The following is a 57,671-nucleotide window of genomic DNA, read 5'->3' as shown; positions in this document are numbered from 1 at the left end:
GATTAATCGTGCCGAACTTCTGAAAAGCTTGCAGGCCCTTTTGCCGCATATTGAGAAGGACATTCTCGCCTTCAGCGAGGCCAATGCAGAGCTCAGTGAGCATTTGCAATGCGAATATCGTGCAGCGGTTGAAGCTGAGCGTACCGCCGAGCACTTCGTATCCTGGCGAGAAGCACAAATAACCCAGGCAGCAGTGGCCTGGGTTTTGACCTGTGTGTTTGTGCGTTTTCTGGAGGACAACGGCTTACTGACTGAGCAGGTGTTAGCTGGGCCGGTACATGATGCGCAAGGGCTAAATGCCTTGCAGCAGGCTAAAGAGCGCATGGTGGCCTACTTCAACGAGAACCCTACCTTTGAAGAGCGTCACTACCTGCTGGACCTGTTCGCAGAGTTGGAAAAGTACCCGGTAATTGCCGAGCTCTTGGATCATCGCCATAACCCTCTATGGCAGATTCCGGTGTCGGCTGATGGTGCGAAGCGGCTAATTGATTTCTTCCAGAAGATCGACGCAGACAGTGGAGAGATCCTGCACGATTTTTCCGACCCGCAATGGGATACGCGTTTTCTGGGAGATCTGTACCAGGATCTTTCTGAGTCCGTGCGCAAGCGTTATGCGCTGCTGCAAACCCCGGAGTTTGTCGAGAGCTTTATTCTCGATTACACCCTGGAGCCGGCAATTCAGACCTTCGGTCTACCGGGGCTACGCCTGATCGATCCGACCTGTGGGTCGGGACACTTTCTGCTTACGACCTTTGAGCGAGTGTTCAACCAATGGTTGAAGCGCGAGCCCGGCACTAACTCCCGTGAGCTTGCGCAGCGAGCGCTGGATGTGGTGCATGGCACCGACATCAACCCTTATGCCATTGCCATCTGCCGATTCCGACTGCTGGTCGCCGCCATGAAGGCAGCCGGCAGCAGCAAAATCAAGGATGCGCCTAAATTTAGGTTCAATCTGGCTTGTGGCGATTCGCTATTGCATGGCCGACGTTTTGAGTGGCAAGGCCAGGGCATCCAAGGTGGTTTGCTGGGAGAGGAAAAGAAACACGTTTACGAGGTTGAAGATGCTGAAAGGCTTGATAGCATTCTCGGGCAGCGTTACCACGTTGTAGTGGGTAATCCCCCTTATATTACGGTTAAAGATAAGGCGCTGAACCAGGCATATCGGGACAGGTACCCAACCTGTCACCGTAAGTACTCACTTGGTGCTCCATTCACCGAGCGTTTTTTTGACCTGACCTTATGGCCTGAAGCTAATCAGCCTGCTGGTTTTATGGGGATGATCACGGCCAATAGCTTCATGAAGCGCGAGTTCGGCAAGAAGCTGATCGAAGACTACCTACCGCGCAAGGATCTGACCCATATAATCGATACCTCGGGGGCCCATATTCCCGGGCATGGGACGCCGACTGTGATTCTGTTTGCTCGTAATCAGAGCCCAAGAAGTGACGATGTACGTGCAGTGCTGGGAATCCGAGGAGAGCCTGGTACTCCAGAAAATGCTTCAGAGGGCAAGGTTTGGCTGTCCATTACTACCTTGATGCCGCAAGGGAAGGCGGAAAACAGCTACATAACCGTTGTTGACCAGAATAGGGCCGCATTTTCCTCTCATCCTTGGAGCATTGGTGGGGGAGGGGCTGCAGATCTGAAGGAGTATATTGATACCAATGCCAGCTCTCGGCTTGGAAGCCTTTGCGATGGACTTGGTTTTGGCGCGATCACGGGTGAGGATGAAGTTTATCTTTTGAATGTGGGGGAGTCGCGCACAAAAGTTGGCGGCGGGTTTGTCCGAAGGTTTGTCGAGGGCGATGCAGTCAGGGATTGGCAGATCTATCCCAAGATGAATTGCATTTTTCCTTACTCTTCCAGCATGGATGCGTGTTGTGATGCAGCAATGGAGAAGAGGCTATGGCCGACAAGGTGTGGGTTGGCCAAGCGCGTGTATTTTGGGAAAACTCAGGCTCAGCGAGGCATGGCTTGGTATGAGTATGGATACATCTCGCTAGATAAGTGCGTGTCAGATTATCTTATTTCTTTCGCATTTGTATCGACCCACAACCACTTCGTTCTCGATCGTGGCGGTAAGGTATTCAAGCAGACTGCGCCAGTCATAAAACTGCCGGCAGGTGCAACTGAAGCGGAGCACTTTGCTGTTCTCGGATTGTTGAACAGTTCTACAGCCTGCTTCTGGGGTCGACAGACCTTCTTTGGGCGTGGAGGCTTTTCTGATGGCAAGTGGCAGGAGCGAGTGGAGTGGGATGGCACCAAGCTCAAGTCCTTCCCGCTTACGGAGGATCCGCAGCAGGATGCACAGCGTTTGTCTGAGCAACTTGATCGTTTGGCACTAGAGCTCGCACAGTTTCAGCCCATAGCGGTGCTGAAGACGCTGGAGCCGGAGTTGGTCAGACAATTGGAGTCTGCACGAATAGCCGAGAGCCGGATTCTGGGGCAGATGGTGGCTGTGCAGGAGGAGCTGGATTGGCGTGTGTATCACTTGTACGGTCTTACCAACACTCCGCTGTGTTACACCGGGGAGCTTCCGGTAATTGAGTTGGGGCAGCGAGCCTTCGAGATCGAGCTGGCCCGTAGTCTGCAGGCCGGTGAGTCTGAAACCATCTGGTTTGAGCATCATGGTAGTAGACCAATTACAGAAATCCCGGCTGATTGGCCGAAGGATTATCAGGAGCTGGTGCAGCAACGTCTGGACGAGGCACAGAACAATCAGTGGATCAAGCTGATTGATAACAAGGATCACAAGCGACGCTGGAGCCGCGACAGCTGGGAAGATCGCCTGCACGCCGCCTCCCGCGAATTGCTGCTGGATCGCTGTGAACAGGTCTTCCAGTCTTGCGAGCTACAGACTTGCGCCCAGCTAGCCGACCGTCTGCGTCGTGATGCTGATGTGTTGCGGGTGGCTGAGGTGTATTGCGGTAGCAGTCAGTTCGACCTGCAGGCGCTGGTGTGCGAGCTGGTGGAGGGCGATAACGTGCCGCAGATGGCCGCCGCTCGGCTGAAAGCTGCCGCCATGTCGAAGTTCCGTGCGTGGCAGGAGACCTGGGACAAGCAGCGGCTGGAGGATACCATCGACGCCCATCATGGTGTAGCGCAGCCGCTAACGGCTGAAGACGCACAGGTCCCGGAGAAAAAGGCCGCATGGGCGCTGGCTAAGGTCCGCGCCGAGATGGAGAAGCAGGAGCAGGTGGGCGAGATCGCGATGCCGCCACAGTACAAGCCGGTGGACTTCCGCAAGCCGTCCTACTGGAGCTTGCGCGGGAAGCTTGATGTACCTAAAGAGCGTTTCTTCTCGCTGCCGGGCTGCGAAAAAGGCGGCGACAGTACGATGGTTATCGGCTGGGGTGGTTTGAACCATGTGCAACGAGCTCAGGCAATTGCTGCCTGGTATCTGGATCGTAAAGAGGGCGAGGGCTGGGAAGCTGAACGACTGATGCCATTGCTGGTGGCACTGGATGAGCTGATTCCTTGGTTGAAGCAGTGGCACAACGAGGTAGACCCTGAGTTCGGCGAGCGCATGGGCGATTATTACGAAGGATTTCTCCTTGAGGAATTGCGTAACCTGGAGATTACTCGGGCTAACTTGTCGAGCTGGCAACCGGCTGTAGTGGCTGGAAAACGTGGCGGTCGTAAGACGAAAGTGGCCGAGCAAAACTGATTCTGGGATTTGACGCATGACATTGATTAAAGAACTGATCGACATCCCAGAAAAGGTTCAACGGGGTGATTTCGTCCTTAACCTATCCAGTGGTTTGGCTGATGCGGCAATTAGCCAGACCTTGGAGCAGTATGTGGTGACGCCGCAGCTACAGCGGTCGTTCGACGATGCCTTGAGCTTTATCAAAAGCACAGTAGTGGGAAACCAGAACCGGCAGAAGGGTGCCTACCTGCACGGCAGCTTCGGTAGCGGTAAATCGCACTTTATGGCGGTGCTGCACCTGCTGCTGCAGGGTAATTCACAGGCCCGAGCCATCAACGAATTGGCACCTGCCGTAGCCAAGCACGATGAGTGGCTGCAGCAAACCAATATTCTGCTGGTGCCTTACCACATGATCGGCGCTGCCAGTATCGAGGCTGGCGTGCTGGGTGGCTATGCTCGCCATATCAAGCACCTACATCCGAATGCGCCGGTGCCTGGCTTCTACATGAGCGATCGGTTGTTCCGGGATGCGCGACAACTTCGTGGGAACATGGGCGATGAATCCTTCTTTACCACGCTGAACAAAGGTGCTGCCGCGGCCGAAGATGATGATTGGGGCGATCTGTCGACTGGCTGGGATCCAGCTAGCTTCGATGCGGTGCTCAATGATCAGGCCGGCGCGGACGATAAGTCCCGCTTGGTGGGGGACCTGATCGGCACTTTCTATAGCTCCATGGCGGATATGGCCAACAGCGAATACGGCGGCTACGTCGATTTCGATGAGGGTCTGCGCATCATGACTGAGCATGCTAAGGCGCTAGGCTATGACGCAATCATCCTGTTTCTAGATGAGTTGATTCTCTGGCTGGCCAGTCATCTGTCTGACCAGCGCTTTATCGCCAACAACATTCAGAAGGTGGTGAAGCTGGTCGAGGCCAGTGAGCAACGTGCGCTGCCCATGGCTAGTTTTATTGCCCGCCAGCGCGATTTGCGCGAGTTCGTGGGGGATCAGTACAACGGTGCGGAACAGCAAGCACTGAGCGACTCGCTCAAGTACTGGGATGGTCGTTTCCACACCATCACCCTAGAAGACCGTAACCTGCCAGTGATTGCTGAGCGTCGCTTGCTCAAGCCGATCAATGCGGCTGCCAAGGCGGATATCGACAATGCCTTTGCTGCTATGGATGCTGGTTTGCGCAGTGAGGTGCAGGAGATCCTGCTGACCAACCAGGGCGACCGCGAGATGTTCCGCTCGCTGTATCCCTTCAGTCCTGCTCTGGTGCAGGCGCTGGTTGCGCTTTCTTCCGCTCTTCAGCGCGAGCGTACTGCGCTCAAGGTCATGCTGATGCTGTTGGTCGATCAGCGCGAAACCTTAGAGTTAGGTGGATGCATTCCGGTCGGTGACCTGTACGACGTGATTGCTTCTGAGGCTGAGCCGTTCTCAGAAGTGATGCGTATGCATTTCGACAATGCTCGCCATCTGTTCGAGCGCAAGCTGGTGCCGCTACTCGAGGAAGAACACAACCTCAAGCTGGATCAGTTGCTGGAGCTGCCAGTTAATGACCCCGGCCGTCGTGCCTTTACCAACGACATGCGCTTGATTAAGACCTTGTTGCTGTCGGCGCTGGTTCCGGAGGTGGAGTGCTTCAAGCAGCTCACGGCCAATAAGCTCGCTGCGTTGAACCACGGCACCATCAAATCACCGATCCCAGGGCGTGAAGCGCAGACGGTTTTGCAGAAGTGCCGCAAATGGGCGGGGCGAGTCGGTGAGATCAAGATCAGTGATGACTCCAACCCGGTCATCGCGATTCAGCTTTCAGGCGTGGATACCGAGAGCATTCTTGAGCAGGCGAAAATCCATGACAACGATGGCGCACGTCGCAAGCTGACCAAGGATTTGCTGTTCGAAGCCTTCGATGTTCAGGATGACAATCAGCTGTTTATTGAGCATCCCTTTGCCTGGCGCGGCACTCGTCGTACCGTAGAGGTGATGTTTCAGAACATCCGCGAGATTTCCGACTTCACCACCTTTGAGGCGCGTGGCGATGATTGGAAGGTGCTGGTCGACTTTCCGTTTGACCAGGGCAACCATTCTCCCGCGAGCGATAGGGCACGCATCCAGGAGTACGAAGCCACTGGTAATGCGACACAGACCTTGTGCTGGTTGCCGTATTTCTTCAGCCAGTCGGCGCAGCGTGATTTGGGAACCTTGGTGACTCTTGAGCACGTACTGAAAAGCGAAGATCGCTTCGTTTCCTTCAGTAAGCATCTGAGCCCACTTGAGCGGGCCCAAGCGCGGACGCTTCTCGATAACCAACGCAGCCAGTTGCGTCAGCGTATTCGTGATTACCTCATGGGGGCATTCGGTGCTGCACAACCGATCCCGGGCTCGCTGGATGATTCGGTACAACTGGAAAGCCAGGTTTATTCGTTGGAGCCAGGATTTACTCCGCAGCTGCCGGTGGGCAGTAATCTGCGTGCGGCCTTCGAGCACCTACTTAATCAAGCGCTAAGCTTCCAGTATCCGGATCACCCCGAGTTTGATGGGGAGGTCAGGCTGGCTGACCTAGGTAGGGTGATGGAGCAGTTGCGTCGGGCTGTGCATGCCAGTAATGGCCGCATCGATATCGACACGCCGTTGCGCTCTATCATGCGTTCGATCGCACAACCACTGAAACTTGGCGAGATGCACGAACGGCATTTCATCTTCAAGGATGATTGGCCGAAGCACATGACTCGTGAGCTGGCCAAGGATGAATACGCTGGGGATCCAGTGACGGTGAAGCGTCTACGTTCGGCCATTGATCAGCCGACACCCAAAGGGCTGCCGGACATGGTGCAGAACCTGCTGATCATGGTGTTTGCCGAGCATGGCCAGTACGCCTTCTCGTTGCATGGTCAGGACTATGAGCCGACGCTCAAGGACATGCCGGATAACCTGTTACTGACCAAGCAGGATTTGGCCGAGCCGAACATCTGGAAGCTGGGCGTAGATAACGCCTCCGCCATCTTCGGCCTAACGCCTAACAAGCTGCGCACCGCCAACCATCAGAATGCACTGGAAAAGGATGTGCAGGATGAGGTTAAGCGCCAGCTTGGGCATTGTGAGGAACTGGTTACTGAGCTCAGAGATGCATTGAGCCGGGTTAATCAGGGGACGCAATGCAATCGTCTGCGTAATGCTGAGTATGCCGTGAGTCTATTGCAGACCTTGCAGGGTAAGCAGGGGGCAGACCTGATCGCTGCGCTGGCGGATATTCAGCCGCCCACCAACGCGATGGCTCTCGCCAAAAGTATCGTCAGCGCTGCCAGCGTGACTCAGGCTATCCAGGACAATAACTGGCAATTGCTGGAAACCGTTTGGAAGTCAGGGGCAGCTGAGGCTCTGCAGATTAAGCAGCGTGTTAGTTCTGCATTGACCGCGGATGAGCTGGTGACGGCGCTGGCTCAAGCGCTTCGTCAAGCTCAGGCAGATGCTACATCTCAGTTGACGCGCAACGTCGTTCCGCCGATCATTCAGAACGTTCCGCCTGCCGATACCAGTATCAAAGGTGCCGGTGGCAGAAAGGTGCTGGAGCAGGTTCAGCAGAGCGGTTTGACCAGCAAGCAGGCGCGCACCTTGTTCGCCGAGATTGAGAGCAAATTGCAGGACGGCTACGTGCTGGATGTGAGCTACAGCATTGTGCGCACGGATGAGGCCGAGGATTGAGGTGATGTCGATCATGCAGGCGAGCGCGACATTGCCGATGCCGGTGGTGACCCAACTGCAGGCAGTTTTTCAGCGTGACGCTGAAGCTGACTGCGTGGCACTAGTCTGGCCAAACCCTTTAGCGGCTTTAGCTGTAGAGCAAGTTGTTGAAGGGCGAAAAGTCAGGGCCATCTACTGCGTCTCTGAGTTGGCGATGCGAGAGGCCTTGGTCAAGCATCACCAGGATCGGAAGGAAACCTCAGAGCGTCTTGTGCTGCTGTCGGGCTTTGCCGAGACGGATTTGGCTATGGACGTGTTGGCCAGAATCTGGCGCAACGAGCCGCAGCGGATAAGCCCTTGGAAGACCCTGCAGCAGCTGATTCGTGTCAGGGACATTGATCCTCGTCTAACACGCAAGCAGAGCCGTTGGGTAGCTGAGGCGATGCTCAATGGTGTTGAACGCTATCAAGGGAAAATCAGTTTCGGAGAGATTCTGGATGAGGAGACAGCCTGGCGCGCTATCGCCATGGCTCATCTGAACTACCAAGAAGCCACGTTGGATCTGCAGTCGGTGTTGAGTTGGAGCACTAAGGGTGATGTCAGTGCACTGATTAAGGCTTTGCCAGGCGATATTCGAGACAACCTTGGGGATTGGTTGGCCCGCGGCCTGCCCGACACTCATGAGGTGGTATCGACGCTTCTTCTGAATGATCAGGGGAGTGATCTGCTCGCCGTCGCCTTGGCGTGCTCCGTGCTGTTTTCCTTGGACATTGAACGTCTGCAAGCGCTTGATTTAACCCAGCTGCATATCAGTCGTGGGATTTTCCGTGAGCGCTTTTTGGGTGGGAAGAAGATAGAATTCCGAGTCCTGCAGCCGCTGGGCGAGGTCGCACTTACTCTGGTCAGGCAGTGGATAGGTGCTCTCGGTTTCCCTAGCTATGCACGCTTCTTGTCGAAAGCAGAGCAGATTCTTGCGAGCTTAGATATGCAGGCTGCCGCCGAGCACTCGGCACTTTTGCCTTGTGGTTTGCACGCGCGCTTTAGTGCTTTTGCTGCAGCCCTGGATGTAGCTCTGGACGGCGGCGACTCCATGGCTGCGGAGTCGGCTTTGCAGCAGATAGAGGGGCATCGTCTGGCTGGCTTGGATCGCTACAGCGAGACTGTTGCTCGGACCAATATGGCCATGCGCCTTCTACGTTGGCTCAAGCAGGCGCCAAACGTGGACGGAACTGCAGTTAGCCTGATCGGTGATTACATCGTGCAGGGTGGTTTTTGTGATTGGGCACGAACCGAAATTTGGGCTGGAGATGCTGAGGAGTCCCTGAGTACGGTGTACCAGAAGCTCTCTCAGCACGTTGGGCGTTACAGGGAACGGCAAAACCAGGCTTTCGGGCAGCAACTGGCAAGCATCGCCCGTGGTGATCATCTGCCTGCTCGATTCATTCCTGTCGAGCGCGGCCTGGATGATCTGGTTGCACCATTGGCCGAGCAGGGGCAAGTGCTTTTGCTTGTGCTGGATGGGATGAGCGAAGCCGTCTACCGGCAGTTAAGCGCAGACCTCACCCGTAATCATTGGTTGGAGCTACAGCCCATTGGCGCGCAGGGCGATGCATGTCTGGTTGCAGCCTTGCCCACGGTGACTCAGGTCAGCCGTTGCTCGCTGCTATCGGGGGCTCTGTGTGAGGGCAATGCCAACGACGAGAAGAAGTCTTTCAGTAGCCACCCTCAGCTAAAAAAGCTGGCCTCCACCAAGTTTCCACCGCAAGTGTTCCATAAGCAGGATTTGTCCCAGTCTGGATCTGGCAGTTTGCATAGCAGCGTTCGGGGGATAATTGCGGGTACGGAGCACCGAGTTCTGGCGGTGGTGATCAATGCGATCGACGATCAGTTGTCCAGTAGCTCACAAGTTAAGGTCGACTGGTCGTTTGAAACCGTGGCCTTGCTCCGGCATGTGATGGAGGCTGCTCGTGAGGCTGGCCGTGTGGTGATCATTACCAGTGATCACGGTCACGTGCTGGATCATGATTCAGTCTACCAGCAGTCAGCCGACGAGAACGGCGAGCGCTACCACCCGGTGGCCCCTGGCATTGTTCCCTCTGAGCTGGAAGTCCAGTTGTCGGGTGAGCGTGTCGTGACGGCGAATAAGCAGGTGATCCTGCCTTGGTCAGAACGCCTGCGTTACACCCGAAGTAAGAGCCATGGTTACCACGGTGGTGGTTCGCTCCAGGAGGTTGTGATACCGCTCGGGGTCTATATCAATGCCGCCACGCGGCAAAGGGTAGAGGGTTGGCGTGAGGTGCCTCGACGACTGCCAGCCTGGTGGTATTCGACGAAGGCCATTCAGTCAGACACGCCGAGCGCGTTTGATGAGCCCACCGTATCTGTCGAAGCACCCACCAAGAAAGCAGCTGGTAAGAAGCAGGCTGTGGCTGAGCTTGTCGAGGACATGTTCGGCTTTGCATCGCCAGCGAAAGCCTTGAGCAAAAGCGCTCCGGTGGTCGCTACAAGCGATTGGGTTGCTGAGTTGCTCAGTTCGCCGATCTATGGCCAAGTTCGCGATAGGGCAGGCCGCACAGCGATCAGCGACGAACAAATGCAGGGGCTGCTGAGGCTGATGGAGAAGCATCGCTGGCAGGTGATGGAGGCGGTGCTTTGTTCCGAGTTGTTGATCCCGAAACTGCGGATTCGTGGGTTCCTTGCGGGAGCACAGAAACTGCTCAATGTGGATGGCTATCCGATCCTTTCAGTCGAGCGTGATTCCCAGACAGTGCGTTTGAACGTTGCAGATCTGAAGAAGCAGTTTGAAATTCAATAACTACAGGGTGTAGGCATGTCAATTAGCCAACAACGTCGTCAGGATATTCTGGACGCTCTGCGGCGTGGAACTGTGCCGCAGTATGGTTTAGATGCCTTAGCTGTTGGCTTGTTGCCCTTCGAGCGCGCCTTTGATGAGGAGCTGGAAAAGGTCAGTCGAGGCGGGGCGGTATTCAAGGCTATTCGTGGCGAGTACGGCAGCGGTAAAACCTTTGCGTCACGTTGGCTCCGTGAAAAAGCACATCGACTCGGCTTTGCTTGCGCCGAGGTACAAATTTCCGAGACTGAGACGCCGCTGCACCGCCTGGAGACGGTTTATCGGCGTCTGATGGAGCGTTTGACGACGCCAGATATGCCCTCTGGCGCCTTTCAGAATATTGTCGAAGCCTGGTTCTACACCCTTGAAGAGGATGTACTAGCCCAGCATGACATCCATCCGAACGACTCCGAAGCGTTGATCGATGCCACTGATTTACTGATGGAAAAGCGCTTGGGCGAAGTGGTGCGCTCAGCACCTGCATTTGCCCTAACTCTACGTGCCTACCGGAGAGCTCTCCTAGAAGGCCAGGAAGAGATCGCCAACGGGCTTTTGGCCTGGATGGCAGGTCAGCCGAACATTTCTGCTGCGGTTAAGCGCTATGCAATGATCAAGGGCGACATCGATCATTTCGGCGCGTTGAGCTTCCTGCAAGGTGTTCTAACCATACTCAAGGATTCAGGGCATCCTGGTCTGCTGCTGGTGCTCGACGAGGTTGAAACACTCCAGCGTATGCGCGGAGATGTTCGCGACAAGAGCCTGAACGCACTGCGTCAGTTGATGGATGAGGTGGACTCTGGGCGATTCCCTGGCCTTTATCTGGTTATCACAGGTACTCCAGCCTTCTACGATGGACCTATGGGTGTCCAGCGGCTGTCTCCTCTAGCTCAGCGTCTGGCGGTCGACTTCACCACTGATGCTCGGTTCGATAATCCTCGCGCCGTGCAAATTCGCCTTCGTGGCTTCAGTCAGGAGTCACTGGAGGAGGTCGGTCGCAAAGTGCGCAACCTGTATGCCGATAACAGCGCTACGGCTGACCGCATTCTTCGGCTGGCAGACGATGATTACATCGCTGAGCTGGCAAAGGCGGTGACCGGTAAGCTGGGCGGCAAGGTCGGGATTGCACCGCGGATCTTCCTGAAAAAACTGGTGGGGGAGGTCCTGGATCGTATTGATCAGTTCGAAGACTTCAATCCACGACAGCACTACGCATTGACCATTTCAGATACCGAGCTGACATCGGTCGAGCGCGCTACCAGCGCGGCAAGCTCGGTAGATGATATCGAGCTCGATCTTTGAGCTGCCTGATTGGAGCTTTGCTGCATGAGTGAGTTCGACAAGCTCCACCCCGCCTTGCAGCACCACATCGTCAACTCTCTAGGTTGGAATGGATTGCGGCCTTTGCAAGAGGCCACGATTCAGCCTGTCCTCGAAGGCGAGCACGCAATTTTGCTGGCTCCGACGGCCGGCGGAAAAACCGAAGCGGCAAGCTTCCCCGTGTTCTCACGCATGCTCAGTGAGAGCTGGGAAGGGCTCTCCGTTCTCTATATCTGCCCAATCAAGGCACTGCTCAATAACCTTGAGCAACGCTTGAGTTATTACGGGCATCTCCTGGGGCGAAGTGTTGCTCTGTGGCATGGCGATATCAGTGCCGCGCGTAAGGCCAAGATTGTGGCATCGCCACCGGACATTCTGCTGACAACACCTGAGTCGTTGGAGGTCATGCTGGTCTCCAACAAGGTTGATCATCAGCAGCTGTTTGCCAACGTGCGGACAGTGATTATTGATGAGGTTCATGCCTTTGCCGGTGATGACCGTGGCTGGCACTTGCTGTCTGTCCTGGAGCGAATCAGCGTTCTAGCAGGCCGAGAGATTCAGCGTTTAGGGCTCTCAGCAACCGTAGGGAACCCTGACACGCTCTGCGACTGGCTTGCCGGTAGCTGTAATACCCGAAGAAGCGTGATCAACCCTCCTGCAGAGAACAATGTGATTCCTGACGTCCAAGTCGATTGGGTCGGGTCGCTGAAAAACGCAGCAGTTGTGATTTCAAGATTGCACAAAGGCGAGAAGCGCCTCGTCTTCGTGGATAGCCGTTCCAAGGTTGAGGAGCTTGCAGTTGAGCTGCGTTGCCTAGGTGTTGCCACCTACATCTCGCACAGCTCTTTGAGCCTGGAAGAGCGGAGGGCTGCTGAAGAAGCGTTTTCTCAGGGTAATGACTGCGTCATCGTTTCTACTTCGACGTTGGAGTTGGGTATCGATGTGGGCGACCTTGATCGAGTCATCCAGATCGATGCCCCGTACACGGTTGCTTCTTTCCTGCAGCGCATTGGCCGAACTGGCCGACGCGCGGGCAGCTCTCGAAACTGTCTGTTTCTAGCTACCAAGGAAGATGCGTTTCTTCGTGCTTTGGCGTTGTTACAGCTATGGCGGCAAGGGTATGTCGAACCTATCGAACTGCCCGCCAGGCCAATGCACATCTATGCCCAGCAAACGATGGCGTTGGCGCTTCAGCAAAAAGGCATCATTGCTGCCGACGTCGATCAGTGGGTCGGGCGAATGCCCGGTTTTGCTGGAGTCACGCCCGATGACCGGGCTGGTGTTATCAGCTATATGCTTGGGGTCGGGATATTGCACTCTGATGAGGGCCTCATCGGGATTGGCAAGGCCGGAGAGAGGGCGTTTGGTGAGAAGAACTTCATGGAGCTCTTTTCGGTGTTCACGACGCCTCCCATGGTTAAGGTTTTTTGGGGCAAGCAGGAGCTAGGGGAAGTTCATCAACTGACCTTTGCTGTCTGTGATAATGGCCCGGCGTTGCTTACTCTTGGCGGGCGCAGCTGGCAGACGACCTATATCGACTGGCCGCGGAAAAAGGCTTTTGTCGAGCCTTCGGAGGTGCGAGGTAAGTCGCAATGGGTCAGCGATGCACAGCCGCTGAGATACGAGCTATGTCGTGCGATTGCTGATGTGTTGGTTTCAGATCTTGTTCCAGAGGGGCTTTCATGCAGAGCTCAGGCCCTGCTTGCCGACCTGCGTGACCAATATGGCTGGATGGAGTCAGGTAAAAGTACTCTGATCCTTGATGCCGATGGTAATGCGATTTGGTGGAACTTCGCAGGCAAGTTGCTGAATTCGGCAATGAAGGATCTGCTGGCTAATGAGGCAGATAAGCTCATCGCCGACAACGAGTGCTTGAGTTTTCGGCACGTCTGTTCTGGCGAGGCGCTGGCAAGTGCTATTCGAGAGATTCTTGCGGGTGATGCGCATGATTTGGCGGTGCTGCTGGATGAGGCCTTTGTACAAGAGCTGAAATTTGCTGAGTGCTTGAGCCAGAAAGAGATTGATCGTGAGCTGGGACAGCGGTACTCAGTTAATAGTGACTTCCAGCAGTTCTGTCGTAATTCACTTGCAGTTCTTAGGGTAAGGGATGACGCCTGATTGACGATGCAGCGAATAGTATTGTCCAGTACCTTGCTGGCGCGCGGGGCCACGCTACGCCCAACGCGCACCTAGTACAGCCGGGGTGATCTGCTCATGGGCGCACAGTTGCTCCACCAAAGCGTCGCTAACCTTGCCACCGCCATATTCACGCAGCATCTGCTTGCGTTGCGCCAAGGGTGGGTTGGGCACTTCAATTACCAGATCCAAGCGCCGTATGTGTGCAGCGTCGATCGCTTCGATGCTATTGCTCAGCCAGAAGCATGGCAGAGCGTTTTCTTCGAGCATGAGGTTGATCCAACCTTTTTGCGAGCGGTTACTGACAGCAGCTTCCGCTACCTGGAAGATGTCTTCGATCTCGTCGAGCACCAGCACGGCTCGTTGCTAATGCAGCACGCTGTTGGCTGCGCGCAAGGAGCACAGGCGTTGTTTGGCCGAGACGGGGTCACCGGCGCTGTTGGTGCAGGCGACTTCATAGAGTGCGCTGTCCAGCCGGCTGGCGATTAGGTGCGTCAGTTGCGTCTTGCCAGTGCCGGGAGGGCCGTACAGCAGTACGTTCACGCCGGCTCGCGCCTGGGCAAGGGATTTGCTCAGGTAGCGTTCGGCGATTACCAGTGGCTGCCTGATATGGCTGTAGTGTTCCCAGCTCAAGGTGCCGGGCGGACTGGCGCGGAATGCATAAGCAAACAGGTCCAGTGGCGTCCCTTTGCTGAAACGCAGCAAGCCTGGCAGGTCCGGATTGCTGATCGATAGCATCGAACTGAGCGCCATCGCCGCACGGTTGCTGGAGCTGATATCCAGCAGCCCGGTGCGCATCAGTGTGCTGGCATGCGCAAGGCACGACTCTACCTGTGCAAGGGGCAGGGCCAGCAATACGGACAGCACTTTCAATGCCCGGTTGAAGCCCAGCATGTCCAATCGGTCGGTAGCGTCATTAAGCGTCGGATCGCTGTGCATCAGCACGCAGAAGCCCAGCACCTGTAGCTCGGCATCGGGCAACGCCAGCAAGTCACCCAACGCTTCGAGGTTGCTTGCAGGATTGTCCGGGTATGGGGTGCTTGGGTGATCTTCCGGAAAGCTGCGGGCACATTTTCGTAGCGTCGTCAGGGCTAGGGATGGGTTGTAACGGTCATCGTCTACCCATTGGGTGAGGCCCAGCTCATGGGCCAGGTCATCGTCATTGAAGCCGTGTCGGCCGATGAAAGTGCGATGTCCACCCAGCTCTAGCAAGAGCTGGAAGCTCCACTTGATCGACAGCGCGCAAGTATCTACCGCACGGTAGCTGCCGTTTGCGAAAGGGTTTAGACGGGCGGCCATACTGATCTCCTCTTGCTGTAGAGCCGTTAGCTTGGTGTAGAGGGTAGTCAGAATGTGTCGTCTCTATCGCCGCCAGCGAAAAAGATGGCATATTGCCTGTATTTTTGATTTGGTCAGTCCAATGGTTGCAGACCACGACGTAGATTGTCGGGATCAGATGCAATGATTGCCATGCGTTGGGTCTTTCTCAAGGATGTGTGTTGATGCTTACCGTTCTATCCCTGCTCGATGACAGGTTGCGTCCGAAGGGATCCAGAGACCCCTTGGCCATCGAGTCCATCTGGAGCGCTGTGGGGCGCAAGCTAGTAGGTAACCTGACCACGGTGACCAGTCGCGCTGACCATTTCATTGTGGCTCTCCTGGCCTGCCGTTATGCCCATGAAGGTTCCAGATCCCGCTCCCTCGACGGTGTACAGGAACGTTATGCCAGGGCCGAGCAACTGGCCGCCTACCTGCGACTGGAAGCCTCTTTGGAGGCCAGTCTGTTGGGTCGCCAGCTAGCCGTTGCCAATTTCAGGCGCGACTCGATGGCGCTGGGCATGCACAAGAAAGCCCAAATCCTCAGCAATCAACTCAGCTACGGGCTATGGGGACTGTACTCCTCGGCATTGCAGGAAGCCGGCCTGATCAAGGGGAGCGACAGGCGCTTGACCAGCGCAGGGATCGCCCTGACGGATGCCTTGCTGGAGACATTTGGCCTATCGCAGTGGCAGCGTTTCGGCGAGTTGGCGACTCAGGGTACGGTAAGAAAGGAGCAGTTGTCGCAACTGGCTCGCCGCTTTGCGGCCCTGTTCAATGACCAGGGCATGCGTAAAAAACTGGTGTCGGCGCTGCTGCGGTATGCCGGCGCGCGGCCCTTGCAAGTGGCGTTGTATGAGGCGGTTCAGCACTGGTTGGCCGTTTCCGCTGAGCCATCTGCATCCGTTCGCTCATTCGCCCGGTGGGCGGTGGACGCCCATCAGGTCGATGCACAGGTGCAGGACGTCTTGAAGCAAATCCTGTTGTTGCAACCGGTATTGGTATTCGCCAACACCGTGGTCGTCTGGTTGCAAAGGCAGAACGGGCGAGCCCGCAGTGAACTGATCAACGACCTACACTCGCGGCTGGGTGAGCCATTTCTCCACCCGGGTTGGGACCGGCCCGGTTTGCCTCATGCCGGCTTCCTCCATGATTTGACCGATGCCGCCAATGACGGGGATGCGGGTCAGGTCATCGACCAGCTCATGGCTCAGAACGCGGCCGTGACGGGCGCACGAGGCGGTGCGGCCTGGCTTCATTGGGAGGGCGACAGGCTCAGGGTCAGGGTCCCTGTCGATCGCGCCAGCTTGCCTGAGGATCTGGCTGCACATTGTCATGAGGCGTGGGACTACAGCTTTTTCCTCCGCGCCTTCCTCGCCATTGCCAGGGCCGAACACGCATGAAAGCACACACCATCAGTGACGCGTTTCGCAGTTGCATCGGTGAGCGTGAAGTGAGCTTTGCCTTCTTCACGACCTACAGTTTTGAACCAGATTTTTTTGAACTCGAAGTCATTCCCTTGCTCCTGGGCGATCAAGCGCTCTCAAGTCAGGATGACATTCGCTATGTCCAGTTGCAGGCCTTGATGCAGGACAAGGCCCGGCGTTTCGCCGTGGCCCATGACGTGGATGTGTTCAATCCTGCCGCCGGAAGTCGCCTGGAAGTCGACTACTTGCCCATACGGGTCGGCAATGGCTGTCAACATTCTAAGCTGACGATCCTTGTGGTTCAGGGGGAGGATGACGATGCGCCGGTTATCGTATTGGCGGCAGGGTCATTCAATCTGACCAAGGCGGGGTGGTGGGACAACATCGAGGTTGGCCACTTTGTCGAACTTCGGGCGACCCGTGCTCCAGGCAATATCCTTGAGCCGCTGCGTCGTGCATTGCAATTCTTCCAGGCCGCCACACCGACACCGGCTCTAAACGGTATTATCGAGGTGCAGGCAGGGTGGTCGCCGAGTGCCGATGATCCTGACTGCAGCTTTTATTTCTCAGGGGCGGCACCTGAGCGCCTGGCATTTCTCGACTTCATTCATCAGCACCTGCGAGCGCCATCGGCTGCGAAAGCGTCTGGCACGCTGGAAATCATCAGCCCGTTTTTCGGCGAGACGCCCACCTGTGGCAGTACGCAAGAGCTGATGAGAGAGTTTGCGACAGTGCGCCTGTTGCTGCCCTATGACGAAGAGCGGCGTGCGTTGGTCGATCCGGCAGTGTTCAGTGCCTTCCACGTGGATCAATGGTGCGACTGGGCCGGGCATTGGCACAACAGCCACAAGGTGCACGACAAGCCGTTTCGTCGTCTTCACGCCAAGATTTTTCAAGGGCTGGGCAAACGGCCCTGGCAATTCGTCGGTTCGGTGAATTTCAGCCACAAGGCATTTCAGGTAAACGTCGAGTCAGGGTTCCTGCTCCAGGGGCGGGACCTTGTGCCGTTGCTGGCACCTTCGCCGGTCAGCCTCTCGGGGTTTGCGGCCGACCCTGGCCTGCAAACCGCCGAACCACTGGACGGGTTGACGATGCCCGTTTTGCGCCTGGCCTACGACTGGGAAAGTCAGGTGCTGGAGGTTACGGCTCAGCAGTCGATCAGCGGCGATCTGGTGCTTCTGGACAGCTCGCAACGCAGCATCGGCACCCTGGGTTTCGATCGGGCCGGGCAGATAGCGCAGCCGCTGCCGGCGTTACGTGAGCAATTGCAGCGTTCTTCACTGCTCAACGTACGCTGGCAGTCAGGCACCGATCGCGTGGAGCGTTGGCTGATGGTCTCGCAGTACAACATCTACCGTCGTCCCAGCCATTTGCCGGCCATGGACCTGCAAAGCCTGCTGCGTCTGTTCATCGAGATGCGCTTGAGCAAGAAGATCAGCCGGTTTGGCGAGTTGGCCCGGCAGCTGCTCAGCAGGCGTCGCGCCAACGACGTGGTGGATGAACAGTTGTCGGAAATGGTGGATGAGGGGGAGGGCAGGAGCTTTATCTCCGAGTTTTCACAGGTCAACAGTGCATTCTGGCAACTGGAACGCACACTGGCGCTGGCTGAGGCCGAGGGCAATCATAAAAAGCTGGCGTATTACCTCGCAGGCTGTCAGCCCGATTCCTTGCAGGCCATGCTGGACAGCGTGAAGGATGGCGGCGGCGATGAGGAAACGCTGGTTGTGCGCTATTTGACGCTGGTCAGCATGCAGAGCGTGTTGAACCGGTATCCGGAGCACAGTTGCGTGACCCTGGTCAGGGGCGTAGAGGCAGTCATCACCGAGCTGGAAAACGACGAGCTGCTGGGTAACCTCGACGAGGCCGAAGGCAGGCGTTTTCTTGACTGGTTCAGGGCTCAATTTCAGCATCCCTTGAGCGCTGCGAATTCACGCAAGAAGGATGTCTCCCATGCAGCGGATCAATAAGGCCACGGCCGAGGCCGTTATTGATTTTTCAGGCAACAACCGCGACCTCCAGGGGCTGGCCGAGCAGCAGCTGCTGGGCGCCGTCGCCTTGTACAACAAGCTTGCGGACCACCGGGTAGCCTACCTTGCCGATGAGGTCGGCATGGGCAAGACATATATAGGCCTTGGTGTGGCTGCCTTGATGCGGCATTTCAACCCTGGTCTGCGGGTGCTGTACCTGTTGCCGAAAAACAACGTTCGCGACAAATGGATCAAGGATTATCGAGCGTTCGTGCAAAGCAACTATCGGCTCGATGACCTGGCGGTCAAAGGACTGGGCGGCGGTCCGGTCACGCCCTTCAAGGACTGTCGGAACCTGTCCGAGCTGGTGCAGACCGTCGCCAGTGGCAATGAGCGGGATCTGTTCCTCTGCACCTCGATCTTCAGCTTTGCGCTGGGCAACACGGTTGCCCAGGTGCTGAACAGCTCCCGGCAGTTCGAAGAATTGATGCCGCAGTATCGGGACCTGATGGCCCCTTTGGTCAGGCAACTGAGGGCCATGAGCGGTAACAGCAAGCCTGCTGAGCTCAAACGCAAGGTCAAGGACGTCTGGATGCAGGCGCTCGGCAAGATGCTGCCGCGCTTCGACCTGGTGGTGGTGGACGAGGCGCACAATCTGCGTGCCGGCCGTGAAAGCAGCGACCGTAACCGCTTACTGGCGACCTTGCTGGGCGACAACCGGCGGATCAAGCGTCTGTTGCTGCTGTCGGCGACGCCATTCGATCGCGACCTGGGTCAGTTGCGTAACCAGCTCGCATTGTTCGGCTTCAATCGCCAGGCAGACCTGCCTCAGGGGAGCGATCCGGCCGAGCCCGACATGCATGCGGCGCTCAGTCGCTTGCTGGTCCGTCGACTCAATACCCTCACCCTCGACCAGGTGGCCCACACGCGCAACATGTATCGCCGCGAGCATCGCAGCGGGGAGGCTGCGCAGGTGAAGTTGACTGTTGCGCAAAAGCTGTTCGCCGCGCTGTTGCAGAAGAAGGTCAGCGAGCATCTGCGGGAGAACTGCTCGAATCGATTTGAGCTGGGGATGCTGGCTTCGTTCGAGAGTTATCTGCCAGGCAAAAAGAACCAGCCCGTGGAGTTCGACGGTCATGAGGCCATCAGCGAAGGCGATTCGTCACGCGATGCGGCAGACCGCAGTGTCGTCGAATACCTGGTGGACGATTACGAGAAGTCCTTCAAGCGCAGGCCGCCGCACCCCAAAATGGACAGCGTGTGCCAGCAGACACACCGGTTGGCGTTTGTCGAAGGCAAGAAACAATTGATTTTCGTCCGCCGTGTACGCAGCGTCTCGGAGCTTAAGTTCAAACTCGAAGAAGCCTACGACCACTGGATCGGTGACTACATCGGCGGCGATGATGCCGTTGCCAGGATTTTCCAGCGATACCGGGCGCGCACAGTCGAACGCAGTCACTCGCTCATTGAGAATGAGGCCGCCGACGGGTTCGAAGCGTCGGCCAGCAGCGACAATTTCTTTACCTGGTTCTATCGAGGACAGAATCCTGAGCTGGACGGCGACAAGGGGCTGGGGCCGTTGCCGTCCTACTTCCGTAGCACGCTGTTGCAAAGCCGCTTGTTCGAGGCGAACTGGGTCTCCCTGCCGGGCATGCCAGCGGTGAACTCGTTGACTATCGACTGGGGCGTGATTGGCAAGAGCGAGTCGGTTGCCAGCCCTGGCCAGCGTTATCGACTGGCGCTGTATGCTTATCTGCGGGCCGTCGCCGAGGGAGGGGACGGGGCTGCGACGGTCGCAAGGCACGTGCTGAATGTACTGTTCGAAGGGTTTCAGGCCATGTGCGACCTCGCTGAGCCTTCAGCGCTTGCCCGTGAGCTTGCGCGTTCAACGCTCTGGGACAGCCTGCGAGGCTATGACGAGCTCAGGGGCCTGGCGCCGCAATGGAGCGCCGAGACATTCACCCAACTGGCCACGTTGAACAGTGGTGAGGTCGACCGGCTACTACGCAGGCTGAGTACCCACCAGGAACTGCTGGGGGTGCTATGCCGTGTGGATCATCCTTTCATCGACCTGTATTCACTCAGGCACGCTCGCAGGGAACGGGACGGTGATGCAGATGGTTCGTTCATCGCGGCACTGGCCGGGCTGTTGACGGTTCAACAGGCAGACCACACCCCGTTCAGCAGCTACCAGATACTGCGCGACACCGCCCAGAACCTGGACCTGTTGATCAAGCTCAATTTTCCTGAGGTGTACTCCAGGCCGGTGAGCGGCCTGACCAAGTACCTGGCCAGCCAGCTCCGTTCCACATCACCCATTCGCGGTGCGACCGGTGAGAACAGCGGCAGCCGTACAGCGATTGCCGCGCTGTTCCGCATGCCGGGTTATCCCCGAGTGCTGGTATCTACCGATGTCTTTCAGGAAGGTGAAGACCTGCATACCTTCTGCGACAGCGTCGTCCACTACGGTATTTCATCCAGCCCTATCGCCCTAGAGCAAAAGGTCGGTCGTGTTGACCGGGTCGGCTCGCTGGCGCATCGACGCATGCATTCGGCCGGTGCCGGTTATGCCGAGCATTTCATTCAGGTCGGCTTTCCGCACATCCGTCAAAGCATGGAGTTCTATCAAGTGCGTCAGGCTGCCGCCAACATGAACGCCTTCATTCAAACGCTGCATGCCGTGGGCCAACAAGGTCCGTGCTTCAAGCGCGAGCTGGAGCTGCATGAAGAGGTGGTGGACCAGGCCCCCGTGCAGCCGCAGATCCTTGATTTTCTGACCAGCCATTATGAAATCACGGACAATGATATTCAGGGAGATGACTGCAGTCGGGCAATAAGCAACCAGGCCGATGCCATGAAGCGGCGCCTGGCTCATGTCAAAACCCAGTTGGGGGCCACGCTCAGGGATCTGACGGGTGATCCGCAGCTGTTCGTGAGGGAGGCTGGCGACGGGTGGCACTTGTCCACGACGGGTCTCAAGCCCCCACACGCTGGCGTGCCGTGCGTCACGGTGCGCAGCGCCGTTGGCATGGCTGAATTGCTGGTATCGGCGACCTTGCCCGGTGAGATCGAAGACCCGGGCGATATCGACAGCCCCATCGGGCGTGTGCGCTTTGTTCAGGCACTGCAGGCCGATCCGTTCAGGCGCCTGTCGCAGGTTCCGGGCACCGACAGCTCAAGGCGACTGGCGGTGCAGTACAGCGTCGACAATTACGCGGGCAGCGACGGTGTGCTGATTGGCGACGAAATTTTTGACGTCTATCAGCGTGCCTCAGGTACGCGGCCTGCGTCCAGTAAATGCCCCGAGCAAACGGTGCTGCGTGTCCACGAGATGGTGGACAGGCTGGTACATGACACGGAGCGCATGAGTGTGCGGCGTCTATCGACCTGGCGGCTTGAGTTCTGTTTCAAGCTGGAGGGGCGATACCAATTGGTCCGATGGGGGGTCAAGGGGCAGTACGTGATGTTCAGCGCCAAGGTGATCAACCGTAAATGGACCCGAAAACTGGCCACGTTCAAACGGTTCAGTCAGTCCCCCCTGGTTGAGCACACGCTGGGTCGCAACGCCCGTTTTGAACTTGTGGACTTTCATGTCGACCAGGATGAGGAGCTGAGCGTACGCGCGTGCCACCCGGTGCAACACCTCAATGAAGAAGAGCTGATGTACATCGCCCATCAGGTCGCGTCCCAGGCCGACAGGCTGAAGCACATACTGATGGGGCGGGAAGGGGACATCGGCGGCGACGACTGATCAGTGCGAGTGGCTTTCGTGCGCCGGGCGTTCGTATTGGTCCAGTGCATTGCGCAGTGTCTTGTACACCTCGGTACGAAGTTGAGCGGGAGCCAGCACCTCGATGTCTGCCGCATTGCTGAGCAGGAACAGGCGTAGCCCTTGGGTGTCGTCCAGCCGGCACGTCAATATCCATCCCTGTTGATCCTGCGTCATGACCTGACTGATAGACAATGGGTTCTCGGTGAGCCGGTTGTGGAGATTGGGGCTCAACCTGAGTTTCAGGTCGACAGGCCCGTCGCCATGGATCGTCATCAGGTCCCGCTGTGCTTCCGTTGACTGGTGATCGTAGCCCGGTGGTTCGGCGATGCTGGCCACCGTCGTGCGGACGCTGACCACGCGGTGGAGCATGAGTGCGCAGGTGGTGCCTGGCCCGTTGCTGCTGTACTTGCCACGAGGGGCTCCCGCTTCAGGCGTTTTGTTTTCTGGCCACTCCTCGCTGTCGACGTATGCCGTCAGGTAGACGTTCGAGTCCTGGTAGGAGAGCGTCAACGGCTTGAGCAGGTAGGTGCAGGTTACGTCGCCGGCTTCTCGTGGCCTGTAGACCAGCTCCAGAGACTCGTCATTCCTCATGGCATTCTGGATGGTCTCGAGGTGTTCGGTGTTGTAGTCCCCCGGATTGAGCACGGTAAACCGGGTTCCTGTCCTGATACGTCCTTCGGCCAGCAGGTTGCGTCTGGCGCCGGCAACGACCGAGTCGGCGGCGTAGTTGCGCAACGTGGCCAACTCGCCCAGCGCAGCACTAAATCCGAAGCGTTCTGCATGCTGGAAGATGGCGGTGAGCGTCATGGACTCTGCAGGCGAAAGGACCAGGTCGAGGCTCGCGCCGTTGAGCTTCCAGTAGCGGGCCCTGAGGTCTTTTCTCCCTTTCGTGACCTCCGTTATCACTTTCTGCCTGGCCAGGGTTTCAAGGTCACGGCGGGTTGTCCTGCTGCAGTACTGCGGATAGGACGCTTCCAGGGCCGCATGAATCTTCTTGGTCGTCAGTTCGCCCCCGGCACGATGAAGAATATCCCTGATGAATTTGCGGCGTTTCTCGCGATTGGGTGCGGTGTATTTGGCGGCAGCCAATGGAATTTTCCTCGCGGGCAAAATACGGACAAAATAGTGTCGTATCGGTAGATACCATTCTTCTCGCTGGCACGCAATTCTGCGCTGAGCGCCAGCCCACAGGAGTAATGATGAAAGCCAAACAAGCCCACGCCACCCTTCCTCACGTCCCTGAATTCATAGGCTGGCTCGCGACCGAACTGGACTCCCCGACCCTGGCCAAGCATGCGTACGTCGATCGCCGCACGGGCAACGAATGGTCCTGCGACAGCCTCTACGGTGCCTACCAGGCCTACGCCTGGAATCATCCTGGCAACGCCCGTCTTTCGTTCAATCCTGGCGTGGACTCGGTCAGCAACTCGAATGCACTGGAGGCTTTGCGCCGCGATCTGCTAGCCGCTGGCAGCGACGATGATCTGATGCTGCAAAGTGCACTCGATGTCATGGCCTGGGGCGGTGTCACGGCACGCAACGCCCAGTGGCTCAAGGAAAACAAGGCTGGGCTGGGGCGCATGGTGCAGGATGTGAAAGCAGCGTTGATCAAGAAGGACCCCGATGCCCCGATCCTTCGCGCCAAAACCCTGCGGTTCAACTCCGGGATGACCAAGATCTACTCGCTCGTGTGCCCTGATTTTGTGATCTACGACAGTCGCGTGGCCGCGGGCCTGGGCATGCTGGTCGTGCAGTACTGCAAAGCGAAGGGGCTTACCAAGGTGCCGGCGGGTCTGAATTTCCCTTGGGCAGCGGCAAAAGAGGGGGCTAATACGGTTACCCCGAAGAACCGTAACCCCAGCGTCGGAACGCTTCAGTTTCAGCGGCTTCGCTCGGGTTCGCACCATGCGCGCTGGAACATGAATGCCAGCTGGATTTTGAGCCAGGTTGCCTGCCATGTGCTCAACGCCGGCAACCCGTTCCGCGTTGGCGCGACGTCTGCCCAGACCTTGCGTGCCATCGAACAGGCGCTGTTCATGATCGGTTATGACCTGGGGGCTGCCACGGCTGCCGAGTGAGCGAAGCGTGCTGTTCGGTTCAGTCATATAACCAGGCTTTGAGCTCAGCAAGATTCTTCACCATGATCTGCTGGGCTTCCGGTTTCGGGTCCAGGTTCTTGGGGTCGATCTGATACCGCTGCAAAACGTACTTCACCAGGGCCTGGCGGGTCACGATCTCCAGCCGACCATCTTCCATGCCGTAGTCATGGTGAATGATCGCCTTCTGTGCCTCGCCCAGGCGTGAGTCCGGTTCAATGATCACTGACACTTCGGTATTCCAGGCCTGGTCCTTTGCGATGTCATTTCCGTTGCTCTCCAGCAGCCCGGGCTCTCCTCGCATACGGCTGAGCACGAAGTCGCGATAGGCCCCGTTCTTCTCGCAGTAAGCGCGAACATGCCAGCGCATTCCGGTGTACACCAGCGTGTGCGGCTCGATGATCCGCGTTTCCGGCTTGGGATTGGCAAGCGAGACGTACTCCATCTCAAGGCGCAGGCCTTCCCGACAGGCTTTGAGCAGCGGCCGCAAAATCTCGGGTTGAACACTGCGATCGGGCACCTGAAGCACGAGGGTATGGGCATACGCCAGCTTCAGTCCTTCGACGTGTGGCGCTCGCTCGTTGTTCTGTGAAAGCAGGTCGAGGTAGGCGCTTGCACTGCGGTCGATGAAGCACGGCTTGAACGAGCGCGTCGGCACGTACCCCTTGATCTGCTTGTCATATGTCAAGTTTCTTGACGCATGCTCGGTGATGTAGGTGTTGATGTCTTTCGAGGCTTGCTGGCGGCTGATACCGAAGCTCTGCATCAAGTGACCCGTGGTCAACCGGCCCTCCCACCAGGCCACGGTCTCGATCAAGCGATAGCGAAGTGCCAGGTCCCAGCGGACCTGCGAGATGGATTGTTTGCGTTTCATGGCGCCTCCGTGTGAGCGAATACTTTACCTGTACAAGTCCACACTATAGACCTGTCGTTAAAAGCGACATATCGTTTTTGTGGTGTTTATTGCAAATGGCCACATGAAGGGGTGGTGAGATATGGATATGTATGACTGGGTGGCAGTGGGTGCGCTGGTACTGATGGGCGGGATCTTGCTGACGCTGCTGGTGCAGTACCTGCGGTTGCAGGAGATCTGGCAGACCGTCGGAAAGTGCCGGGAGTCGATGCGCTGGGCACGGATCTGTGAAAGTGAAAACCGGGAGCTCAAGAGAAGCCTGCGCGTCCAGCAACGGCTCAATGCCCACCTCCTGCAGCGCATGCGAGCCCTGCAAGGTACTGCGCCCAGGCTGCCCAGCAAGCTGCGATGAACAGGCAAGCCGGGCGCCGGCTAGAAACGAACGCTCGTGAAGGCCCCGACTGACAGGGGTGATTGGCTAAAGTTTTGCGGCGTGGCGCCGATAGCGTGCCGAGAAACTATGACTGCTGGCAGCGGCTTGCCTGGACGGATTTCGAGGGGTGGTTGATGGAAAGCGAAATTGATATCAATGGGGACACTGAGCTTTTGCAGCTGCTCAGTGACGCGGATCCAGCTGATGTGTCCGCTTTAGTCGACTTCTTGACCGACTCGGGCAAGGGGCGGTTGTCGATGGCAAGTGAAGTGCGCGAAGCACTTGAGTCGGCGAAAAAGAAGAGCAAGTTTTCCAGAGGCGTACTGTTGCTGCTAATTCGTGAGCTTCAGCATTATGGCGGCAATAGCATCGTCAACCTTTTCCGTCGCAACGGTGTGCCCTATGCCGAGATCGTCGCCGACGTGCTTAGCCATGTGGGTGGGACGAGCAGTAAGGACGAGCCGGTGACGAGCCTGGAGCTCAAGGTGCTGGAGAAGTTGCTCTCTCAGGCCTGGGAGAAAATGTCGCCGCAAGAGCAGGCCGATTTCTCCAAGGGCTTCCAGAATGAGATAGGTGTGCTAGGCGTATCGTTCGCCGCGATTCAGGCAGCCATACGACGCGGTGGGCCTGCCGCCATACAGGCCGCGCTTCTGGCAAACAATGCGTTCGCCCGGTTGGCAATGGGCGGCGCTTTGGCTGCTGGTGCCAATATCATCGCGGGGCGGGCAGCCGGGCTGGCATTTGGTCCTGTGGGTGTGGCACTGACGGGTATTGCGGGGGCTCACACCCTGGTGAGCCAGGCCTACCGGGTAACGGTGCCTTGCGTCGTGCAGATCGCCTACATCCGGCAGAAGAGCGCGCTGGTCACTTGTTCCGCCTGTAAGGCGGGCAGTACGCGTGGCACCCGATTCTGCGGCGAATGTGGTGCGGCGTTGGCGCAATGAACAATCCAATCTGAATCTGGAGCCCGTGATGGAAAACAACCTCCCAGTACCCAGCGCCGCCAATAGCGAGCAAGCGACCTGGTTGATCGGGCGATCTGCCGAGCAGCCCCTGATGAGTGTCCAGCTAGCGACGGAGCAACTCATTCCCGCTGGCGCCAAAAAGGTCGATGCTGCCAGCTTGGGCATCGACCGATTGGGTCCATTGCTGCAAACACTGCCCAATCTGATTGTCGCCAAAGACGTTGCTCAGTCTCGTTATATGCAGGTGGTCATCGATGGCCCTCTCGCCTCGGTCGCCAATGGCGACGGCTATCGCGCTTTCTCAATCCAGGGCGGAAGGATCCGCGAGCATGCGACCTTGTTCGAACCTGAACGGCTCAAGCAATTGGTCAGCTCTGCTGCGATGTTCCAGATCGCGTCTGCTGTCGTGGCGCAAAAGCATTTGGCCGATATCAGTGCCAAGCTCAGCGAGATCCAGGCGGGGGTGGAGGGCATTGCCAGGTTTCAGGTCGAGGAGCGCAAGTCCAAGGTCAAAGGAGCGCTGAACTACCTCGGGCAAGTCACGCCTCTGGTGCTGGCCGGCGAGTCGAACCCCGCGATCAGGCAGAAGCTGGAAGATATCGAAGTGGATCTAGGCGCGATCCATGATCACTTGGAGGGCGAGCTGGTGGCGCTGGCCAAGCGAGCTGTGGAGCACAAAGCGCCGGGTCTTTTCGAAACCACGGCGGGATTGACGGCAGCCTTGAAAAAGATGCAGAGCGAATCCGATGAGCGAGCAGAGGAGTGGAAGCTGTGTATGGGAACCCGGTTGGTGGCCTGCCGGCTGTTGGGCTCATTCCCTGGAGAAGCTGCCGTGGTTAAACAGCGTCAGGCGACGCTCGACAGGGTGGCGGCTGACTTCCTGGGGGCGCATGGGCACTTGTCCACCTTCAAGGGCGCTGTCGAGGACCGAGTCAACAAACTCTCCTCTTACCTGGACTCCCAGTCCACGATCCAGGCAAACCGCTTGTCCTTGAGGGAGTGGGAGGAGGAGACGCTGCCCGTGTTCATGGCGAGCGCAAAAAGCGATATCGGGAAGATGCAGCAATTGCTGGTCGAGCAGCGATCGCCCGTTATGTTGACGATAGAGATGCGAGGTAATGAGGTGGTTGGAGCTTATCAAGCCTCTGCCACGTGACAACTAAGCGGTAGTGGCAAATGGCTATTAACCATAGTAGTCTCGCCAGCACTTTGATGTCAAAGCGCTGTACTGTCTGAAAGCTTCACGGATGAACATGCATTGGATACGTCAGCGAGGTTCTTTGGTAGTCATGTCCTGGGCCGCCGAAGGTTCCGGCTTCAAGTGCCCGATATCAGCCCTGGATACCTTCGGCCTCACCAGCGGACCGCCCTCTGGTGCCTTCTGCGTTCAGCTCATCACCTCTTCATCATCCGCGCGCGGTTTCAGTCGGTAGAACGACTGTCTCCACGCGTCCCCATGTCTCACAGGCTAACTCCATGCACGATAACTCTCCTGGCCAGAATCCGGCGCCACCACGCGTGGCCGATCCCGCTAATAACGCCCCGACCTTCACGCTCAGGCCAACACGTTTCACGTTGAACGATGATCTGGTGCTGTCGGCCAGGACACGTCTGCAACTGGACGAGTGTTTGGCGCGCCTGCGCTTTCATCGCACGATCTACCAGGACTGGGGCTTCGCTGCCGTCGACCCGATGGGCATGACCGCCATCCTCAACTTCTATGGCCCGCCCGGTACCGGAAAAACCCTGTGCGCCGAGGCCCTGGCCGGTCAGCTCGGGTTGCCGTTCATGGCGCTGGGAATTGCTGAACTGGAAAGCAAGTTCATGGGCGACACCGCGCGCAATATCCAGGCAGCGTTCGCTCAGGCGACCGAGACCGGCGCGCTGTTGTTCTTCGATGAAGCCGATACCTTGCTCGGCAAGCGCCTGTCTTCGGTCACCCAGGGGGTCGACAACGAGGTCAATGCCATGCGCTCGACACTACTGATCGAGCTCGAGCGGTATGAAGGGATTGTGGTCTTCGCCACCAATTTTGCCGGCAACTACGATGAAGCGTTTCGCAGTCGCATCGGCTATCACATCGAGTTCAGTCTGCCCGACCTGGCTGCCCGCGAGCAGCTGTGGTCGCGCTTTCTGGTCGAGCAGATTCCCCTGGGCTCGCCGCGCGATCTGCTGTTGACCGAGGCGGCCATGCAATCGGAAGGGCTGTCGGGTCGAGAGATCCGCACCTGCATGCGCCTGGCGCTGCCCAAGGCCTTGCTGACGGCTGAGCAGCAAGGCAGCCCGGCCCAGTTGCAGATGGCCCATATCCAGCTGGCCATCGACGAAGTACAGACCGCCCAGCGGCAGGTCGCCACCCACACCAACCACTCCACCAAGGATGCCAAGCGGGCCAAGGCCCTGCTGGGTATCGACTGACGACATCACGAGGACTGAACAATGGGTTTCTTTTCGGATTGCTGGAGTGCCATCAAGAGCGTCGGCTCAGCGGTGGTAGAGGTGGTGCGCACCACGTACGACACCGTACGTGAGAAGGCCAGGGATGCGCTGGACTGGATGGCGACCAAGGCCGAATCCTTCGTCGGCAAGGTCAAGGAGATATGGAGCAAGGTCAAGCCCTTCATCGCCACTGTGGTCAGGCCGGCGCTCAAGATCGCCGCCGAATGGGCGACCGTTGCATTGCCGACCTTCCCTTGGGTGGCCACGGCCATCCGGGCTTTCGACAAGGCCCTCGAGGCGTTGCTGAACTGGGAAAAAACCGCACTGGCCAAGCAGGTAAAGGCTGCCGTCGAGTGGGCCATCGCCAAAGCCAAGACCCTGCGCGATGTGCTCTTGGACGATGAAGAAATGGAGCAGGCTGCGACTCACGAAGAAGTACTACGCGAAGCCCGCGAGGAAGTGCGCGGCGAAGCTGGCCGTGCCCTCGACCTAGCAACCCTGATCACCCAGTACGCCCAGTTGAGCACCCGTATCCAGCAGGTGCTGGAAAACAACAACATCAGCGATTTCGATCACTACCTGCGCCTGCGCGCCTCGCAAAAGTTGCTCAAGGACACCGAGCAACGACTGATTCACGCTCAGGACCTGGACGCGATCAACCGTGACGATCTGTTCCTGGTCGAGATCGCTGCAGAGCTGCTCAAGGCCAAGCCTCAGGTCAGCGATGCCCAGGCGGTGCGCCTGGATGAAGTGATCGCCGCACGTTTTGGCAAAAAGCTGATTCCGTTCGTGTTCGAAGAGCTGATCATGGCTTGGGGTTGCAACCTTGAGCAGCAGGAGAAGGACTGGAAAACCCTCAGTGAGTCGGTGGCCAAACTGCAGGTTCAAGAACGCCAGCTGAAGATCAGCCAGAACCTCGGTGAACCTTCTGCCGAAGACAAGGCGGCCCTGGCCGACATCCAGTCCCGTCTGCCAGCCCTCAAGGCGCAGATGGACCAACTACGCAAGCGCAACCAGGAGATGCGCAACTATGTATATGCCGCCGAGGGGTTTCTGCAGGTGCTGGAGAAAGCGCCCGAAGACTTCGCCGACGACGCCTACCTGCTGAGCGACAGCCAGGAAGTCGGCATGATCATCATCGACTGTGCTCAACATGGCAAACGCTGGGAAGAGCTGACCGAAGACGAACAGAGCCTGATCATCGATTTCGCCAACATCTTCGAAGAAGCCAGCCGTGAACGTGCCAGCCGCCTGGTCGAGGTGGCAGCGTGAATTTTCAGGAGATCCTTACCTTTCTGCTGCCTTCGGCAGACCCGCTACAGCTGTTGTTCGCCGGGCTGATCGGGATACTTTCGCTGGTGACCGTGATTGCATTGCAGCGCGGAGCACGGGCGCAGACCTGGGAGCGAAAGTGGAACGGCGGCGGCCAGGATGACCTGGACGTGGAGCACGGCTCAGTGAACGAGATCAGTGCTGCCGTGGCTAGTCCCGGAGAAAAAATGGTCGAGTTCATGCCCGGGATCCTATTGATCCTCGGCCTGCTGGGTACCTTCCTGGGCCTGGGCATCGCCTTGAACAAGGCCTCGACGATTCTGGTCGAAGCCAATGCCGGGGGCGGTATGGACAATGCCATGACTAACCTCATGGGCATGATGGAAGGCCTGGGCACCAAGTTCAAAACCTCGACCTGGGGCATTCTTGCCTTCCTGCTGCTAAAAGCCTATGCCGCCAGCAACGGTTACGAAGAGCGGCGACTGCGCTGGTGTGTCGGGCAGATGAAGCGTGCCTTCGACAGCAGTCGCCTGCAACGCCAAGGCGAGCGCCAACAAGCGCAAACGACGCTCCTCGAGACCCTGAGCCGGCTTGATCAAAACCTTGCCGCTCAGAACGAGAGTCAACGGCAGTTGCTGGATCTGCAGGCACGCCTGGTCAAGCATCACGCCGCAACGACCCAGCAGGCGCTTGCGGACAATCGCTCCAGCATCGATACCCTGCTGCTCCCCCTGAATGCGTCGCTGCAGGAGCAGCAAGCCGGCAACCTGACGTTGCAGGGACTGCTGCAAGAGCAACAGGCAGCCAACCAGAATCTGCAGAAACTGCAAAAGGATCAGTTGGCCGCAAACCAGGTCAGGCAAACCCTGGTACAGGAAGCCCAGGCTGGTAACCAGGTCCGGCAGGACATCCTGCAGGCCCAGCAAGCTAGCGGTAAGACACTGACAAGTGCCCTCCCTGCGCTGCGCACGTTGAACAGCACCAGCGAACAGACGCTGACTGCGCTGGGCGCCATCGATGCCCGATTGCAGCAGCACGGCGAGCAGAATCAGCAACAGCTTGAAGACGGTCGAGCCACACGCCAGGCCATGGAACACTTGATCGACAGTAATAGCCGGAACCTCGCAGCCATTTCCGGTGCAGCTGAACAGATGGCCAACGCCGCGGGCACCATCGGCGCTTCGGCAGGTGACTTGCAGCAAGCCATTGCTGACTTCAAGGAGGGTGTCGCTGGTGTGCTTGGCCATCTCAAGCAAGATCTTGGCGAGACCATTGGCTTGATGGGCAGCAGCTTCACCAGCAACATGACGCAGATGTCCGCCAGTCTGTCTGAGGCCACTCTGGGCATTTCCACGGCGGTCAACAGCCTGTCGAACAATGTAGGCCAGACCATGGAGGGCATGAAGAAGTCCAACGAGGAGTCCCTGAACCTGCAGCGTAATGCCCATGCCAGCTTCCAGGGCTCCAGTGAAACCCTGCAAGTCAACGTCGAAGGCATGACCCACTTGGTGGGCGACCTCCGTGAAAAAATCCTCTCGGGCCTCAAGGCCGTTTCCGAAAGCGGGCGGCGCATGGTGGCCCTCGACAGTCGCTACGAAGGGGTCACTCAACAGGCCGAGTTGGCCGCCAGCGAAATCAAGGGACTGGTCGCGCAGCTGATGACAATGCAACACAGTAGCCCGCTGCAACCGGCCGTGGATGCACTGGCCGCGCGGGTCGACATGATTGGTCGCAATCTGCAAGAGATCGATCAGAACCTGGAAGTGCTGAGCAACGTGGTCCAGCACAACCAGCAGCGCAACACCGGCGGTGAGATTAGCCAGTCACTTCGCGAGATCATTGCCCAGCTCCATGTCCTCGACCGTGCGCAGCCGACTGCGGTGCAGATCGAAACGGCCTTGTGAGGTGGCGGGCGATGAAAGACAAACCGAATGAATGGGTGTCAATTGCCGACCTGATGGCCGGAGTCATGGCAGTGATCATGCTGCTGTTGGTGATGGCAGTGCTACAGAAGAGTTACTCGGACCTTAAGCACCAACAGGAACAGGCCCAGAGCAGTGCCAGCCAGCGGCAGAAGGTCGAGCACTTGCTCGGGGCCTTGCAGGACTCGCTCAAAGGCACAGCCGGTGCCGGCCTGGTGGCACTGGACCTGGAGGCGCAGAAGCTGACGTTGCGCGACGGTGTATTCGGTCGCGGCAGTGCCTGCATCACTGAACAGTCCCGCGAAGCCTTCCAAAGCATCGAAGCGGCGGTCACGCAGTTTTTGGCGCAGTTCCGTGGTGCTCAGGTCTACATAGAAGGCCATACCGATAACCTACCGGTGCTGCGTCCAGTAACCAACTTCGAAGCCAATTGTACGGTCTACGACGACAACTTCACTCTCTCCGCCGCTCGTGCTCGTGAAGCGCGCAAGCTGATCGTTGGTAATCTCGATCCTCCTACGGCGAGACGTGTGGTGGTGGCCGGTTATGGTGACTCACAGCCCATACCCGGTATCGCGCCGGAGGACGCCCAGCAGCGCCGCATCGAAGTCCGCTGGATCACCCCAGATGAGCCAAAGTCCGAACTCAGCTTAGTAAAATAAAGGACAAATCGGGGCGGCGGCGAAAATCTCCCGCCCAGGTCTGCTGTTAGGATAAGTGCAGCACTGAACCCAGCCAAAAAATAAAAATTAGGAGCTCAGAACTGAGCTCCCGATTTTGAACAGAGTCCAGTTAAAATCATCGAACAGGTATCGAGTGAAATCTGTAGCTACTAGCGATGCCGATCGATAGCAGTGAAAGACTTAGACCAGTCCTGCCTGCAGCAAGTTGTATCCATACTCAAGTGATTAGAATGTGTGGCTTCGTGCCTCTTGGCGTGCTTGGTGGACGTCCCGCAACCAACCTCCGGCAATACCCACCAACAGGACGATGCCTACTGCTGCGTCTTTGGTCAGAATGGCGTCTGATTCGCAAATCAAACAGCGTCTATTCATCGTTAACACTCCATAGGGACGGCCAAAGGCAGGGTGTAGTGGGGCCTTGAACAGGCAGTTCATTACTCGCTGTGACTGGGTAAGAGGCTGAACAGCCAGAGTGCGGCTAGCAGAGCCAGCAGCAAGGGTGGGAAGCGCCATATCAGGATCAACAGCAAGACTGCAGCGATGCAGCCAGCAAGAACTCCAATGAAGGCAAACGTGAATGCCAGAAGGCGTAGCGAAGCCATTTGTTTTCTCCGTAGTATTGGATGAGGTGGATCGGCTTCTGGGCCGGCAGGTAACCCAGAAGCCGACGCTAGAGAGAACCCAGTTCTGCCTGGGACACGCAGCCCTCGCTGCCGACGATTATGTGATCCAGCGTCCGGTTGCCCACTAGGTTGAGTGCTGTCTGTAGCGTTGCCGTCAGGCGGCGGTCAGCCTGACTGGGCTCAGCATCTCCAGAGGGGTGGTTGTGTACGAGGATCACGGCTGCGGCGTTGTGCTCCAGGGCGGTTTTGACCACTTCGCGGGGGCATACGCTGGCGCCATCGAGAGTCCCTCGAAACAGCTCGCGAAACGCGATGCCCCGATGCTTGCTGTCGAGTAACAGCAGGGCGAATACCTCGTGCTCATGGTGCTGGAGAAGTGTTTGCAGGTGGTTGAACACTTGCCGTGGGTCGGTCAGGGCCCGGCCTTTGGTTAGCCGGCTGACGGCTAATTGCTGGGCCATCAGCAGGATGTCATTTTCGCTAAGGCGTGGTGCCGACGTACGCCATTTGTTCGATTTGATGAGCCATGTGAGGGATTCCTTTGGGCATGAAAGCGCCGCGCACTGCACGGCTATCTGTAGTGGTACTGGAGATGTGATTGGGGTTAGTAGCGAGCGCTGATGCGATAGCCACAGCTCAGCCAGAGACTGTCAGCCAGGGTGTGGCTTGTAGGCTGTTTTAGGTCGAGTGGAAATTTCTGGCTATGGTCGGTTAGGCGAGCGAGCAGAATGCTGGCCAGCGTGCAAAGCACGATGCTGAGTGGATTTGCCAGCATACCCGCAGTCAGTAATACCGGACCTCCGAGCATCGGCGGAAGGTGGCCACGGATGGCCATACCGATAGGGGGTATGGTGCAAACGATCTTCAGGGCCGAGGCGAGTCGGAAGTTTTTGGGGAGGGGACATCTGAAACGTTGCAGTGACATGGCTTGGCGCTCCATGGGGTGGGTTCACTGCGGTGATATAGATGTTGAAAAAAGTGGAATCGGCGAGGCGGCGGCTTTGAGGGGCGAAAGTTGGTTCCCACTGCTGGAAAGTTAGTTCTCAGCCCTTCCGGAGCCTAGGTACGGCGTGTAAAGACTACCTTCGGCGTATATATTTGTGAGCTGTCAAGAGAAAAATGCGCGCAGGTGAGATGTTTTGCGCGCAGGTGCAAATGCACTGCTGACCGGTATTTGCCAAGCTAGTCCTAGGTTTGAACAGGGCTGGAGAAGTGACATGGCAAATGAAAACCGTGTGTTGAAGGTGTTGCGGATCAGACAGGTGACGGATCGGACAGGGCTCAGCCGGTCGGCAATATATGATCGATTGAACCCGCGATCACCGCGTTATGACAGTACCTTCCCAAGGCCAATGAAACTTGGCTTGTCGGCTGTTGGCTGGCTAGAAGACAGTATCAACGAATGGATTGAAAGTCGTTTCGTTGTGTAGCGAGTATTCGAGAGTTACCATAATTTCCTTGCTGCTATGAACTGCATTGTAGTGGTTCAGGTGCGCTAACTTTCAAGCATGAATACTGGGTTTTGTGTCATGCGTGCCATTCGGTATGCGGAGTGGAGAGGTTTTCCCTATTTAGTTATTTATGGAGTTTTTTATATACAAGTAAATATCTGCTTATCGATATTGGATATGTGTTTAGAGAGTGGATTTTATCAATTGTTGCAGTGGCTCTTGTGAGAGTCGCTGTCGAACGGAATGGGGTATCTATGTGACTCCAGTAGAAGAAGACAAATTAATTGTGGAGAGGCTCTTTGTTGGGGAGGGTTGTGCTCGAAATGAACATGGGGCTGGCGTGCCTGGTGTTGAATATAACGCCAGAGTTGGTCTGATTCTAAAGATTGGTCCGCTGATGCGTGAGATAATCGCCTCAGATGAAGATCTATTCTCGGTAGAGAGGGAAGCGATGTATGGGGATACTCTCAAGGCGACATCGGTAGGTCGGAATTTTGTCAGGTATATCGGTAAAGATTATTTTGAGGTGGCAGTTGATCAGGACTATCGTCTTAATCCATATTTCGAAGTATTTTGTTCATGCGTCAATAGGTACGGTCTCCGGAAGGTTATAGGTAGAATTGAAAATGTGTGGGGTAGTCTTGTAGAGGAGGCTGTAAAAATTCTCAACTCCTGTGTGGAGGATATCAGGCGTGAGATCAAGAGTAGTTCGTTCAAAGCGAGATTGAAGAGTTATCGGCGCTCTGTAGTGGAGAATTACAGGGAGCTGAACTCGTATGTGAACGATTTATTCAAATTCCATGCTCGCATGCTGGTGCTGAGAGTGGATCTGAGCTACTTGGAATCTTTTCGCGGAGCTGGTGGTGTCACTGTGATGGATGTGTGCCAGCATCGTAGTAGATTGCTGAAGGATCTGAAGGCGAATGTCTTTGGGCCTCTACTGGGATATGCGTGGAAATTTGAAAAGGGCAAGCGTAAGGGACTGCACTACCATTTACTCCTTTTTTTTGATGGAGGGAAAGTTCGGCAAGATGTCACTCTGGCTCGGATGATTGGTGAACATTGGCATTCTGTAGTTACCGACGGGCGTGGAACATATTACAACTGCAATGCATTCAAAGAAGGGTATGAGTATTGCGGGATTGGGATGGTCGGTTATGCTGATCAGCGAGCACGAGAAGGGTTGCGGCGCATTGTCATATACATGACCAAGCTCGATGAGTACTTCAAGCTGTCGGTGCCTGGAGTCAGATGTTTTGGGAAGGGCATACGTCCTAAAGCATTTGAGGTGCGTCGCGGTAGGCCGCGTAGGAGTGGTCTGCTCCTCCCATCCGTCAATGGTTATTAGGGTTTGTCAATCGTTCTTGCGAGTGTGCTTCATAAGCTAGGCGAACCATGCCCTGCGGTTCGCCTTGTTCTGCTTTCTTGGGGTTGTATTTGAGCCAACGCTTAACTGCAGATTCAAGCTTTTGAGACTCAACGAGTTTGAATCTTTGTCCGCCTAGAGTCTTTAGGCTCTGCTGGGTGATGCTATTAAGGGGTTCGATGATGGCCTTATATGCTTCCTTCTCGTTCTTCCATCCGCTGGAAGGAGGGTCGGAGAGTAGTTTGACAATTTCACTTTGCTCTGGGGCATGCTGTGAATGCCTTGTTCGAGCAGCGTTTCTTGCCTGCTTGCTGCGCACGTCTTTTATATCTACGCCTGGGTAGGTGCTCAAAGTTCCGATGGCTAATCCTATTTGATGGTTGGCTTGGGCAATAAAAGACCCGGCGGTGTTGTCATTACGCTCTGCGTAGCTAATCTTCGCCAGTTCTGTGTAAATGCAGGCATGCCGGAAATGGCTTTTATAGGGGGCTAGACTTTCACGCTGGAATATACGGTTGTCTTGCTCTTGCTCAATTGTTTCGGCATTAATCGCGCCGCTGATAATGGCCTGATGGATGCCAGTCATATGTCTTGGAAGATCAAAGCTCGATTCAAACTGGTGGAAGAGTAAAGTCAGCCTGTCTAGTGCCTTATCAATTGTGGTTTTTAAGGCGTGGCTCTCAATTTTAGGGTCAAAGCTAGGCATGCTCTTTCCTTGCTGCGGCTATGTATATTTTTCTGCTTGCTGGGTTTGGTGGGCTAAATAATAGTTGCTATTCCCTTTGTAGCGGAGGTAAGTGGGGCATTAGCAGCTCCAGGTGTGTGCCGAGCTTCTGCCAGGCCTCCGCCATTTCCTTTGTGTAACTGTGACGCTGGTAGGTACGCTTAACCTTATTTTCTTCTGTGTGATTAAGGCAGCGCTCAGCTACCTCTGGCAGTACGCCCTGTGCCGTCATGATTGTTGCGCCCGTTCGCCTCAAATCGTGAGGAGTCCATTTTCCTCCTGGCAGGAGGAGTGCCTGGGCTTTGGCGCTACGGTTGCTCATCACGCCTTGGCTCGGCTGGCGTTGCCTATCTCCAAGTTGCTTCGTCACCGTTTTCGAACAAACTGGGCCGCTGTCATCGGTGTTCGGATAACACCATTTGGAGTGACTATTCAGTATTTTGAGCTTCTCGAACTGATGGATGGCAAATGACGAGAGCGTGACATTATGGGCCTTGCCGTTTTTGCTGTTCTCCGCTGGTATTAGCCAGATGCCTTTGGTGAGATCTACGTGCTCCCAGCGCGTGTTGAGCAACTCACCAATACGGCAGCAGGTGGAGAGGGCAATCCAGATCGCTGCTTCGGTGGAGGAAAGCAGGCCGGCTTCCGAGGCAAGTTTGGCCAGGGCACGGATTTCATCATCGCTTAACACTCGGTCCCGCTCGACAACCTTGCCACCGATCTTGGCCTTGCGGATGCTGGCGGTCGGGTCGTGCTCAATCAGATCTCTATCCACTGCAAACCGGAACATCTGTCGCATTAGGCTGAAGATCAGCTTGGCCATGCGATTGACGCCGCGAGCGAGAAGGGCGTCGGTTACTTCGGTGATGTGACCCTTCTTAACATCGGCTACTGCCATCTTGCCTAGAAACGGTAGAACGTCCTTCTCAAACATCCTACGCACCTCGGCCCCGCCATCCTTTCGGTTAATTAGGTCGATCTTGGCCCAGTGTTCGAACAACTCGGTAACGCTTTTCCTTGAGGCCTGTTGAGCCTGTTCTGCTTCAATCGCAGCTTTCTCCGCTGCTAGGCGAGCCAGCTCAGCCTCCCGGGCAGCAATGCGTGTGGCTTCCTCGGCTTCAAAGTGCTCGCGGATATCCCGAATCCCGGCCTTGTGCAAGCCAGCGAGCTCCTTCGCTCGCTGGCCCGCCTCAGCAAGGGTCATGGTTCCTTCCTGGCCGTCGCGGCTATAGGTGCCGATGGGGTAGGTGATGCGTTCTCCGCTACTGTTGGAATAACGGAAGTAGAAGAGGCGCTCCCCCCTTGGAGTAATACGTGCTACCAGACTGCCATGCCCCCAGATGGCTACTTCACTGAGCCATTTGTCGCTGCTGCCCGGTTTGGCTGTCATTTGCCGGTCTGTGATTTTGGCCATCGTCTGTCTAGTTTTCCCGTTGCCAATTGGTTGCCAATTGAGACTGGATTTGACGGAATCCGATGGAGCTATTTTGGATGGAAAAAGCCGTGCAGGCCAGTAAAATCCATGTATTGAGCGCGATTCATTAGGCTGGGTAGAATCGCTTTGGATGGCTTATTACCTTTATGGGGTGCAAGGGGTAGAGTGTTCGAATCACTCCGTCCCGACCAAATAATCCCAATGACTTAGCCACCTTCGGGTGGCTTTTTCATTTGTAGGCCCAGTGACATTTCGAGTGACTTCGCCTTTTTTATCATCCAATCCTCCTTTTCAGAATCGTCAGCACTGGACCACGCGAGTCCGTTGCTGACACCTTGTATGCCGCCTCTATCAACTGCCCCAGCTCAGCGCCGGAGTAGTGACTGGTCACGCTCCCGTTCTTGTGGCCAAGCAGCGACTTCCGATCTTCCTCTGTCACGCCAGCTGCCTTCAGGCGTCTGCCGAAGGTATGCTTCAGGTCGTGAATCCTGATTGAAGCGAAACCAGGGCAAGCTGGGCGCAAGTGTTGCCTCGCTGCGCAGCCTCTCAAGCTTGTGGATCAGGCACTGCTCAGCTTCTTCCCGGTCACTAGTTCCAGGACCAGTGCGTATCCAGAGCCAATGGCCTTGAGCTCATCGTAAATGGTGGTGAACGATGATGTAGGGGCAAATTGTTTGTCGGGATTTGCAGGCATTCCTTATCTTCTAAATTGCTCCAGTCCATGGGCTTTCCGGCAACGAACCGCGGCGGTTCATTGGGAGGCGCAACGCTACGACGGCGCTGTAGTGGCGCGATACTGGCCTTTCATCCACGCTGGATGTGCGACAGGCCATACCTTCCGCTTTCAGTTGGCCCGGCGGTCTAATAGAAAAATTCCATATTTTGAATAGGCGCATACTCGATTTAGCTCAGAATTTCTGAGCGTTGAGAGGTGCGTATGTCCAGAGATAGATATGGGATCGATAGTGATAGGCTGGTGAGCATGCCGGCTGATAAAGATAACTATCAAGGTGATCAACAAGATCAACCCGATAAAAATCGTTCAGAGGATCGCGCCCGTTACGTACAGAATCCGCCCTTTCGGAGCGTGAATAGGCAAGGGCCGCCGGATTTGTCAGGTTCACCCACTGTAAAACGTTACATATATCAAAAGCATCCCTGGGAATAATCTCCGTATTGGGGCTTAAGTGATCATCTGATCCTTTGGATTAAGTCGACAGAGCCCAGCACCGCGCTGGGCTTTTTGCATTTCAAAGACCGATGGTCAGCGATACTCCTGGAGGAGGGCTGACTCCATGCTGGCCAGCTCCACAGCCGCAGCGGTAAACGCTTCACCGCAATGACAGCAAGCCGTCATGACTTGCGGCAGGTCAAGCGCAGGTCCAACTGGACGGACGCCGAATGGCTTGCGTTTGTCAGTGGCTACAGGAGTGTGTTCAAGGTTAACGTCCTGCGGGTGATTTAGATTGATCCGCCGAATTCGCTCCCAATGCAGGAAGCATCAGGAGTATCGGGCTGCATCGAAGCAGCCTGGATCCTGATCCAGGAATTTCTTCATCCTGCGCCACAGCGTGGTGGTGCTGATGCCCAGATGCTCGGCTGCGATTCTTCGGTTGCCACCAGCATTGGTCAGTGCGGCGAATAAAATGTCTCGCTCGTTCGGCAGCTTTGACACACTTTCACCAGCAGGATTGATGGCTGCCGGCGAAAGATCGTCAAGCGCCTCGTCCAGCCAGTCCGGAAGCAACATGCTGCACTTACTCATCACGCTAAGGCGTTCGACGATGTTGCCTAGCTGTCGTACATTACCTGGCCAGTGGTGATCGCAAAGCCTGGCGATAAGCTTTGGCGTGCTTTTCAGTACGTCGCTGGCGCTACCTTTGAGAATGTGGCGGGCTAGGGCAGGGATGTCCTCTCGACGCTCGCGCAGAGGAGGCAACCTGAGCCTCAGCACGCAGATCCGGTAGTAGAAGTCCTCACGGAACAGCCCTTGGGCAATCAACGCCGGCAGCGGTTTGTTGCTCGCGGTGATAATGCGGATATCCACCGGCGTGACCTTGTCGTCCCCCAAACGAATCACTTTCCGCTCCTGCAGAGTTCGAAGTAGCTTTAACTGGATGTCCGTAGAGGTTTCGCTGATTTCGTCTAGAAACAGAGTGCCGGTATGGGCGAGCTCGAACACTCCTGCCCGGCCCTCCGCCGCCGCTCCAGTGAATGCGCCCTTCACGTAGCCGAATAACTCGCTCTCCAGGACGCTGGGCGCGAAGGCTGCACAGTTGATGGCCACGAAGGGACCGCTGCGGCGTGGTGAGGCATTGTGGATACTCTGCGCGAACAACTCTTTGCCGGTGCCGGTTTCACCTTCAATCATCAGGGTGCTGTCCACCCCTGCATAGGTCGCAGCCAGGGCCTTGGCTTTCAGCAAGGCGGCGCTGTTGCCGATGATGTCGTCGAAGCTGCTTTCGGCCAGGTGGCGGCCTGCCAACGCGCGACGCATCTTCTGCTCGATCGCTTTGATATCCGTCTGGTTTTGCAGGGTGGCGACGGCGCCGATTATCTCTCCCTCAAGCACGATGGGGGCAATGCTCAGTGTCAGCGAAAGTCGGCCTATGTCGATCAACGCGCCACGCACTGGTTTGCCATGGCGGAGCGCCTGAGTGAAGTAATTGCTTAGCGGTAGTTGGGTAACGGCGTCTCCGCAGGTGACTGCACTCAAGTAGGTTCGGGCGACATTATTCATCCTGGTTACCACTCCCGAACCATCGACGCTGAAGATGCCTTCAGACACGCAATCCAGAATCGACTGGATCATCTCGTATCGGTGTTGCAGTTCCTGTCGCTGCTGTCTTCTTTCCTCCTGCACCTGCAAAAGGTGCAAGGCCTCGTCGATCGCTTCTGCTGCTGCGTCACTGTCGGTATCGGACATGACATAGTGCATGCCCCGCGATTTCACCGGTTCCTCGAGTGACAGTCCACCTATGGCTACTTCGATACCCTGCGTCTGCAGATTGTCGAGTACCGAGTCGGTGTTTTGCAAGCTGCTCAGAGGGTCGATAAAGCAGATTGAAGCATCGGGCAAGAATGGACGGGACTTTTCCAGGATTCTTGCGTAGCCCTCTGAGGTGGCCAAAAAGGCAATTTTCGATGACAGGCGTGAAGCCTTTTCATAAGCATTGATGCAATCGAAAAAGGTATGCCTGACCTCCACGACCGGCACGCGAAAGTGTTCGCGAAGCATGCTTGCGGTCTTGCCTCGACTGATCAGCACCTCAGCACCTTCCTCAATCAGCTGCCGAGCAGTCTTGATCGCATCGGTCTGGGCTGCCTCCACAACGGGCAGCGAAAGCTGGCGCGCTCGCAGGATGCTGTTCATTACCCGGGTCATGGTGGTGGACGGGGTGATGACGGCGATTCCGTTTGTAGGAATCCGCTGCTCAGCCAAGTAGACCTCCTGTTTCATGCGGTTTCCTTATATTTCATTGTTGTTCAGGAAATGAAATTAACTGCAATGAGCAGGTTATCCCTCTGTTGCCTCCTGGCAAAGGTCAGGTGATCGAGCATGCGCTAATTAATTGATCTTAAAAGATTTTATTTTATGTGAAGCCGACGTCGCCGCGCGTGGCACATGCCTTGCTCTACTTCAAGGAAATAAATCCAATAAGAGGCAATGTGTTCATGGACCTGATCTTTATCGGTTTCGGCGAAGCCGCGTTCCACCTGGCCAGCGGCCTGGGGCAGCAAGGGGGAATGCGTATAGGCGCATATGACGCCTATAGAGACGACTCAAAGGCTGGCCCGCTGATTCAACAACGTGCCGAGCAGGCGCAGGTGACGCTGTATGACACCCTGGAAGAGGCCTGCCGAGAAGCGCGCTTCATCGCATGTTTGACCAGCGCCAGCAGCGCCCTTGCACTGGCCGAGCGGATCATGCCGCTGCTCCAGAGCGGGCAGCGCTACATCGATATGAACTCGGCAGCTCCCACTGTCAAACAGGCTATCGATCGATTACCGCGGGCTGCCGGCGTTGACTTCTGCGACGTCGCGGTGATGGGTACCGTACCGGGTAACGCCCACCGTGTCCCGATGCTGCTGGCCGGGAGCGCCGCCCAGGCGTTTGAGCAGGCTTTCACGCCGCACGGTATGCGGCTGACTGTGCTGGACGCCGAGCCCGGCTCTGCTTCGGCCATCAAGATGCTCAAAAGCGTGGTGATGAAAGGCTTGCCGCAACTGTTTCTGGAATCCTTCCTGGCGGCCGAGCGTTTCGGCGTGCTTGATACCTTGGTCGAATCCTTGGCTGACTCACTGAACGGCAAAACGGTAGAGCAACTCGCCAATACCTTCACCGCTCGGACCTTGATCCATGCGAAGCGCCGCGGTGCTGAACTCGACGATGTAGTGGCGACGCTCGAAGCGGCCGGTGTCGATTCCACCATGTCCACGGCCACCCGCGGTCAACTACAGAAGCTTGCTCTGAGCGACTGGGCCAGCCTGCTAGGGCCGGGTGGCAGCGACATGAATTATCGCGACGCCATTGCCCATCTCGCCCGCCACTCTTGAGGATTGTCGATCATGAACACTGAACAGTATTTTGCTCTGCCTGAACCCATCCCGCAGGACATCCTCGAGCGCTTTCGCAAACTCAGCCCCGCCCAGCTTTGCGATGGCATGCAAAGCCTTGGTATTGCACGTAATGGCTGCATGGACAGCGATCTGATGCCGCTTGATGAAAGCAAGATCATGCTCGGCACCGCCTACACGGTGGATACCGAAGACGGTGACAATTTCCCTATCCATGTTGCCATTTACCAAGGCCGGCCAGGGTACGTGCTGGTGGTGGCTGGCAAGGGCTATCGCGGTCGTGCCTACATCGGTGATCTGATGGCTGGCGCTGCCCAGGCAGTTGGCCTCAGCGGTCTGGTGATCGATGGCTGCGTACGTGACAAAGTGCCGCTGGCTGAGCTGGACATTCCGGTCTACGCCAAGGGATTCATGCAACGTAGCCCGGCCAAGCAGGGCCCCGGCAAGATCAACGCACCAGTGCACTGTGCCGGTATAGAGGTCACTCCAGGCGACTTGGTCTTCGGCGATTACGACGGTGTCACTGTCGTTCCTCGTGGTCGCCTGCTCGAAGTCTTGCAGGCTTCGGAGAAAAAGGATGCTTATGAGGCCAAGCGGCGCGAGGTCATCGATGATTACGCCCGTCGTAGGGCTAACGGTCAGCCGCTGCCAGAGCTCGCGCCGGCCTGGGTGACTGAACTGCTGATCGGGCGCTGATGCATTCAAGGGAGTCCAAGAGGCTCTCCTGATACACCGTTTCCGCACTATAAGAATAAAATTGGGAGATGCCCGAATGCTTACCGCTCTCGGCTATTTGTTGATCGTTTCGTTCCTGATCCTCGTTATCAAACAAAAGCTTTCCCCTTTCACCGGGCTGATCGTCGTTTCGCTTATTGTCGGTGCGCTGGCGTGCATGGCCTCCGGTGTGCCGTTCGATACGCTGGTCACCTGGGTAAGGGAAGGCCTGTTTTACACCGTCAACGCAGAAGGCAAGGTGTCGCTGGGGACCGTCAACCCGACGGTGATGATCCTGTTCGCAATTCTTTACTTCAGCCTGATGATGAATGTGGGTCTGTTCGATCCGTTATGCACATACCTGATCCGCAAGGCCAATGGCGATCCATTGAAGATCATCCTGGTCACGGCCTTCACTTCTTCTGTGGTAACCCTCGATGGTGATGGCACCACTACCATCTTGATCATCACCAGCGCCTTCCTGCCGCTTTACAGACAAATGGGCTTGAAGTTGTCGAACTTGGCCATGCTCATCATTCTCCCTTGCGGACTTGGCAACTGCCTGCCCTGGGGCGGGCCGTTGGCGCGTGCTGCCGCAGTGCTCAACGTGGAGGTGAACACGCTGTTCGTGGCAATTTTGCCGATCCTTGGCGTGTCATTCATTTATGTGTTTTTCATGGCCTATCTAATGGGGCGCAAGGAGCGCGTTCGGCTAGGTTTCATACCGGGCGAGCGGGCCATCGTCACGCCGCAGCAGATTGAGGAAATGGTCACGGTGATCGAGGAGAACGACCGTGAGTTCAAGCGGCCTAAACTGTTTCTGTTCAACCTGGCCCTGACCATCGGCATGCTGGTCACCCTGCTGGCAGGCTGGGCGAGTGGGGCAATCGTATTCATGCTCGGCACCGCCATCGCTCTGGCGGTGAACTACAGCGCCACCGAGCAACGTGACCGTATCACTGCCAACGGTGGCGATGCCATCGCAGTTGCGTCGATCATCATGGCGGCAGGCTGTTTTCTCGGCATCTTCAACGGTAGTGGCATGGCTGCTGCGGTCGCGCAAAGCATCGCGGGTCTGATCCCCGAATCAATGGGCAGTCATACCGCCCTGATGTTCGCCTTCCTGGGGGCGATCGCCTGCTACGCATTGCCAGTGGACGCCTATTATTTCGGCATCCTGCCGGTAGTAGCGCCGATTGCCTACCAGTTCGGCATCACTCCTACTGAAATTGGTGTTGCCTCGTTCATGGGGCAGGCGCTGCGTTATGCCAGCCCTACGGTAGCCTGGTTGTTCCTGCTGATGAACCGGACCGAGATGACCTTCGGGCAATACCAGAAAGAGTTCTTCAAATGGTCGCTGCCGCTGTTCGGCATCTTTATCGTTACCGCGATCGTGACGGGAGAGTTGCCCGTGGGCTAATCAGCCTGCCAGCCAAGTGCTGGGTGCAGCCAGTCATCGCTGTGGTTATGCCGCGATGACTGGCCTACAACCTTTTGATCACAAAAGCGGTGATACCGAGATAGCCCTGCAGCAGTGCACCGGCAACGAGGAACGAGAGCGCTGCGACCATGCACAGCGCCAGTGCCCTCTGGGTTAATGTGGCCCAAAGCGTACATGGTCATCACCTTCTGGCGGACATGCAGGCGCCGCCTGTGCGGGGGAGGCACTTATCGCTTGGGGGATGATATCCTTCCGCTTACCAAACAAGGAGAGTGGTCATGGGCTGGCGGGAGAGGCATAAAGCGTTTCAGGAGTGGTTCACCCCGCGGCGACGTCGGCGAGCGGGCGGAACGTTGCTTGCCGTCTGGGCTGTCGGTATCTGCATTTACCCAAGCACGTATTGGGTCTACGTGATGATTCCAGGAATCATGTGGTTCATGAGCGCTTGGCCGGCTGAGCTTCATGACAAAAGTTGATGAGCAAATTCAAAAACGACACTGCATATCTTTCATCCGGTTTTGCGCTTCGCTGTTGATCAGCCTCGCAAGCGCTCAAGTCTTTGCTTTCGGGGACATGAGGCAGCTTCCCGGCTCTGAGATCGTGGCTGCTGGCGAAATTGAACAGATGTCATGTCCGCTCGGAGGCAAGGACGACTGCCGCTCTTGGCCGCGTGATCTCTACAAGGTAAGGAATGAGAACATTTGTTTCACGACAAACGTTTCATGCGGCTTTAGGTGCGAAGGCTTCCTCGCTGAGAGAGCTCAGGTGGTAACGCTGTATGTGGCTTCCTCCTATAGCCTCAATAGTGGAAGCATTAAACGAGTCAGGTGTCCCTAGCAATTCTAAATTGTGATGGGCTGCATTCTGTTCTGATGCGTGTCCCGCCATAGGGCGTAGAGGCCGCGGGTTAAACATCGTCTTGTTGAAACTCTGGAGCTACCTGGGCATGTAGTTCCGCTGCCAGCGACGTGGGATGGCTAGCGAGGACGCGGCGAGTGCAAACACCAGAAGCCCGTTGATTACAAAAGCCGTGATCCCGAGATACCCCTGCAGCAGCGCGCCGGCAACTGCTCCCAGCAGCATTCCCATCCAAGGCACAAGCTGCACCCGCCAGCCCGGCTTGCGCTCACCCATCAACCACCGGCCAAGCCCGCGGCCGAAGCGTGACAGGGCGCCGGTGACGTAAGTCAGCCCGATCGGCAAACCATTCACTTCCTCGACCACGGCATTGATCATGCCCATGGCTATGACAGTGCACACCAGCGAGAACAGCGGTATAGGGGTCGAACCCGCCAGGCAGAGCAGGGCGCCTACACAGAGCAGCAACGGCCAGGAGCGGCGGCCGACCAGGCGCGTGACGATCACGCCGATGGCATTGCCAGCGATGAACGCGCCGATCAGAGTGCTGATGGTGAGGATGGAGTTGTAGTCTCGCTCACCAATTGAAACCGCAAGGCGAGTGGTATTGCCGCTCATGAAGGATACGAAATCACCTGTTGCGGTGAACCCGACTGCGTCAGTCATGCCGGCGAGGAAGGAGAGTGCTGCGACCATGCACAGCCCAACTTTGCCACGCAGCCTAGCTATGCGTCTTCCGCGTGCTGTATAGAATGCTGAGTCAGGGAGCATCAGTGCCTCAGAGGCTTTTGGAAACAACGTATTACCGGACAATAAAACCTGTTTCAGGCCGCGTCAAATCATGTCCAAAGGCTGATTTTCCTGCTTCCCTGTAGTTCATTTCCCAAACATATTCCCAGCGCCTTTAAGCTCTTACAGGCCAACCTCAGCGCATCTAGCCTCATGCCGTCGCCGCAAATGCTGCGACCGGCTTTGACAGGCTGTACTGATGAGTGAATCACGTGCTCGCTTATGGCGGCTGTACGTGGGGCACCTCGTGTGCGCCGAGTTCCCTCATCCTCGGTCTGTCAACCCGCGTATAGCTGCCATCCACCTGTTTGCAAGCAGGCATGCTTCAGAAGAAAGTCGTAATCCCGACAAAGTACGCCCGACCCGGCACGTAAAAGCTGGTCGACTCATCCCGCGGGTCTTCATCGAGCAGGTTCTGCACGCCGGCATTGAGTGACAGCCAGTTGGTCGCCGCCCAGTTGGCGCTCAAGTCGTAGGTGGTGTACGACTTGACGAAGTCAGTGCCCAAACCGCGCTGCTTGCCCACATGCTGCGCCGACAGCTCGGTGCCGATGCGGTCGCTGATCTGCCAGTCGATGGCGCTGAACAGCGACAGTTTCGGCGCGCTGATCAGGTCGCGGCCGGTCGACAGGTTGCGGCTTTCGAGCATGTAGGTGGCGTTGGTGCGCCAGCTGGCATTTTCCCACAGGGGGACTTTGCTACTGCCTTCCCAGCCGCGGGTGCGGGCCTTGTCGGCGTTTTCCAGCATGGTCCACCAACGGCCCTGGAAGTTGCCCAGCGGGGCGTATTCGATCTTGTCCTTGAAGTCGGTGTGGAAGTAGGTGAGGCCTGCTTCCCAACCGCCGTGGTCAAAGGACACGCCGATTTCTTTGTTGGTGCTGATTTCCGGGCGCAGGTTTGGATTGCCGGCCATCCAGCATTCGCCGGTGACGTACCCCAGCGGCCGCAGCGACGTGCAGCCGCGACCGCCGGAGTTGGTTGCCGCACCGGCGCTGCCTTCTTTCAGGCTTGGCGCACGGAAACCTCGCGACACGCCGCCGCGAACTGTCCAGTCCGGGTGCGGGTGGTAGACAAGGTAGGCGCGCGGGCTGTTGTGGTTGCCATATTCGTCACTGTGGTCGAAGCGGTTGCCCAAGGTCAGCGAGAGGTTGTCGAGCAGGAACAGTTCGTCTTCGATGAACAGCGCCGAGTAGTCGCCCTCAAGGTCCGCACCGCTGACTGGCTTGCCCTGATAATCGACGGGGACGGTACCCAGCGTGTCGGTATTGGTCAGTTGCTCGCGCTTCCATTGCCCGCCAACGGTGAGGCGCTGGTTGATCAGCAGATCGAACGGGATGTTGAGGCTGCCTTCGACGATCTTTTCCTCGGAGCTGGCCTTGCCCCAGCTGATGTCGTTCTTGAATTTGTTCAGGTAGGCGTCGATCCGCGAGGTGCCAAAGCCCCAGTCCGCGTTGTGCGAGATGATGAAGCTGTCTCGGGTCAGGCGGGCAGCACCAAAGCCTTCACCAATGGTTTCGTCCCAGTCGCCGAAGGTCTTTTTCGACGACCAGGAGCGCTCCACGCCTTGGGTGGCTTCGAATGACAGCTGGTGGTTGTCGTTGACTTGCCAGTTGAGCAGGGCGTTGACGCTGTGGTCCTTGGCCCCGCCAGCGCCGTCGTTGTAGACGAAGTCGCCGAGGGTATCGACCCGCGGTTCGACTTCGTCGGCCGCCCGCCGGGTGAGGTTGGCGCCCAGGCGCAGGCCTAGCGATTCGGTGATCGGGCCGGACAGGTTGACGCTGGTCTGGTTGGTCTGGCCGCGGTCGGAGTCATCCGGGATGGTTGTGTTGGCGTGGAGCGAGCCGCTCCACTCACGGGAAACCTTGCGGGTGATGATGTTGATGACGCCGCCCATGGCGTCCGAGCCGTACAGCGACGACATCGGCCCGCGCACGATCTCGATCCGCTCGATCATGTTCGGTGAGATCCAGTTAATGTCCTGGCGGCCCAGGTCGCGGCGGTAGTTGGTGTCGGCGGAGCTGCCGATGCGTTTGCCGTCCACCAGAATCAGCGTGTACTTGTCGTCCAGGCCGCGCAGCTTGATCTTCGATTGCTCGCCCACCGGGCCAAAGCCGCCGGTCACACCGGGGATACGCCGCAGCAGGGTGTTGAGGTCGTACACCGGCTGGCGTTCGATCTCTTCGCGGGTGATGACACTGACGCTGGCCGGGGCATCGCGCACATCAGTGCCGCCGCCGCTAGCGGTGACGAACGAAGCTTGCAGTTCAGTGGCAGGCAGCGGCTCTAGCTCGAGGGTTTCTTCGGCCTGAACAGGGCTTGCGGCGATCAGCGCCAGGGTGAGCAGGGCACGGCAGAACGGTGGGCGTGGCATCGTGGAACAGTCCTTGTCGATCGGTTGGATTCAAGAGGCAGAATGCAATCGGGGTCGGACGGTATCGCAAATGAGAACCATTTAAAAGTAATTGCCCAATTTTGTTTAAACAAAACTGACAAATACTTTACTGAGCACGTTGATGCTTCTTGCTCGCCGAAGGCGTGATCGGAGCTTCATTCAGACGTAAAAAAGCCCACTCGGCGGTGGGCTTGGCGGCAGCACGGTAACGTTACAGCAGGCGCAATGAGCGCCGTGCTCGATCTCACAGTGAGGTGGCGATCACCTGGGCAAGCTGCATGTCGGACATCATCGGCTCGCTGTGTGTCGAGCGATAATAGCGTGATGCTTGTTCAAATTGCGCGCCGCAGATGGTGCTGTCAGAACCGATAAAGGTGAGGGCAACGATAGAAGAAGGCGAGATGTTGCAGTTGTGCTCAGTCAGCCTTATGGCGGGCTGGCTTCAGGCATGGGTACGCAACCACTCGTCGGCGACATCGCCCATGGTTGCTGGCGCGCCGCTCTTGATCCAGGCCATGAACGTACGGTCGAATTTGAAGGCTTCGCCGCATTCGGCAATCAGGAATTGGCGGACCTTCTGGGTGTTACGGTACTGAGCGTCCAATGGGGTGGCGCGGGTGATTGGTCCTGAGTGCCAGTTTAAACTCATGGCTGATCCAGTGATGGCGACTTGAAGCGGCAGGTTAGCACTGAAGGGCGTGGCGTTGTCCATGGATTGAGTTGGCTGGGCTGCTTAATCTGAACTGCTCGGCACGTGGACTGCCCAACGACCACACACTGAGGAAACTGCGATGACCGATCCAAAAGACGACCAGAAAGACAGCCAGGTGCCGGCTCATTCCACCGAAGAGGAAAAGGCTCGGCTCAAGGACAAAAACAAGGATGGCATTCCGCCTGGTGCCGAGTGAAAGCGCGCCTCGGCGGCCAGGCCATCAAGCATGTGGGACTGGCCGCCATTTACATAGAGCCGTTTCCTGTCAAGGCGGCGAATCTGTTCAACGTTCAGACTTCCTGGCGCGATCAGCCGGCGGTCAATCCATCTGCAGATAATTGATCGAAATCGCCACCACCTCCGCCGCGGCATGCAGTAACACCGGCACCAGCAAACCGCCGCTGGCTATACGTGCGATGGCGAGGATCAAACCGACGGCAACCAGCGTTACCAAGGTGATCAGGTTGTCGTACTGGTTGTGCAGCGCAGCAAACACCAACGTGCTGACCACGATCGCGGTGCACTGCCAGAAGCGGCCACTGTCCAGCGGAAACACGCGCATCACGTAGTGCCTGAACAGCAGCTCTTCGGCGACCGGCGGGAACAGCACCAAGGTCAGGCAGAGCAGGGCGATCTGCGCCGGGCCTAGGCCGTCGTAGAAGTGCACCATGAAGCTTTCGCGGGGTATCTGCAAAAGGTGCATCAGCAGCGCGCACAGCGTGTAGGTCCCGACCATGGCGATCAGACCGAACAGCAACGGGCGCCGCCAGTGCTGGCCGAGGATCACCTGCCTGAGGCCTTGCTTGCGGTACTGCAAACACAGCAGCACCAACAGGCCGATCGCGGCATAGCCTACCGAGTTGATCAGCTTCTGGCTGGTGAGGGGCGCGGACGGGTCGGGCAGGACAACCAGCACGCTTGCGGCGAGGTAGATGATGAGCGCCAGGGCCAGCATGCCAAGCCGCTTGAAGACGTTATAGCGTGACGGCGCAGGGGCTACCGCTGAGGGCATGGATGATGCTGAGGTTTGCACGGGGACGTTCCTTGTTTGAGCAATTCGGCGGGCATCTTGCCGTTGCCGCTATCGCCTGACAATCGACGATCGTAGATAAACAATATCTAGCTAGGGCGGCGCCAGCGTGGCTGATACTCAGGCCCCGGAAACCAGCTTGCTGACACTGGTGGTCTGCTGATTCCAGATCATCTCGTAATGGCTGGACAGCACAACGCTCGTTTCCCAACTTCCCATAGCAATGTGCCTGAATGGTGCAGGGTTGCCTTGGGATGAGTCATAAAGCACACGCCTGAGGCCGTCATGTTGAAGAAAGTGTGCTGACTGCACAGTGATCATTGTGGCAGACGCACGCTTTTTGCGAGATCAGCGGCCCCTTCGAAGCGGCCCGCATATTGCTCTAGCTGCTCCATCCACTACCCGGAGCAGCATCGATGAGCGCGCCCAGCGAATTCCCGTTATCCGAAGCCCCGCAGTCAGCCCGCAAGGGCCTGCTGCCGATCGCCATGGTTTTGTTCAGTTTCACCTTCTTCACCGGCACCATGTTCGCCGGCGGCAAGCTGGGCATGGCGTTCAATTTCGTCGACATGCTGTGGATCGCCACCATCGGCAACTCACTGCTGGCGTTGTACGCCGCAAGCCTGGCGTTCATCGCCTCGCGCAGCGGGCTGAATACGGTATTGATGGGGCGCTTTTGCTTTGGCGAGGCGGGCAGCCGGCTATCGGACTTCCTGCTGGGTTTCGCCGAGCTGGGCTGGTACGCCTGGGGCACCGCGACGGTGGCGATCGTGCTGGTGAAGATCCTGGGCCTGGCTGAGGGCTTCACTGTGCCGCTGATGGTGCTGTTCGGTCTTGGTTTCAGCATTACCGCGATCATTGGCTTCAAGGGCCTGGACCTGCTGTCGCGGGTGTCGGTGCCGTTGATGTTCGTGCTGTTGCTGGTGTCGATGTACATCGCTACCGGCGACGCCGGTGGTTTTGCTGGCCTGGCTGCGGTGGTGCCGCACGAGGCGATGACGTTTTCAGCGGCGGTGACCATGGTCTTTGGCACCTTCGCCAGCGGTGCGACTCAAGCCACCAACTGGACGCGCCTGTCGCGCAGCGGGCGGGTCGCGGTGACCGCCAGTGTGGTCAGTTTTCTGCTCGGCAATGGCTTGATGGTGGTGGCGGGAGCATGGTGCGCGATGGTCTATCAGCAGGCCGATATCGTCGAGGTGATGATCCTGCAGGGCTTGTCGTTCGCTGCAGTGATCATGCTCTGCCTGAACCTGTGGACCATCCAGGGGCCGACCATCTACAACGTCTCGGCAGCGGCCTGCCATCTCCTGCGCAGCGAACGCCGGCGCACGGCAACTCTGGTCGCGGCGGGGCTGGGCATCCTCTTGGCGATTGGCGGCATGTACGAGCTGCTGATCCCGTTTCTGGTGCTGCTGGGTTCGATCATTCCGCCGGTCGGCGGGGTGATCATGGCTGATTTCTGGTACCGCCACCGCGGCAAGTACCCGGCGCTGGCCTCGGTTCAGTTGCCACGCTACAACCTCAAGGGGCTGACTGCCTACGCCGTCGGTGCGCTGTTGGCCTACAGCTCGCCGTGGGTCGCGCCGCTGGTGGGAATTGGCGCTTCGGCGCTGTGCTATATCGTCCTGCTTGAGCTGAGCGGTCGGCGGCGGGCGCTGGCGCAGGTCGAGCCGTGAGCCTGGCATTGGAAGAAATTCTGCGCCTGCCCGGGCTTGCACAGATGACCGTGCGCGCTGGCCAACGCAACCTGCAGCGGCGGGTGCGCTGGCCCTACGTGGCCGAGAACGAGGGTATTGCCGAATGGGTGATGGGCGGTGAACTGGTGTTCGTTACGGGCATCAATCACCCGCGCGGCGAGGCCAATCTGCTGAGCCTGGTCGAGGATGGCGACGCGGTGGGCATCGCCGGTCTGGTGATCCTCACTGGTGGCAGCTTCATTCAGCAGATTCCACCGAAGGTGATCGAACGCGCCGAGCAACTGGGCCTGAGCTTGATCGAGCAGCCCTACGCGCTGAAGATGGTGGTGGTGACCCATTTGATCGGTACGGCGCTGGTGCAGATGGCACAAGCGCGCCGCTCGCGGGATGACATCATCGGGCAATTGCTGACCGGCGATTATCCAAGCCTGGCCATCGCCCGGCAACGCGCCGCGCACTTGCAGCTGGCGCTGGACGAGCCGCGGCGGCTGGTGGCGCTGCGGCTGGCAGGCGATGAGGTATTCGAACAGCATGCTCCGGAGCAAGCCGAGCGCCTTTGGCAGGCCAGCCAGCAAGCGCTGGAAGACTGCCTGCAAGCATGGTGTCGCACCCAGCCGGGCGCTGTCACGGCACAGTTGCCGGGCGATCTGTTCGTGCTATTGCTGCCTGACGTGCCGAACCTGCGCGGTGGGTTGGCGCAGTTGCATCAGCAATTGCGGGTTATTGCCGGTGACACCGGGGTATATCTGGGCATGTCCTGCCTGGCCGAGGACTGCGCGCACTATCGCCAGGCACTCAACGAAGCCCGTCAGGCGCTCGACGTCGCCCAGCACCTGCGCCCGGCCAGCGGCCTTTGCGACTTCAGCGAGCTGGGCGTGCTGCGCCTGTTGCAGGGGATCAGCGACCGCGGCCTGATCGACAGCTTCGTCAGCCAAACCCTCGGTCGCCTGATCGAAACCGGGCGCAAGCATCCCCATGCGTTGTTGCACACCCTCGATGCCCTGCTGGGCGCCAACGGCAACGCCTTGCAGGCCGCCGCGCGTTTGGGCCTGCACCGCAACACCATCAATCAACGCATCGGCAGAATCGAACAACTGAGCGGACAATCACTCGATGATCCGCTTTTTCGTATGAATGCTGCGGTCGCTATGCTCATATGGCGCATGACCGCAGCCCAGGGCAAGGAGTAGAAACATGAACATCATCAATGCACGCCTGCGTGGCAAGGACGGGCTGTTTCGCATCGAACTCGAAGGCGAGCGCATCGCTGCGATCCAGGCGCAGAGCGGGCCGCTGGCGCTGAATAACGCCAGTGATATCGACGCCGAGCACAACCTGGTGGTGCCGCCCTTTATCGAGCCGCATATTCACCTCGATGCCACCCTCACCGCTGGCGAGCCCAACTGGAACATGAGCGGTACCTTGTTCGAGGGCATCGAGCGCTGGGCCGAGCGCAAAGAGCTCAATACCCATGAAGACACCAAGACCCGCGCCAGCAAGACCATCGGCATGCTGGTCGATCACGGCATCCAGCATGTGCGTACCCATGTCGACGTCACCGATCCCAAGCTGACCGCACTCAAGGCGATGATTGAAGTCCGCGAAGAAGTGCGCCACCTGATCGACCTGCAGATTGTCGCGTTTCCGCAGGAGGGCATCGAGTCGTACGCCAATGGTCGCGCCTTGATGACCGAGGCGGTGGCGATGGGCGCGGATGTGGTGGGCGGTATCCCGCACTTCGAGAACACCCGTGATCAGGGCGTGTCGTCGATCAAGTTCCTGATGGACCTGGCCGAGCGCAACGGTTGCCTGGTCGATGTACATTGTGACGAGACCGACGACCCGCAGTCGCGCTTCCTCGAAGTGCTGGCCGAGGAAGCACGCATGCGCGGCATGGGTGCGCGGGTTACCGCCAGCCACACTACGGCAATGGGTTCGTATGACAACGCCTACTGCTCGAAGCTGTTCCGCTTGCTGAAAATGTCGGGCATAAACTTTGTTTCCTGCCCGACCGAGAGCATCCACCTGCAGGGCCGGTTCGACACCTACCCCAAACGCCGTGGCCTGACCCGCGTCGCCGAAATCGACCGCGCCGGGATGAACGTGTGCTTTGGCCAGGACTCGATCGTCGACCCGTGGTACCCACTGGGCAATGGCAACATTCTGCGCATTCTCGAGGCCGGTTTGCACATCTGCCACATGCTCGGCTACGAAGACCTGCAGCGCTCGCTCGACCTGATCACCGACAACAGCGCGCGCACCCTCAATCTTGGCGAGCGCTATGGGCTGGAGGTCGGACGGCCAGCGAATCTGCTGGTGCTGTCGGTGCCGGATGATTACGAGATGGTCCGCAGCCAGGGTTACGCACTGGTTTCAGTGCGCAATGGCAAGGTGCTGATGCGCCGCACCCCGGCCCAGGTGCAGCGCCTGGCTTGATCCTGACCATCGCCCGCGCAGGCTTATCTGCGTGGGCGATGGCTGGCGATCGGTCTAATTCGCATTTGCCCCTGAGCGCGATCAGTGGCACGCTTGGCCGGCGATTTTGCATCGCCCCTACAGCGAAATAAGGAAACGCCCAGGTGAGTTGGGAAAAAGTCGGTAAAGCCCTCGTTGGCCTGCTGGTCGCTGGTGCCTGTGCAGGCGGCCTGTATCTGGCATTCAAGCAGGACCCAGCCCTGGAAGCGCGGCTTACCTACTCCTACCTGACCTACCCAAGCCAGTTCAGCGAGCGCATCAGCACGGCCAATGACATGCTGCGCTACGAGCGCTTGCACGGGCAGATGAGCGATATCAGCCAGGGCCAGTTGAGCAATCAGCAGGTCGACAAGCTGGTGGACGCGGCCCAGGCGCCGTATCTGGCGTTGTTTGCCAAGCCGTTCGAGGCAGGCCTGGTCGACCATCGTACCGGCTTGGTGATAGAGCTGAAGAACACCCGCGAAGCCCCGCTGAAGAACATTCAGATCCGCTTGCCGGCCAAGGGCCTGGTGCAGGTGCGCGACGATGACGGCAACGACATCATCCCACAGGCGGCCACCAACCTGATCGACATCGCCACCATCGGCGGGCGCGAAGACTGCAAGGTATGGGTGTACTTCGATTCGGACTACTCGCAGATCCGACAGGGCGGCCTGAGCATTCGCCACGCTGACGGCGAGGCGCAGATTCTCGCTTACCGCGAGTTCGTCGGCCTGCCAGCCACCATTGCCAGCTACAGCCAACTGCTGCTGGCCTTGCTCGGTGCACTGGCGATCGGTGTATTGGGCCTTGGCTACGCATGCCTGAGCCGCAGCCAGCAGGCTACGGCCCAGCGCCGCGCTTAAGGCGCGACCAGCTCGAAGCGCCCCTGCGGATCTTCCAGCCCGGACATCAGGCGCAGGAACTTGATCCGCTCGCCGCTGATGCTGATATCACCCACTGTGACCTCTTTGACGAAGCCGGTCTGCTTCAAGGCGATACGATCGAGTGTGGCTTTTTTCATGCTGACCTCGACATCCGCACGGCGGTGGCGCGTGCGGTCGCGGTGGGTCAGCACGCCGTTGCGCACGGTCAGCGCATAATCTTCACCCAGGTCAGTGAAGCGCCAGTTGATGGTCAGGTCCTGCTCGGCTGCCTTTTGCGCATCGAGGCGCACGCTGAGCAGATCGAAGAACAGTGGCGCTGCCAGGGCCCGTACCATGTCATCGACGTTGCCGGGGGCTGGGCTTGCGGCAACACCGTCGCGCAGCTCCTGTGCGCCGCTCAGGTAGGCATTGCGCCAGGTAGCGTTCTCGCTCTGGTAGCCGAGTTGCTCGAACGCATCGGCCTGCAGCTGACGTGCTGCGCTGTTACCGGGCTGGGCGTAGATCAATTGCCGAGTCAGCTCGGCGACCCAGCGGTAATCACCTGAAGCAAATGCCTTGCGCGCCAGGCTCAGCACCTGGTTGGCGCCGCCCATGGCTTCGACATAGCGCCGGCCGGTGTCGCTCGGTGGCAGTGGGTCGAGGGTAGCGGGGTTGCCGTCGTAGCTTCCCATGTAGCGTTGATAGACCGCACGCACGTTGAGGCTGAGCGAGCCGTAGTAATCGCGGCTGTACCAGCGCTTGGCCAGGCGCGGGGGCAGCGTGGCGAGTTGCGCGGCAATTGCGTCCGGGGTCAGGCCCTGATTGATCAGGCGTAGCGTCTGGCCATCGATATAGGCGTACAGGTCACGCTGGTCGGCAAGGTACTCGCGCACTGCCGCGCCGCTCCAGGTTGGCCAGTGATGCTGGCCGAGGACGATCTCGGCCCGCTCACCGTAACGCACCAAGGTCTGGTCGAGGTAGCGCGACCAGCTTCTGGCATCGCGCACCGGCGCGCCACGCAGGTCGAGCAGGCTCAGTTGACTGTGGGCGACGTTCTCGCCCATGGCCAGCGCCTTGAAGCGCGGCAGCCAGAGGTTCATCTGTGCCGGCGCGTCCTGGCCTGCGGTGAGCTGGAATTCGATGTCGATGCCATCGATGCGCACGGTCTCGACCGCTTTGCTTATCTCCCGCGTGGGGGCGATCAGGCTGATCGTGGCGTTGCTGGATATGTCTTTGCCCAGGCCTGCATCGACCTGGCCGCGAGGCCCGCGGGGCAGGGCGTTGCCATACAGGTATTCGGCGCGGCGCTGCATCGCCGGGCCCGCCAGCACGTTCTCGCTGATGGCCTGCGCATAGAAACCGCGCGGTGCCAGCACCTGAACCCTGCCGGCCTTGACCTCGGCGGGGTCGACGACGCCGCGCACGCCACCATAGCTGCTCACCTGCGGGTTGCTGTAGATCACCGCCAGCACAGGCTTGCGCGGGCGATGTTTGAAGTACAGCTCCATGGCAGCGCGGGCGGTTTCTACTGAATGCAGCGGGTCGATCACGATCAGGCCGCTGTCGCCTTCGACCAGGGTCATGTTGGCGAGGTCCAGACCACGTACCTGATAGATGCCCTCGGTGACCTGGAACAGGCCAGCGATGGCGTTCAGTTGGGCTTGGCGCCACAGGCTTGGGTTGACGGTGGCAGGCGCTTCACCGTTGATGAAGGCGTAGCGCTGCAGGTCCCACACCGGTTGGCTGTCGGCATT

38 protein-coding genes and 2 pseudogenes (2 of these 40 running past the window's edge) are annotated in these 57,671 nt (G+C 57.7%); 25 read left to right on the top strand and 15 right to left on the bottom strand.

All coding sequences use genetic code 11. The annotated features are described in order from the left end of the window. The 5 genes in view from pglX to AC58X1_RS05565 are tightly spaced (at most 24 nt apart) and all read left to right on the top strand, a layout consistent with a single transcriptional unit that may run on beyond the window. On the top strand, nt 1-3,667 hold the 3' portion of the coding sequence (gene pglX, locus AC58X1_RS05585; RefSeq protein ID WP_497428489.1) for a BREX-2 system adenine-specific DNA-methyltransferase PglX. It extends 20 nt beyond the left edge of the window; the window shows 3,667 of its 3,687 coding nt (coding positions 21-3,687); its start codon lies beyond the left edge, outside the window; its stop codon occupies nt 3,665-3,667. A 16-nt stretch (nt 3,668-3,683) separates the two neighbouring features. Beyond that, complete coding sequence (locus AC58X1_RS05580; RefSeq protein ID WP_497428488.1) at nt 3,684-7,358, top strand: DUF6079 family protein; 3,675 nt, start codon at nt 3,684-3,686, stop codon at nt 7,356-7,358. A gap of 4 nt (nt 7,359-7,362) precedes the next feature. Then, the gene (gene pglZ / locus AC58X1_RS05575) at nt 7,363-10,152 is read left to right on the top strand and encodes a BREX-2 system phosphatase PglZ (protein WP_497428487.1); all 2,790 of its coding nucleotides are present in this window, start codon (nt 7,363-7,365) and stop codon (nt 10,150-10,152) included. Between the two features lie 15 nt (nt 10,153-10,167). After that, a complete protein-coding gene (gene brxD / locus AC58X1_RS05570; RefSeq protein WP_313326132.1) occupies nt 10,168-11,487 on the top strand; it encodes a BREX system ATP-binding protein BrxD in 1,320 nt (439 codons plus the stop codon). A 24-nt stretch (nt 11,488-11,511) separates the two neighbouring features. Continuing rightward, on the top strand, nt 11,512-13,623 hold the full coding sequence (locus tag AC58X1_RS05565; RefSeq protein WP_313326133.1) for a DEAD/DEAH box helicase: 2,112 nt from the start codon (nt 11,512-11,514) through the stop codon (nt 13,621-13,623). Between the two features lie 54 nt (nt 13,624-13,677). Here AC58X1_RS05565 and AC58X1_RS05560 read toward each other — a convergent pair whose 3' ends face one another. Next, nucleotides 13,678-13,992, bottom strand: a complete 315-nt coding sequence (locus AC58X1_RS05560; RefSeq protein ID WP_313326134.1) for a hypothetical protein — start codon at nt 13,990-13,992, stop codon at nt 13,678-13,680. Nucleotides 13,993-14,007: 15 nt separating this feature from the next. Beyond that, the gene (locus AC58X1_RS05555; protein WP_497428486.1) at nt 14,008-14,940 is read right to left on the bottom strand and encodes an AAA family ATPase; all 933 of its coding nucleotides are present in this window, start codon (nt 14,938-14,940) and stop codon (nt 14,008-14,010) included. Between the two features lie 203 nt (nt 14,941-15,143). Here AC58X1_RS05555 and AC58X1_RS05550 point away from each other — a divergent pair, with 203 nt between their 5' ends. Genes AC58X1_RS05550 through AC58X1_RS05540 form a run of 3 tightly spaced genes read left to right on the top strand, consistent with a single transcriptional unit; the run spans nt 15,144 to nt 22,103 of the window. Further along, nucleotides 15,144-16,361, top strand: coding sequence for a hypothetical protein (locus AC58X1_RS05550; protein WP_476219153.1), 1,218 nt, complete (start codon nt 15,144-15,146; stop codon nt 16,359-16,361). Continuing rightward, nucleotides 16,358-18,352 carry a phospholipase D-like domain-containing protein gene (locus AC58X1_RS05545; RefSeq protein ID WP_476219155.1) on the top strand — a complete coding sequence of 665 codons (1,995 nt, stop codon included), beginning with the start codon at nt 16,358-16,360 and terminating at the stop codon, nt 18,350-18,352. Before AC58X1_RS05550 ends, AC58X1_RS05545 begins: the two co-directional genes overlap by 4 nt. Next, nucleotides 18,336-22,103 carry a DEAD/DEAH box helicase gene (locus tag AC58X1_RS05540; protein ID WP_497428485.1) on the top strand — a complete coding sequence of 1,256 codons (3,768 nt, stop codon included), beginning with the start codon at nt 18,336-18,338 and terminating at the stop codon, nt 22,101-22,103. Before AC58X1_RS05545 ends, AC58X1_RS05540 begins: the two co-directional genes overlap by 17 nt. Here the strand turns inward: AC58X1_RS05540 and AC58X1_RS05535 are convergent, their stop codons facing one another. Continuing rightward, nucleotides 22,104-23,213, bottom strand: a complete 1,110-nt coding sequence (locus AC58X1_RS05535) for a helix-turn-helix transcriptional regulator (protein ID WP_497428484.1) — start codon at nt 23,211-23,213, stop codon at nt 22,104-22,106. A 110-nt stretch (nt 23,214-23,323) separates the two neighbouring features. Between AC58X1_RS05535 and AC58X1_RS05530 the strand changes: the two genes are divergently transcribed. After that, on the top strand, nt 23,324-24,202 hold the full coding sequence (locus tag AC58X1_RS05530; protein ID WP_064590736.1) for a hypothetical protein: 879 nt from the start codon (nt 23,324-23,326) through the stop codon (nt 24,200-24,202). Nucleotides 24,203-24,221: 19 nt separating this feature from the next. Here the strand turns inward: AC58X1_RS05530 and AC58X1_RS05525 are convergent, their stop codons facing one another. Further along, nucleotides 24,222-25,094, bottom strand: a complete 873-nt coding sequence (locus AC58X1_RS05525; RefSeq protein ID WP_064590733.1) for a helix-turn-helix transcriptional regulator — start codon at nt 25,092-25,094, stop codon at nt 24,222-24,224. A 121-nt stretch (nt 25,095-25,215) separates the two neighbouring features. Between AC58X1_RS05525 and AC58X1_RS05520 the strand changes: the two genes are divergently transcribed. The 7 genes from AC58X1_RS05520 to AC58X1_RS05490 all read left to right on the top strand — a co-directional run bounded on the left by AC58X1_RS05520 (nt 25,216) and on the right by AC58X1_RS05490 (nt 32,766). Next, nucleotides 25,216-25,485 carry a hypothetical protein gene (locus AC58X1_RS05520; RefSeq protein WP_064590730.1) on the top strand — a complete coding sequence of 90 codons (270 nt, stop codon included), beginning with the start codon at nt 25,216-25,218 and terminating at the stop codon, nt 25,483-25,485. Between the two features lie 155 nt (nt 25,486-25,640). Next, on the top strand, nt 25,641-26,450 hold the full coding sequence (locus AC58X1_RS05515) for a hypothetical protein (RefSeq protein ID WP_497428483.1): 810 nt from the start codon (nt 25,641-25,643) through the stop codon (nt 26,448-26,450). Between the two features lie 28 nt (nt 26,451-26,478). After that, complete coding sequence (locus AC58X1_RS05510) at nt 26,479-27,627, top strand: hypothetical protein (protein ID WP_313326142.1); 1,149 nt, start codon at nt 26,479-26,481, stop codon at nt 27,625-27,627. Between the two features lie 320 nt (nt 27,628-27,947). Then, on the top strand, nt 27,948-28,889 hold the full coding sequence (locus AC58X1_RS05505; RefSeq protein ID WP_497428482.1) for an ATP-binding protein: 942 nt from the start codon (nt 27,948-27,950) through the stop codon (nt 28,887-28,889). A 21-nt stretch (nt 28,890-28,910) separates the two neighbouring features. After that, complete coding sequence (locus tag AC58X1_RS05500; RefSeq protein WP_313326144.1) at nt 28,911-30,182, top strand: hypothetical protein; 1,272 nt, start codon at nt 28,911-28,913, stop codon at nt 30,180-30,182. Further along, the gene (locus AC58X1_RS05495) at nt 30,179-32,086 is read left to right on the top strand and encodes a coiled-coil domain-containing protein (RefSeq protein ID WP_313326145.1); all 1,908 of its coding nucleotides are present in this window, start codon (nt 30,179-30,181) and stop codon (nt 32,084-32,086) included. Before AC58X1_RS05500 ends, AC58X1_RS05495 begins: the two co-directional genes overlap by 4 nt. 11 nt (nt 32,087-32,097) lie before the next feature. Then, nucleotides 32,098-32,766, top strand: a complete 669-nt coding sequence (locus AC58X1_RS05490) for an OmpA/MotB family protein (RefSeq protein ID WP_497428481.1) — start codon at nt 32,098-32,100, stop codon at nt 32,764-32,766. A gap of 691 nt (nt 32,767-33,457) precedes the next feature. On the opposite strand, the gene AC58X1_RS05485 is transcribed toward AC58X1_RS05490, so the two are convergent. Then, entirely contained in the window at nt 33,458-33,931 is a 474-nt protein-coding gene (locus AC58X1_RS05485) for a JAB domain-containing protein (protein ID WP_497428769.1), read from the bottom strand. Between the two features lie 696 nt (nt 33,932-34,627). Here AC58X1_RS05485 and AC58X1_RS05480 point away from each other — a divergent pair. Next, nucleotides 34,628-34,840 carry a helix-turn-helix transcriptional regulator gene (locus tag AC58X1_RS05480; RefSeq protein WP_313326148.1) on the top strand — a complete coding sequence of 71 codons (213 nt, stop codon included), beginning with the start codon at nt 34,628-34,630 and terminating at the stop codon, nt 34,838-34,840. A gap of 277 nt (nt 34,841-35,117) precedes the next feature. After that, the gene (locus AC58X1_RS05475) at nt 35,118-36,209 is read left to right on the top strand and encodes a YagK/YfjJ domain-containing protein (protein WP_497428480.1); all 1,092 of its coding nucleotides are present in this window, start codon (nt 35,118-35,120) and stop codon (nt 36,207-36,209) included. On the opposite strand, the gene AC58X1_RS05470 is transcribed toward AC58X1_RS05475, so the two are convergent. The 4 genes and pseudogenes from AC58X1_RS05470 to AC58X1_RS05455 all read right to left on the bottom strand — a co-directional run bounded on the left by AC58X1_RS05470 (nt 36,196) and on the right by AC58X1_RS05455 (nt 41,846). After that, nucleotides 36,196-36,933 carry a hypothetical protein gene (locus AC58X1_RS05470; protein WP_497428479.1) on the bottom strand — a complete coding sequence of 246 codons (738 nt, stop codon included), beginning with the start codon at nt 36,931-36,933 and terminating at the stop codon, nt 36,196-36,198. The genes AC58X1_RS05475 and AC58X1_RS05470 overlap by 14 nt on opposite strands. Before the next feature lie 67 nt (nt 36,934-37,000). Next, nucleotides 37,001-38,365, bottom strand: coding sequence for a tyrosine-type recombinase/integrase (locus AC58X1_RS05465; protein WP_497428478.1), 1,365 nt, complete (start codon nt 38,363-38,365; stop codon nt 37,001-37,003). A gap of 295 nt (nt 38,366-38,660) precedes the next feature. Next, nucleotides 38,661-38,915: pseudogene (locus tag AC58X1_RS05460) on the bottom strand (tyrosine-type recombinase/integrase); the annotation flags it as partial. Between the two features lie 972 nt (nt 38,916-39,887). Then, nucleotides 39,888-41,846, bottom strand: coding sequence for a sigma 54-interacting transcriptional regulator (locus AC58X1_RS05455; RefSeq protein ID WP_497428477.1), 1,959 nt, complete (start codon nt 41,844-41,846; stop codon nt 39,888-39,890). Between the two features lie 215 nt (nt 41,847-42,061). Here AC58X1_RS05455 and AC58X1_RS05450 point away from each other — a divergent pair, with 215 nt between their 5' ends. The 3 genes from AC58X1_RS05450 (at nt 42,062) to AC58X1_RS05440 (ending at nt 45,098) form a co-directional block, all read left to right on the top strand. Beyond that, entirely contained in the window at nt 42,062-42,943 is an 882-nt protein-coding gene (locus AC58X1_RS05450) for an NAD(P)-dependent oxidoreductase (RefSeq protein ID WP_497428476.1), read from the top strand. Nucleotides 42,944-42,955: 12 nt separating this feature from the next. Then, nucleotides 42,956-43,660, top strand: coding sequence for an RraA family protein (locus AC58X1_RS05445; protein WP_101320390.1), 705 nt, complete (start codon nt 42,956-42,958; stop codon nt 43,658-43,660). 76 nt (nt 43,661-43,736) lie between these two features. Beyond that, nucleotides 43,737-45,098 carry a CitMHS family transporter gene (locus tag AC58X1_RS05440; RefSeq protein WP_497428475.1) on the top strand — a complete coding sequence of 454 codons (1,362 nt, stop codon included), beginning with the start codon at nt 43,737-43,739 and terminating at the stop codon, nt 45,096-45,098. Between the two features lie 957 nt (nt 45,099-46,055). Here AC58X1_RS05440 and AC58X1_RS05435 read toward each other — a convergent pair. The 5 genes and pseudogenes from AC58X1_RS05435 to AC58X1_RS05415 all read right to left on the bottom strand — a co-directional run bounded on the left by AC58X1_RS05435 (nt 46,056) and on the right by AC58X1_RS05415 (nt 50,882). Next, nucleotides 46,056-46,748 (bottom strand): YoaK family protein, encoded by a 693-nt coding sequence (locus AC58X1_RS05435; RefSeq protein ID WP_150571863.1) that lies wholly within the window; start codon nt 46,746-46,748, stop codon nt 46,056-46,058. Nucleotides 46,749-47,091: 343 nt separating this feature from the next. After that, entirely contained in the window at nt 47,092-49,137 is a 2,046-nt protein-coding gene (locus tag AC58X1_RS05430; protein ID WP_497428474.1) for a TonB-dependent receptor domain-containing protein, read from the bottom strand. Nucleotides 49,138-49,402: 265 nt separating this feature from the next. Beyond that, nucleotides 49,403-49,540, bottom strand: a pseudogene (locus tag AC58X1_RS05425) (DUF2388 domain-containing protein); the annotation flags it as partial. 60 nt (nt 49,541-49,600) lie between these two features. After that, nucleotides 49,601-49,807 carry a DUF6434 domain-containing protein gene (locus AC58X1_RS05420; RefSeq protein ID WP_101320380.1) on the bottom strand — a complete coding sequence of 69 codons (207 nt, stop codon included), beginning with the start codon at nt 49,805-49,807 and terminating at the stop codon, nt 49,601-49,603. A gap of 382 nt (nt 49,808-50,189) precedes the next feature. After that, nucleotides 50,190-50,882, bottom strand: coding sequence for a CPBP family intramembrane glutamic endopeptidase (locus AC58X1_RS05415; RefSeq protein WP_497428473.1), 693 nt, complete (start codon nt 50,880-50,882; stop codon nt 50,190-50,192). A 434-nt stretch (nt 50,883-51,316) separates the two neighbouring features. Here AC58X1_RS05415 and codB point away from each other — a divergent pair, with 434 nt between their 5' ends. The 4 genes from codB (at nt 51,317) to AC58X1_RS05395 (ending at nt 55,917) form a co-directional block, all read left to right on the top strand. After that, nucleotides 51,317-52,576 carry a cytosine permease gene (gene codB, locus AC58X1_RS05410; protein WP_101320374.1) on the top strand — a complete coding sequence of 420 codons (1,260 nt, stop codon included), beginning with the start codon at nt 51,317-51,319 and terminating at the stop codon, nt 52,574-52,576. After that, complete coding sequence (locus tag AC58X1_RS05405) at nt 52,573-53,787, top strand: PucR family transcriptional regulator (protein ID WP_220633865.1); 1,215 nt, start codon at nt 52,573-52,575, stop codon at nt 53,785-53,787. The genes codB and AC58X1_RS05405 overlap by 4 nt, the downstream gene beginning before the upstream one ends. A 4-nt stretch (nt 53,788-53,791) precedes the next feature. Continuing rightward, nucleotides 53,792-55,033, top strand: a complete 1,242-nt coding sequence (codA, locus tag AC58X1_RS05400) for a cytosine deaminase (RefSeq protein WP_497428472.1) — start codon at nt 53,792-53,794, stop codon at nt 55,031-55,033. A gap of 143 nt (nt 55,034-55,176) precedes the next feature. After that, nucleotides 55,177-55,917 (top strand): hypothetical protein, encoded by a 741-nt coding sequence (locus AC58X1_RS05395; protein ID WP_101320368.1) that lies wholly within the window; start codon nt 55,177-55,179, stop codon nt 55,915-55,917. Here the strand turns inward: AC58X1_RS05395 and AC58X1_RS05390 are convergent. After that, on the bottom strand, nt 55,914-57,671 hold the 3' portion of the coding sequence (locus AC58X1_RS05390) for an alkyl/aryl-sulfatase (protein ID WP_497428471.1). 195 nt of this gene lie beyond the right edge of the window; only the last 1,758 of its 1,953 coding nucleotides appear in the window; its start codon lies off the right edge, out of view — the gene reads right to left on this strand; the stop codon is at nt 55,914-55,916. The two genes, AC58X1_RS05395 and AC58X1_RS05390, sit on opposite strands and share 4 nt — an antisense overlap.

Source organism: Pseudomonas sp. PGPR N4, from assembly GCF_059693665.1.
Note: the sequence above shows the minus strand (reverse complement) of the source record. Positions and strands in the feature narration are given on the sequence as shown.

Bases quoted from the DNA above. Each gene is read 5' to 3' on its own strand.
- AC58X1_RS05580 (WP_497428488.1), top strand. From the start codon at position 3,684: ATGACATTGATTAAAGAACTGATCGACATCCCAGAAAAGGTTCAACGG.
- brxD (WP_313326132.1), top strand. From the start codon at position 10,168: ATGTCAATTAGCCAACAACGTCGTCAGGATATTCTGGACGCTCTGCGG.
- AC58X1_RS05520 (WP_064590730.1), top strand. From the start codon at position 25,216: ATGGATATGTATGACTGGGTGGCAGTGGGTGCGCTGGTACTGATGGGC.
- AC58X1_RS05500 (WP_313326144.1), top strand. From the start codon at position 28,911: ATGGGTTTCTTTTCGGATTGCTGGAGTGCCATCAAGAGCGTCGGCTCA.
- AC58X1_RS05445 (WP_101320390.1), top strand. From the start codon at position 42,956: ATGAACACTGAACAGTATTTTGCTCTGCCTGAACCCATCCCGCAGGAC.
- AC58X1_RS05440 (WP_497428475.1), top strand. From the start codon at position 43,737: ATGCTTACCGCTCTCGGCTATTTGTTGATCGTTTCGTTCCTGATCCTC.
- AC58X1_RS05430 (WP_497428474.1), bottom strand. From the start codon at position 49,137: ATGCCACGCCCACCGTTCTGCCGTGCCCTGCTCACCCTGGCGCTGATC.
- AC58X1_RS05480 (WP_313326148.1), top strand. From the start codon at position 34,628: ATGGCAAATGAAAACCGTGTGTTGAAGGTGTTGCGGATCAGACAGGTG.
- AC58X1_RS05550 (WP_476219153.1), top strand. From the start codon at position 15,144: ATGCTTACCGTTCTATCCCTGCTCGATGACAGGTTGCGTCCGAAGGGA.
- AC58X1_RS05505 (WP_497428482.1), top strand. From the start codon at position 27,948: ATGCACGATAACTCTCCTGGCCAGAATCCGGCGCCACCACGCGTGGCC.
- AC58X1_RS05490 (WP_497428481.1), top strand. From the start codon at position 32,098: ATGAAAGACAAACCGAATGAATGGGTGTCAATTGCCGACCTGATGGCC.
- codB (WP_101320374.1), top strand. From the start codon at position 51,317: ATGAGCGCGCCCAGCGAATTCCCGTTATCCGAAGCCCCGCAGTCAGCC.
- AC58X1_RS05470 (WP_497428479.1), bottom strand. From the start codon at position 36,933: ATGCCTAGCTTTGACCCTAAAATTGAGAGCCACGCCTTAAAAACCACA.
- AC58X1_RS05545 (WP_476219155.1), top strand. From the start codon at position 16,358: ATGAAAGCACACACCATCAGTGACGCGTTTCGCAGTTGCATCGGTGAG.
- pglZ (WP_497428487.1), top strand. From the start codon at position 7,363: ATGTCGATCATGCAGGCGAGCGCGACATTGCCGATGCCGGTGGTGACC.
- AC58X1_RS05515 (WP_497428483.1), top strand. From the start codon at position 25,641: ATGGAAAGCGAAATTGATATCAATGGGGACACTGAGCTTTTGCAGCTG.
- AC58X1_RS05415 (WP_497428473.1), bottom strand. From the start codon at position 50,882: ATGCCCTCAGCGGTAGCCCCTGCGCCGTCACGCTATAACGTCTTCAAG.
- AC58X1_RS05465 (WP_497428478.1), bottom strand. From the start codon at position 38,365: ATGGCCAAAATCACAGACCGGCAAATGACAGCCAAACCGGGCAGCAGC.
- AC58X1_RS05530 (WP_064590736.1), top strand. From the start codon at position 23,324: ATGAAAGCCAAACAAGCCCACGCCACCCTTCCTCACGTCCCTGAATTC.
- AC58X1_RS05455 (WP_497428477.1), bottom strand. From the start codon at position 41,846: ATGAAACAGGAGGTCTACTTGGCTGAGCAGCGGATTCCTACAAACGGA.
- AC58X1_RS05525 (WP_064590733.1), bottom strand. From the start codon at position 25,094: ATGAAACGCAAACAATCCATCTCGCAGGTCCGCTGGGACCTGGCACTT.
- AC58X1_RS05510 (WP_313326142.1), top strand. From the start codon at position 26,479: ATGGAAAACAACCTCCCAGTACCCAGCGCCGCCAATAGCGAGCAAGCG.
- AC58X1_RS05565 (WP_313326133.1), top strand. From the start codon at position 11,512: ATGAGTGAGTTCGACAAGCTCCACCCCGCCTTGCAGCACCACATCGTC.
- codA (WP_497428472.1), top strand. From the start codon at position 53,792: ATGAACATCATCAATGCACGCCTGCGTGGCAAGGACGGGCTGTTTCGC.
- AC58X1_RS05435 (WP_150571863.1), bottom strand. From the start codon at position 46,748: ATGCTCCCTGACTCAGCATTCTATACAGCACGCGGAAGACGCATAGCT.
- AC58X1_RS05540 (WP_497428485.1), top strand. From the start codon at position 18,336: ATGCAGCGGATCAATAAGGCCACGGCCGAGGCCGTTATTGATTTTTCA.
- AC58X1_RS05420 (WP_101320380.1), bottom strand. From the start codon at position 49,807: ATGAGTTTAAACTGGCACTCAGGACCAATCACCCGCGCCACCCCATTG.
- AC58X1_RS05450 (WP_497428476.1), top strand. From the start codon at position 42,062: ATGGACCTGATCTTTATCGGTTTCGGCGAAGCCGCGTTCCACCTGGCC.
- AC58X1_RS05555 (WP_497428486.1), bottom strand. From the start codon at position 14,940: ATGGCCGCCCGTCTAAACCCTTTCGCAAACGGCAGCTACCGTGCGGTA.